At 65.8% G+C, this 54737-nt stretch carries 55 protein-coding genes and 1 tRNA gene (2 of these 56 running past the window's edge); 35 read left to right on the top strand and 21 right to left on the bottom strand.

All coding sequences use genetic code 11. From position 1 onward, the window contains the following. A protein-coding gene (locus H5407_RS09730) for an NTP/NDP exchange transporter (RefSeq protein WP_183104251.1) crosses the window boundary here: on the bottom strand, window positions 1–487 show its beginning. 836 nt of this gene lie to the left of the window's left edge; 487 of the gene's 1323 nt are visible here — the first part of the coding sequence; it begins with the start codon at window positions 485–487; its stop codon lies off the left edge, out of view. Window positions 488–685: 198 nt separating this feature from the next. On the opposite strand from H5407_RS09730, the gene ispD reads away from it, so the two are divergent. Genes ispD through ispF form a run of 3 tightly spaced genes read left to right on the top strand, consistent with a single transcriptional unit; the run spans window position 686 to window position 2275 of the window. Next, a complete protein-coding gene (gene ispD / locus H5407_RS09725; RefSeq protein ID WP_183104250.1) occupies window positions 686–1402 on the top strand; it encodes a 2-C-methyl-D-erythritol 4-phosphate cytidylyltransferase in 717 nt (238 codons plus the stop codon). Next, window positions 1399–1773, top strand: coding sequence for a hypothetical protein (locus H5407_RS09720; protein ID WP_183104249.1), 375 nt, complete (start codon window positions 1399–1401; stop codon window positions 1771–1773). The genes ispD and H5407_RS09720 overlap by 4 nt, the downstream gene beginning before the upstream one ends. 10 nt (window positions 1774–1783) lie before the next feature. Beyond that, window positions 1784–2275 (top strand): 2-C-methyl-D-erythritol 2,4-cyclodiphosphate synthase, encoded by a 492-nt coding sequence (ispF, locus tag H5407_RS09715; protein ID WP_183104248.1) that lies wholly within the window; start codon window positions 1784–1786, stop codon window positions 2273–2275. Window positions 2276–2287: 12 nt separating this feature from the next. On the opposite strand, the gene H5407_RS09710 is transcribed toward ispF, so the two are convergent. Both H5407_RS09710 and ompR read right to left on the bottom strand, forming a co-directional pair. Further along, window positions 2288–3616 (bottom strand): ATP-binding protein, encoded by a 1329-nt coding sequence (locus tag H5407_RS09710; protein ID WP_183104247.1) that lies wholly within the window; start codon window positions 3614–3616, stop codon window positions 2288–2290. A 74-nt stretch (window positions 3617–3690) separates the two neighbouring features. Continuing rightward, window positions 3691–4419 carry a two-component system response regulator OmpR gene (ompR, locus tag H5407_RS09705; protein WP_183104246.1) on the bottom strand — a complete coding sequence of 243 codons (729 nt, stop codon included), beginning with the start codon at window positions 4417–4419 and terminating at the stop codon, window positions 3691–3693. Window positions 4420–4625: 206 nt separating this feature from the next. Here ompR and H5407_RS09700 point away from each other — a divergent pair, with 206 nt between their 5' ends. Then, window positions 4626–5357: an SIMPL domain-containing protein gene (locus H5407_RS09700; RefSeq protein WP_183104245.1), complete on the top strand. Its 732-nt coding sequence runs from the start codon at window positions 4626–4628 to the stop codon at window positions 5355–5357. Between the two features lie 5 nt (window positions 5358–5362). On the opposite strand, the gene H5407_RS09695 is transcribed toward H5407_RS09700, so the two are convergent. Further along, entirely contained in the window at window positions 5363–6133 is a 771-nt protein-coding gene (locus H5407_RS09695) for a 3-hydroxybutyrate dehydrogenase (protein ID WP_183104244.1), read from the bottom strand. Window positions 6134–6265: 132 nt separating this feature from the next. On the opposite strand from H5407_RS09695, the gene H5407_RS09690 reads away from it, so the two are divergent. The 4 genes from H5407_RS09690 (at window position 6266) to H5407_RS09675 (ending at window position 11437) form a co-directional block, all read left to right on the top strand. Next, window positions 6266–7132: an alpha/beta fold hydrolase gene (locus tag H5407_RS09690; RefSeq protein WP_183104243.1), complete on the top strand. Its 867-nt coding sequence runs from the start codon at window positions 6266–6268 to the stop codon at window positions 7130–7132. Further along, window positions 7129–9399, top strand: a complete 2271-nt coding sequence (locus H5407_RS09685; protein WP_183104242.1) for a bifunctional (p)ppGpp synthetase/guanosine-3',5'-bis(diphosphate) 3'-pyrophosphohydrolase — start codon at window positions 7129–7131, stop codon at window positions 9397–9399. Before H5407_RS09690 ends, H5407_RS09685 begins: the two co-directional genes overlap by 4 nt. 120 nt (window positions 9400–9519) lie before the next feature. Beyond that, window positions 9520–9596 (top strand) — tRNA-Val (locus H5407_RS09680). Window positions 9597–9925: 329 nt separating this feature from the next. After that, window positions 9926–11437 carry a diguanylate cyclase gene (locus tag H5407_RS09675; RefSeq protein ID WP_183104241.1) on the top strand — a complete coding sequence of 504 codons (1512 nt, stop codon included), beginning with the start codon at window positions 9926–9928 and terminating at the stop codon, window positions 11435–11437. 450 nt (window positions 11438–11887) lie between these two features. On the opposite strand, the gene udk is transcribed toward H5407_RS09675, so the two are convergent. The 4 genes from udk to H5407_RS09655 form a co-directional block, all read right to left on the bottom strand. Continuing rightward, a complete protein-coding gene (udk, locus tag H5407_RS09670) occupies window positions 11888–12529 on the bottom strand; it encodes a uridine kinase (protein ID WP_183104240.1) in 642 nt (213 codons plus the stop codon). A gap of 374 nt (window positions 12530–12903) precedes the next feature. Then, entirely contained in the window at window positions 12904–13503 is a 600-nt protein-coding gene (locus H5407_RS09665) for a hypothetical protein (RefSeq protein WP_183104239.1), read from the bottom strand. Between the two features lies 1 nt (window position 13504). After that, window positions 13505–14677: a M48 family metallopeptidase gene (locus H5407_RS09660; protein WP_183104238.1), complete on the bottom strand. Its 1173-nt coding sequence runs from the start codon at window positions 14675–14677 to the stop codon at window positions 13505–13507. Beyond that, window positions 14674–15405, bottom strand: a complete 732-nt coding sequence (locus tag H5407_RS09655) for a hypothetical protein (RefSeq protein WP_183104237.1) — start codon at window positions 15403–15405, stop codon at window positions 14674–14676. Before H5407_RS09655 ends, H5407_RS09660 begins: the two co-directional genes overlap by 4 nt. Before the next feature lie 340 nt (window positions 15406–15745). On the opposite strand from H5407_RS09655, the gene H5407_RS09650 reads away from it, so the two are divergent. Together H5407_RS09650 and phaR are read left to right on the top strand one after the other, a co-directional pair. Then, on the top strand, window positions 15746–16468 hold the full coding sequence (locus H5407_RS09650; protein WP_183104236.1) for a serine protease: 723 nt from the start codon (window positions 15746–15748) through the stop codon (window positions 16466–16468). Between the two features lie 98 nt (window positions 16469–16566). Further along, window positions 16567–17145 (top strand): polyhydroxyalkanoate synthesis repressor PhaR, encoded by a 579-nt coding sequence (phaR, locus tag H5407_RS09645; RefSeq protein WP_183104235.1) that lies wholly within the window; start codon window positions 16567–16569, stop codon window positions 17143–17145. An 828-nt stretch (window positions 17146–17973) separates the two neighbouring features. Here phaR and H5407_RS09640 read toward each other — a convergent pair. After that, entirely contained in the window at window positions 17974–19053 is a 1080-nt protein-coding gene (locus tag H5407_RS09640; protein WP_183104234.1) for an AAA family ATPase, read from the bottom strand. Then, window positions 19028–19480, bottom strand: a complete 453-nt coding sequence (locus H5407_RS24855; RefSeq protein WP_404935613.1) for a helix-turn-helix domain-containing protein — start codon at window positions 19478–19480, stop codon at window positions 19028–19030. The genes H5407_RS09640 and H5407_RS24855 overlap by 26 nt, the downstream gene beginning before the upstream one ends. Before the next feature lie 126 nt (window positions 19481–19606). Here H5407_RS24855 and rimO point away from each other — a divergent pair, with 126 nt between their 5' ends. Together rimO and H5407_RS09625 are read left to right on the top strand one after the other, a co-directional pair. Beyond that, window positions 19607–20998 (top strand): 30S ribosomal protein S12 methylthiotransferase RimO, encoded by a 1392-nt coding sequence (gene rimO / locus H5407_RS09630; protein WP_183104232.1) that lies wholly within the window; start codon window positions 19607–19609, stop codon window positions 20996–20998. A gap of 100 nt (window positions 20999–21098) precedes the next feature. After that, window positions 21099–22301, top strand: coding sequence for a PLP-dependent transferase (locus H5407_RS09625; protein ID WP_183104231.1), 1203 nt, complete (start codon window positions 21099–21101; stop codon window positions 22299–22301). Here H5407_RS09625 and H5407_RS09620 read toward each other — a convergent pair. After that, on the bottom strand, window positions 22285–23376 hold the full coding sequence (locus tag H5407_RS09620) for an adenosine deaminase (RefSeq protein WP_183104230.1): 1092 nt from the start codon (window positions 23374–23376) through the stop codon (window positions 22285–22287). The two genes, H5407_RS09625 and H5407_RS09620, sit on opposite strands and share 17 nt — an antisense overlap. Window positions 23377–23463: 87 nt before the next feature. Further along, a complete protein-coding gene (smpB, locus tag H5407_RS09615) occupies window positions 23464–23928 on the bottom strand; it encodes an SsrA-binding protein SmpB (protein WP_183104229.1) in 465 nt (154 codons plus the stop codon). Between the two features lie 46 nt (window positions 23929–23974). Between smpB and H5407_RS09610 the strand changes: the two genes are divergently transcribed. Together H5407_RS09610 and H5407_RS09605 are read left to right on the top strand one after the other, a co-directional pair. Then, window positions 23975–24430 (top strand): type II toxin-antitoxin system RatA family toxin, encoded by a 456-nt coding sequence (locus H5407_RS09610; protein WP_183104228.1) that lies wholly within the window; start codon window positions 23975–23977, stop codon window positions 24428–24430. Beyond that, the gene (locus H5407_RS09605) at window positions 24417–24770 is read left to right on the top strand and encodes an RnfH family protein (RefSeq protein ID WP_255501170.1); all 354 of its coding nucleotides are present in this window, start codon (window positions 24417–24419) and stop codon (window positions 24768–24770) included. Before H5407_RS09610 ends, H5407_RS09605 begins: the two co-directional genes overlap by 14 nt. Window positions 24771–24783: 13 nt before the next feature. Here the strand turns inward: H5407_RS09605 and H5407_RS09600 are convergent, their stop codons facing one another. Beyond that, window positions 24784–25275: a DUF4124 domain-containing protein gene (locus H5407_RS09600; protein WP_183104227.1), complete on the bottom strand. Its 492-nt coding sequence runs from the start codon at window positions 25273–25275 to the stop codon at window positions 24784–24786. A 296-nt stretch (window positions 25276–25571) separates the two neighbouring features. Between H5407_RS09600 and guaB the strand changes: the two genes are divergently transcribed. The 12 genes from guaB (at window position 25572) to H5407_RS09540 (ending at window position 37982) form a co-directional block, all read left to right on the top strand. Next, window positions 25572–27044: an IMP dehydrogenase gene (gene guaB, locus H5407_RS09595; RefSeq protein WP_183104226.1), complete on the top strand. Its 1473-nt coding sequence runs from the start codon at window positions 25572–25574 to the stop codon at window positions 27042–27044. Window positions 27045–27121: 77 nt separating this feature from the next. Next, entirely contained in the window at window positions 27122–28396 is a 1275-nt protein-coding gene (locus H5407_RS09590) for an MFS transporter (protein ID WP_255501169.1), read from the top strand. Between the two features lie 12 nt (window positions 28397–28408). After that, window positions 28409–30013 (top strand): glutamine-hydrolyzing GMP synthase, encoded by a 1605-nt coding sequence (guaA, locus tag H5407_RS09585; protein WP_183104225.1) that lies wholly within the window; start codon window positions 28409–28411, stop codon window positions 30011–30013. A 451-nt stretch (window positions 30014–30464) separates the two neighbouring features. Further along, a complete protein-coding gene (locus H5407_RS09580) occupies window positions 30465–31322 on the top strand; it encodes a branched-chain amino acid ABC transporter permease (RefSeq protein WP_183104224.1) in 858 nt (285 codons plus the stop codon). Then, a complete protein-coding gene (locus tag H5407_RS09575) occupies window positions 31319–32293 on the top strand; it encodes a branched-chain amino acid ABC transporter permease (protein WP_183104223.1) in 975 nt (324 codons plus the stop codon). Before H5407_RS09580 ends, H5407_RS09575 begins: the two co-directional genes overlap by 4 nt. Beyond that, complete coding sequence (locus H5407_RS09570) at window positions 32290–33021, top strand: ABC transporter ATP-binding protein (protein ID WP_183104222.1); 732 nt, start codon at window positions 32290–32292, stop codon at window positions 33019–33021. Before H5407_RS09575 ends, H5407_RS09570 begins: the two co-directional genes overlap by 4 nt. Then, window positions 33018–33875, top strand: coding sequence for an ABC transporter ATP-binding protein (locus H5407_RS09565; protein WP_183104221.1), 858 nt, complete (start codon window positions 33018–33020; stop codon window positions 33873–33875). Before H5407_RS09570 ends, H5407_RS09565 begins: the two co-directional genes overlap by 4 nt. A 46-nt stretch (window positions 33876–33921) precedes the next feature. Next, window positions 33922–34317, top strand: coding sequence for a RidA family protein (locus H5407_RS09560; RefSeq protein ID WP_183104220.1), 396 nt, complete (start codon window positions 33922–33924; stop codon window positions 34315–34317). A 64-nt stretch (window positions 34318–34381) separates the two neighbouring features. Further along, window positions 34382–35635, top strand: a complete 1254-nt coding sequence (locus H5407_RS09555; RefSeq protein ID WP_183104219.1) for an ABC transporter substrate-binding protein — start codon at window positions 34382–34384, stop codon at window positions 35633–35635. Window positions 35636–35735: 100 nt separating this feature from the next. Further along, on the top strand, window positions 35736–36785 hold the full coding sequence (locus tag H5407_RS09550) for an NAD(P)-dependent alcohol dehydrogenase (protein WP_183104218.1): 1050 nt from the start codon (window positions 35736–35738) through the stop codon (window positions 36783–36785). A gap of 62 nt (window positions 36786–36847) precedes the next feature. Next, window positions 36848–37660, top strand: coding sequence for a FadR/GntR family transcriptional regulator (locus H5407_RS09545; protein WP_255501167.1), 813 nt, complete (start codon window positions 36848–36850; stop codon window positions 37658–37660). 91 nt (window positions 37661–37751) lie between these two features. After that, on the top strand, window positions 37752–37982 hold the full coding sequence (locus tag H5407_RS09540; RefSeq protein ID WP_183104217.1) for a hypothetical protein: 231 nt from the start codon (window positions 37752–37754) through the stop codon (window positions 37980–37982). Here H5407_RS09540 and H5407_RS09535 read toward each other — a convergent pair. Then, window positions 37952–39094 (bottom strand): DUF72 domain-containing protein, encoded by a 1143-nt coding sequence (locus tag H5407_RS09535; protein ID WP_183104216.1) that lies wholly within the window; start codon window positions 39092–39094, stop codon window positions 37952–37954. The two genes, H5407_RS09540 and H5407_RS09535, sit on opposite strands and share 31 nt — an antisense overlap. A 68-nt stretch (window positions 39095–39162) precedes the next feature. On the opposite strand from H5407_RS09535, the gene tadA reads away from it, so the two are divergent. The 8 genes from tadA (at window position 39163) to H5407_RS09495 (ending at window position 48512) form a co-directional block, all read left to right on the top strand. Beyond that, on the top strand, window positions 39163–39801 hold the full coding sequence (gene tadA / locus H5407_RS09530; RefSeq protein WP_183104215.1) for a tRNA adenosine(34) deaminase TadA: 639 nt from the start codon (window positions 39163–39165) through the stop codon (window positions 39799–39801). After that, the gene (locus H5407_RS09525) at window positions 39798–40706 is read left to right on the top strand and encodes an LD-carboxypeptidase (protein WP_183104214.1); all 909 of its coding nucleotides are present in this window, start codon (window positions 39798–39800) and stop codon (window positions 40704–40706) included. Before tadA ends, H5407_RS09525 begins: the two co-directional genes overlap by 4 nt. 334 nt (window positions 40707–41040) lie before the next feature. Next, the gene (locus H5407_RS09520; protein ID WP_183104213.1) at window positions 41041–44139 is read left to right on the top strand and encodes a TonB-dependent receptor; all 3099 of its coding nucleotides are present in this window, start codon (window positions 41041–41043) and stop codon (window positions 44137–44139) included. Between the two features lie 570 nt (window positions 44140–44709). After that, entirely contained in the window at window positions 44710–45351 is a 642-nt protein-coding gene (locus H5407_RS09515; RefSeq protein ID WP_183104212.1) for an ABC transporter substrate-binding protein, read from the top strand. Between the two features lie 101 nt (window positions 45352–45452). Next, on the top strand, window positions 45453–46286 hold the full coding sequence (locus tag H5407_RS09510; protein ID WP_183104211.1) for a MotA/TolQ/ExbB proton channel family protein: 834 nt from the start codon (window positions 45453–45455) through the stop codon (window positions 46284–46286). Window positions 46287–46310: 24 nt separating this feature from the next. After that, window positions 46311–46739: a biopolymer transporter ExbD gene (locus H5407_RS09505; RefSeq protein ID WP_183104210.1), complete on the top strand. Its 429-nt coding sequence runs from the start codon at window positions 46311–46313 to the stop codon at window positions 46737–46739. 14 nt (window positions 46740–46753) lie between these two features. Further along, on the top strand, window positions 46754–47188 hold the full coding sequence (locus H5407_RS09500) for a biopolymer transporter ExbD (protein WP_183104209.1): 435 nt from the start codon (window positions 46754–46756) through the stop codon (window positions 47186–47188). A 70-nt stretch (window positions 47189–47258) separates the two neighbouring features. Further along, a complete protein-coding gene (locus H5407_RS09495; protein ID WP_183104208.1) occupies window positions 47259–48512 on the top strand; it encodes a hypothetical protein in 1254 nt (417 codons plus the stop codon). A 137-nt stretch (window positions 48513–48649) separates the two neighbouring features. On the opposite strand, the gene H5407_RS09490 is transcribed toward H5407_RS09495, so the two are convergent. The 7 genes from H5407_RS09490 to H5407_RS09460 all read right to left on the bottom strand — a co-directional run bounded on the left by H5407_RS09490 (window position 48650) and on the right by H5407_RS09460 (window position 53431). Next, window positions 48650–49408 (bottom strand): 3-hydroxyacyl-CoA dehydrogenase, encoded by a 759-nt coding sequence (locus H5407_RS09490; protein ID WP_183104207.1) that lies wholly within the window; start codon window positions 49406–49408, stop codon window positions 48650–48652. Window positions 49409–49507: 99 nt separating this feature from the next. Then, window positions 49508–50164, bottom strand: coding sequence for an adenylate kinase (gene adk, locus H5407_RS09485; RefSeq protein WP_183104206.1), 657 nt, complete (start codon window positions 50162–50164; stop codon window positions 49508–49510). Between the two features lie 166 nt (window positions 50165–50330). After that, the gene (kdsB, locus tag H5407_RS09480; RefSeq protein WP_183104205.1) at window positions 50331–51095 is read right to left on the bottom strand and encodes a 3-deoxy-manno-octulosonate cytidylyltransferase; all 765 of its coding nucleotides are present in this window, start codon (window positions 51093–51095) and stop codon (window positions 50331–50333) included. Continuing rightward, complete coding sequence (locus tag H5407_RS09475) at window positions 51092–51301, bottom strand: Trm112 family protein (RefSeq protein WP_183104204.1); 210 nt, start codon at window positions 51299–51301, stop codon at window positions 51092–51094. Before H5407_RS09475 ends, kdsB begins: the two co-directional genes overlap by 4 nt. A 2-nt stretch (window positions 51302–51303) precedes the next feature. Beyond that, complete coding sequence (gene lpxK, locus H5407_RS09470; RefSeq protein ID WP_183104203.1) at window positions 51304–52335, bottom strand: tetraacyldisaccharide 4'-kinase; 1032 nt, start codon at window positions 52333–52335, stop codon at window positions 51304–51306. A 38-nt stretch (window positions 52336–52373) separates the two neighbouring features. Next, window positions 52374–52805, bottom strand: a complete 432-nt coding sequence (locus H5407_RS09465) for a biopolymer transporter ExbD (protein WP_183104202.1) — start codon at window positions 52803–52805, stop codon at window positions 52374–52376. After that, window positions 52802–53431 (bottom strand): MotA/TolQ/ExbB proton channel family protein, encoded by a 630-nt coding sequence (locus tag H5407_RS09460; RefSeq protein ID WP_183104201.1) that lies wholly within the window; start codon window positions 53429–53431, stop codon window positions 52802–52804. Before H5407_RS09460 ends, H5407_RS09465 begins: the two co-directional genes overlap by 4 nt. Window positions 53432–53818: 387 nt before the next feature. Between H5407_RS09460 and xseA the strand changes: the two genes are divergently transcribed. After that, a protein-coding gene (gene xseA, locus H5407_RS24260; RefSeq protein ID WP_255501166.1) for an exodeoxyribonuclease VII large subunit crosses the window boundary here: on the top strand, window positions 53819–54737 show its 5' portion. 431 nt of this gene lie beyond the right edge of the window; only the first 919 of its 1350 coding nucleotides appear in the window; it begins with the start codon at window positions 53819–53821; its stop codon lies off the right edge, out of view.

The raw sequence follows: 54737 nt of genomic DNA, 5'->3' as shown, positions 1-54737 counted from the left end.
CGCCCATGGCGCCCAGCGTGCCGCCCATGGAGATCAGGCCAAAGAGGCGCCGGCCCTGCTCCTCGCGGAACACATCGCTCATGAGGCTCCAGAACACCGAGACGACGAAGAGGTTGAAGACGCTCAACCACACATAGAAGGCGTAACCCAGCCACACGGTGCCGGGCCAGACTGCCATCAGGCCCACGAAGACCAGCAGATTGGCCGCGAAGAAATGCGAGACCGCCGGGATGAAGCGCCGGCGCGGCCAGCGCGAGACCAGCTTGGCGTACAGCGGGTTGGCCACCAGCATCACCAGCAGGGTCACGCTCATGAGCCAAGGCAGCTTGTCGGCGCCCTTGGCGATGCCCATGGCCTCGCGCACCGGGCGCAGCAGGTAGTAGCTCAGCAGCAGGAAGAAGAAGTAGGCGGCGGCCCACAGCAGGGCGCGTCCTTCGCCGGGGCGGACCAGCACCAGACGCTGCAGAAGGGATCGTGAGGGATTCATGCGGGAGACCTTGAAGGCAGGGCGGCTGAGCTGTGGTGCCAGGCCCTGTCCGGCATTGAAGGCTGCGGGCGGGGCCTTTTCCTGAAGTCATGTCGGCTTTGTGATGCCATTTGTTCTCAGTGTTTTCACGGTGGTCGGTGGCGAGCCCATGGCGGCGGTGGCGGCGGGAGGTGGGTGGAGCTTTCTACAATCCGCCCCATGACTTCCTATTCCGTGGGCGTGCAGCCCCGTTGCTTCGCCCTGGTGCCCGCGGCCGGCGTAGGCAGCCGCTCCGGTGCCTCGCAACCCAAGCAGTACGTGCCCCTGGCGGGCCGCGCCCTGATCGCCCACACCCTGGCCGCGCTGCAGTCCGTGCCGGGTCTGGACGCGGTCCTGGTGGTGCTGTCCCCCGAGGACGATCAGTTTGAGCAGGCCGTGCCCGCCTTCTCCGGCGAGCGTGCATGGGTGGCCCGTTGCGGCGGGGCCAGCCGTGCCGAGAGCGTTGCCAACGGCCTGCTGGAACTGCAGGCCCGCGGCGCGCAGTCCCACGATTGGGTGCTGGTGCACGATGCCGCGCGCTGCCTGCTGCAGCCTCAATGGGTGCAGGCGCTGATGGCTACCTGTGCGGACGACGAGGTTGGCGGCCTGCTCGCCCTGCCGGTGGCCGACACACTCAAGGACGAGGTTGAAGGCCGCGTTCAGGCCACCGTGGACCGCCGCGGCAAATGGGCCGCGCAGACCCCGCAGATGTTCCGCCTGGGCCTGCTGCAGCCGGCGCTGCGCCTGGTGGGCGACGCGGCCACCGACGAGGCCAGCGCCGTCGAGGCCCTGGGCCATCGACCGCGCCTGGTGGCCTGCGGCATGGAGAACTTCAAGGTGACCTACCCGGCGGACTTCGAGCTGGCCGAGCGCCTGCTGAGGAGCCGGGCAGGATGAGTATTCGCACGGGCTGTCGCGCTGTGCTGCGCCTGGCGACAGGTCTCAGCACCCCCGCCTTTGCGCACGGCAGCGGTCTCTTGCTGGTTCTGGTGGGCGGGCCGCTCTTGCTGGCTTGCTGTGCGCTGATGTTGATCCGCGCCGTCTTCTTCACGCCTCCACGCTGGCGAGGGAGGGGCATCGGGATGACCTTGCTGGCGGCGCCGCTGGGGCTGCTGGGGGCTCCCGGCCCCTTGGGTGTTCCTGTCCTTGAGCGGCTGCTCAGGGACTTCGAGGTCGCCTGGTCGCTGCTCGTGCCCTTGGTACTGGCAGTGCTGGGCTGGATCATGCAAAACCGAATCCGCCGGGGACTCCTTCCGGCCCGAAAGTGAGTCTCTGATCATGAACGCACTGGACCTCCGCATCGGCGAAGGCTGGGACACCCACCAGCTCGTCACCGGCCGCCCGCTGATCCTCGGCGGCGTCACCCTCCCGCACACCCACGGCCTGCTGGGCCATTCCGATGCCGACGCGCTGGCGCACGCCATCACCGACGCCCTGCTGGGCGCCGCGGCCCTGGGTGACATCGGCAAGCTCTTCCCGGACACGGCGGCCGAGTTCAAGAACGCCGATTCCATGGTGCTGCTGGCCGAAGCCCACCGCAGGGTGCGCGAGGCGGGCTGGGCCCTCGTCAACATCGACAGCACCATCGTCGCCCAGGCGCCCAAGATGGCGCCGCACATCCTGCCCATGCGCGAGCGCCTGGCTCAGGTGCTGGGCCTGCCGGTCGATCGCATCAATGTGAAGGCCAAGACGGCCGAGAAGATGGGCCCCGTGGGCGAGGGCCGGGCCATCGAGACGCGGGCGGTGTGCCTGCTGATGCGCGCGGGCTGAAGCCTTGGCGGCTCACTGCGCCCGGCGCAGGCGGATCTGGGTGACCAGGCCGCCGTCGTCCGCATTGCGCATGGAGAGCTTGCCGCCCTGGCGCTGCACGGACTTCTCCACGATGGCCAGGCCCAGGCCGGCACCGGTGGCCGCCGTGCGGGCAGCGTCGCCGCGGAAGAAGGGTGTGGTGAGCTTGTCCAGCTTGTCCTGGGGCACGCCGGGACCGTGGTCGCGCAGGGTGAGCAGCACCTCGGCGCCCTGCACCTTGGCCGTCACCAGCATCAGGGTGGGCAGGTCCGGCAGGTGGCCGTAGCGGCGCGCATTCTCCATGATGTTCAGGAAGATGCGGCCCAGTTCGACCTCGTCGGCCCAGACCTTGATGTCCGCCGGCACATTGTTCTGGATGCGGATCTGGGACGGGTCGCGGAAGCCCTGGGCCTCGCGCTCGGCCACGTCGCGCAGCTTGATGGGGTGCAGGGCCAGCTCGCTGGGGCGGGCATAGTCCATGAATTTGTTGATGATGGCGTCGAGCTGGTCGATGTCCTGGGCCATGTAGAGCCGGGCCTGCTCGTCGGTCACGCTCATCTCTGCCTCCAGGCGCAGGCGGGCCAGCGGGGTGCGCAGGTCATGGGAGATGCCGGCCAGCATCACGCTGCGGTCTTCCTCCATCTTGGCCAGATCGCGGGCCATGCGATTGAAGCCCATGTTGACCTCGCGGATCTCGCTGGTGAGCGTGCTTTCGTCCAGGCGCGAGTCGTACTCGCCCTCCCGGATGCGGCCGGCGGCGGTGGCCAGCTCGCGCAGGGGGTGGTTGATCAGGCGGGCGATCAGGGCCGAACCCAGGATGGTCACCAGCAGCGCGATCAGCAGCCACCACCAGTTGGCGGTGAGCCGCGCGGACATGGGTTCGGGATTGGTGCGCAGCCAGTAGTGCTCGGTGTCGATGCTGAAGCGAACCCATAGGCCCGCCTCGCCATTGAGGCTGCCAGCCACGACGGTGTCGCCACCCAGACGCTGCTGCAGGGCCTGGACCAACTGGCGGGTGAAGCTGCTGCTGCCGTAGTCCACCCATTGGTCGGTGGGCTCGGCGATCTCGACCTGGATGTCGCGGCTGTGGGTCAGCGACTTGATCATGGCCACGCGGTTGACGCCGTCGGTGGTGGCCATGGCGGCGCGGCACAGATTGACCAGCCCCGCCAGTTGGTGGGCGGACTCCAGCGCGCGGGGCTCGGCGTCAAGGGCCCGGAAAGTCAGCTGCCAGGCGAACACCGCGCCGGCCAGCAAGGCGGCCAGCAGGGCGAAGGTGCGCCAGAACAGGTTGAAGGCGAGGATCTTGGGCGGTTGCGGCATGGGCGCTCAGCCTGCCCGGCGGGCAGCGTCGTGCGAGCACAGACCTCTGGGGGCCTGCATCGACAGGGGAGGGATCAGCTGTTCTCGTCAGGCACGAAGACGTAGCCCACGCCCCAGACGGTCTGGATGTAGCGGGGCTGGGCCGGGTCGGACTCCAGCAGCTTGCGCAGGCGCGAGATCTGCACGTCCAGGCTGCGGTCGAAGGGCTCGAATTCGCGGCCGCGGGCCAGTTGGGCGAGCTTGTCTCGCGAGAGCGGCTGGCGCGGGTGGCGCACCAGGGCCTTGAGCATGGAGAACTCGCCGGTGGTGAGCGGCAGGGGCTCGCCGTTCTTGGACAGGCGGCGCAGGGCCAGGTCGAACTCGAAGGGGCCGAAGCTCACGGTCATCGGCTCCTTGGAGGGAGCTCCGGGCGCCTCCATGGCCGGGCGGCGGCGCAGCACGGCATTGATGCGAGCCAGCAGCTCGCGGGGGTTGAAGGGCTTGGCCAGGTAGTCGTCGGCGCCCACTTCCAGGCCCACGATGCGATCGACTTCCTCGACCTTGGCCGTCAGCATGATGATAGGCGTGCTGTCATTGGCGGCACGCAGGCGGCGGCAGATCGACAGGCCGTCCTCGCCCGGCATCATCAGGTCCAGCACGATGAGGTCCACGGTCTCGCGGGTCAGCTGCTTGTTGAGGGCCTTGCTGTCTTCGGCCAGCAGCACCTCGAAGCCCTCCTGCGTCAGGTAGCGGCGCAGCAGGTCGCGGATGCGGGCATCGTCATCGACGACGAGGATGCGGTTGGCGCGGGTACTGCTGCTCATGGACGGCTCCGAGGAAATATGTAACAGCGCCATTGTGGGCCTGTTCGCCGCATGAATCGCAACCGAATCAACAGTCGTTACGGTTTGGTAACAACTCAGGCCGGGCCTTGCCAACGCGGGGCTGGCGCCTTTCGTTGTGGGCGGGGTGCGCGGTGTCCTGCTATGGTCAGGCCTGCCCCTTTTCCAAGGAATCCAAGGAGGAATGCATGAATAGACGACTGCACCGTGCCGCCTGGGCCGGTCTCATTCTGGGTTCGTCGGCGCTGCCCGCGCTGGCCCAGCAGGCTGCCAGCCCGCTGCCCCGGGACCGGCTGAATCTCTCGGCCACGGCCAGCGTGGAGGTGGCGCGCGACACGCTGGGCGTGGTCTTCTCCACCACCAAGGACGGCAACAATGCCGCCGCGGTCCAACTGGCCCTGAAGCAGGCGCTGGATGCCGCGCTGGCCGAGGCGAAGAAGATCGCCAAGCCCGGGCAGGTCGAGGTGCAGACGGGCAATTTCTCCATGTACCCTCGCTACGGCAGCAAGAACGGCCAGACCTATATCAACGGCTGGCAGGGCTCGGCCGAGCTGATGGTGGAGGGGAAGAACATCGGCGCCATCTCCGAGCTCACCGGCCGCATCGGCACCATGAGCATTGCGCGCGTGGGCTACAGCCTGTCCAAAGAGGCGCGCGAGCAGCAGGAAAGCACGGTCGTGGCCCAGGCCATTGCCCAGTTCAAGGCGCGGGCCGCGGAGTACGCGAAGCAGTTCGGCTTCAGCGCCTATGACATCGGCGAGGTCAGCGTGAACACGCAGGACGCCGCCCCCATGCCCATGGCCGCGCCCTCGTTGCGCATGAAGGCCGCCGGCGCCGTGATGGACGAGGCCCTGCCCGTGGAGGCAGGCAAGGCGACGGTGAGCGTCAGCGTGAACGGCTCCGTCGTGATGAAGCGCTGAGCGCCTTACTGGGCGGTCCAGCCGCCGTCCAGGCTCCAGGCTTGGCCGCGCACGTTCGCGGCGGCCTCGGAGCACAGGAAGACCGTCAATGCGCCCAACTGCTCGGGCGTGGTGAACTGCAGCGAGGGCTGCTTTTCGGCCAGCAGGCGGCGCTTGGCTTCCTCGTTATCGACGCCGTCGGCCGCGGCGCGCGCATCGACCTGCTTCTGGACCAGGGGCGTCAGCACCCAGCCCGGGCAGATGGCGTTGACCGTCACGGGGCTGGTCGCGGTCTCCAGGGCCACCGACTTGGTGAAGCCCACCAGGCCATGCTTGGCCGCCACATAGGCTGACTTCTGCGCCGAGGCCACCAGACCGTGTACCGAGGCCACATTGATGATGCGGCCCCAGCCCTTCTTCTGCATGGTCGGCAGGGCCAGGCGCGTGGTGTGGAAGGCTGAGCTGAGGTTGATGGCGATGATGGCGTCCCAGCGCTCGGGCGGGAAGTCCTGCACCGGCGCTACGTGCTGGATGCCGGCGTTGTTGACAAGAATGTCCACGCCGCCGAACTCGCGCTCGGCATAGGCCATCAGCTCGGCGATGTCGGCGGCCCGGCTCATGTCGGCGCCGTGGTAGCCCACCTTCACGCCCAGCGCGGCGACTTCCGCCCTGGGGCCCTCGGCATCACCGAAACCGTTGAGCACGATGTTCACGCCCTCGCGCGCCAGGCTCAGGGCGATGCCCAGCCCGATGCCGCTGGTGGAACCGGTGACCAGGGCGGTCTTGCCTTTCAACATGTGAATTCCTTTCGTGGGTCTGCGGTGACTTCAGGGTGCGGGCTTGCATGCCAGGGCAGAATGCCGTCAAGGCCCTTGCGGGCTTTCGGAATCCCGGGAACGGCCCGGCGCCTTCGCGTGAGGATACAAACAATGTCTGAACCGCTGCTGAATACCCTGCGCTGCATCAGCGCCACCGGCCTGCATCGCATGGCCTACTGGGAGTGGGGTGCCCGGGACAACCCCCGAGTGCTGGTCTGCGTGCACGGCCTGGCCCGCCAGGGCCGGGACTTCGACCGCCTGGCGCGCCACCTCAGCCGGGACTACCGCGTGATCTGCCCCGATGTCGTCGGCCGCGGGCGCAGCGACTGGCTCAAGAACCCCGCTGCTTACCAGGTCCCGACCTACGTGGCCGACATGGTCACCCTCATCGCCCGGCTCGACGTGGAGCAGGTGGACTGGGTGGGCACGTCCATGGGCGGCCTGGTCGGCCTGGCCCTGGCCTCGCTGCCGGATACGCCCATCCGCCGCCTGGTGCTCAATGACGTGGGCCCCAGCATCGAGCCCGCGGCCCTGCAGCGCATCGGCAGCTATCTGGGGCAGCCCCTGCGTTTCCAGACGGTGGAGGAGGGCGCGGCCTATCTGCGCACCATCTCAGCCGGCTTCGGCCCCATCAATGACGAGGACTGGCTGGCCCTGTCCCGGCCCATGTTCCGCCCGGAGGGAGACCAGCTCAAGCTGCACTATGACCCCGCCATTGCACAGGCTGTGGCCGCCGTCACGCCTGAGATCGCCAAGATGGCCGAACAGATGCTCTGGGCCGGCTACGACAGCCTGCGCATGCCCACGCTGCTGCTGCGCGGGGCTGACTCGGACCTGCTCTCGCGCGCCACCGCCGAGGCCATGACCCGGCGCGGCCCCCGCGCCGAGCTGGTGGAGATTGCGGGGGCAGGTCATGCCCCCATGTTCAGCGACGAGGCGCAGATCGCCGTCGTCGAGGAGTTCCTGAAGCGCGCATGAAGACCGGAGTTGCTGTTCACCCCGCCGAGCACGCGGCGCCCATCGTGGCGTTGGCCGATGCCGACCTGCCTGCTGCCCTGCCCGGCGCCGACCCGCAGGCTGAAGGCGCGCCGCTGCTGCCCGTGGCCCGGGCGCGCGCCTTTGCTGAGCCCTTGCTGCGCGGCCAACCCCTGGACACCGGCGAAGACGCCTTGGCCCATGCCGATGGCGTGGCGGCCCTGCTCGCCGGCGTCGGTGCGGCGCCCGCCATGCAGGCCGCGGCCTACCTTGTGTACGCGGGCGACTTCCTCAACAAGCCCGAGGAGATCGTCACCAAGGCGTTCGGCGAGAGCTACGCCAGCCTGGTGACGCACACCCGCAAGCTGGTGCAGATCCAGCGGGCGGCGCGCGAGGCTCTGGTCGAGGAGGAGCAGCGCCAGCAGCAGACCGAGCGCGTGCGCAAGATGCTGCTGGCTTTCTCGCGCGATCTTCGCGTGGTGCTGCTGCGCCTGGCCTCGCGCCTGCAGACCCTGCGCTACTACGCCGCCAGCAAGCGGCCTTGCCCGCAGGCGCTGGCGACGGAGTCGCTGCAGGTCTTCGCGCCCCTGGCCAACCGCCTGGGCATCTGGCAGGTCAAGTGGGAGCTGGAGGACCTGTCCTTCCGCTTCCTCGAGCCCGAGACCTACAAGGCCATCGCCAAGAGCCTGGACGAGAAGCGTCTGGAGCGCGAGGTCAACGTTGAGTTCGCCCGCGTGGCGCTGGTGCAGGAGCTGCGGCAGCTTGGCATCGAGGCCGAGGTGCAGGGCCGGCCCAAGCACCTCTACAGCATCTGGAAAAAGATGCAGGGCAAGAGCCTGAGCCTGGAGCGTGTCTTCGACCTGCGCGCCCTGCGCGTGATCGTCAAGGACGTGTCCGACTGCTACGCCGTGCTGAGCCATCTGCACGAGAAGTACCAGCCCGTGGCCGGCGAGTTCGACGACTACATCGCCAAGCCCAAGCCCAATGGCTACCAGTCCCTGCACACGGTGGTGCGCGGTGCGGACGACAAGGCCATGGAGGTGCAGATCCGCACTCGCGCCATGCACGAGCATGCCGAGCATGGCGTGGCGGCGCACTGGGCCTACAAGGAGGCGGGGACCAAGGGCTATGCCGGTGTGGCAGCGGCAGGCGACTTCGAGGAGCAGGTCGCGCAGGCCCGCAAGGCCGTGTTGCGCCAGCTGCTGGCCTGGGAGCGCGACTACGTCAGCAACGAGGCCCAGGGTGTCTTCGACGACCGAATCTACGTCTTCACGCCGCAGTCCGCCGTGGTGGAGCTGACGGCCGGCTCGACGCCCGTGGACTTCGCCTACGCCGTGCACACGGACCTCGGTCATCGCTGCCGCGGTGCCAAGGTCGATGGTCAGATGGTGCCGCTGAACACGCCCCTGCAAAGCGGGCAGACCATCGACATCAGCGCCCTCAAGGAAGGCGGCGGGCCCTCGCTGGACTGGCTCAATCCCGAACTGGGTTATCTGCAGAGCCAGCGCAGCCGCGCCAAGGTTCGGGCCTGGTTCAATGCCCAGGCCCAGGCGCAGACCGTGGCCAAGGGCCGCGAGCTCGTCGAGAAGCTGCTGCAGCGCGAGGGCCGCACCGCCGTCAAGCTGGAGGACCTGGCTTCGCGCCTGGGCTTCAAGAATGCCGATGCCCTGTTCGAGGTCGTCGGCAAGGACGAATACTCGCTGCGCAACATCGAGCTGCTGCTGCGCCCGCAGGAACCGCAGCCCGAGACTGACGAGCAGCTCGTCCTGCGTCGCACCAAGGCCGGCAGCAAGGGTGCGGGGCAGGGGGGCGTGCTGGTGGTGGGCGTGGACTCCCTGCTGACCAACCTGGCGCGTTGTTGCCGCCCGGCCCCGCCGGACGAGATTGGCGGCTACGTGACCCGCGGCAAGGGCGTGGCCATCCACCGCTGCGACTGCAGCAACTTCCGCGAGATGGCCCAGCGCGCCCCCGAGCGCGTGATCGCCGTGACCTGGGGCGAGCAGTCCGGCAAGGGCGGGCAGGGCCTGGCCTATCCGGTGGACGTCATCATCGACGCCATGGAGCGCCAGCATCTGCTGCGCGACGTGCTGGAAGTCTTCGCCAAGGAGAAGCTCAACGTCACCGCGATGAACCTGCAGCCCAGCAAGCAGAGCAAGGGTTCCAACAGCTGGATCAGCCTAACGGTGGAAGTGGGCGACTCCAGCCGCTTGTCCAAGGTGCTGCAGGCGGTGACTCAGGTCAACGGCGTGCGCAGCGCGCGGCGGCGCTGAGTGCGAGGATGCGCCGGCCTCTTGGCGGGCTATCAGGCGGTCGTCCCTGGGGCATGCATGAAGAAAACTTCGAGAATCTAGACAACTCCCGAAAATCCATGCTATAGTGCGAAGCTCTTCAGGCGCGTAGCTCAGTTGGTTAGAGCACCACCTTGACATGGTGGGGGTCGTTGGTTCGAATCCAATCGCGCCTACCAAATTCGGTAGGTTGATCACATCAATCTCATTGGTAGGACCCGCTTCGGCGGGGAACCCAAAAAGCCCGGTAGATTTCGGATCTGTCGGGCTTTTTGCTTTGCGCCGAGCCGCGGTTGGGTTCGCTCGTTAGCGAGTCTCGAACCTGCGTCGGTGCCATTGTTGTGTCATTTCCCGTAAATCGGGCATGCTTGCCGGAGAGGTCGTCGTCAAAACCTCCATGCGCCGGAGCCGCTGGCATGATCAGGAACCGAGCGGATGTTTCCAGCGTGCCGGCCTGCGCTGAACCCCGACAATTAACGCAACACTCTTGAGTCCTCCTCTAACGAGCATGGAGCATGCGCCCGACACGCCCGCCATGGAATTGGCTGAGCAGCGGCTCAGGAATACTGTCGATCGTTTCATGCATAGGTTCCTTGCTGCTTGGCTGCTGGCGACAGGCGGGGTCTGTATTCTCGAAATGTTTTTCACAGGGTCTGTTCAGCCTCCGGCGCTCAGCGGGTTTGGCGTTGGACTGGTCGCCCGCGTTATTTTGTTGATAGGGCGACCGCAATTCGCCCGCATATTCTTCATTTCGGCGTCGTGCATTGCTGTCGCAGTGTTGCCGGCATTCATCAGTGGCGTGCGCAGTCCCTTCCTGGCTGTGATCCCGGTAATGGTGCTGGCAGCAGGTTGGCTTCTGGGGCAGCGCCTGATGCTGTTTGTGACCGGCGGGCTCGTGCTCGTTGTTCTTGGCTACTTCACTGCTGAGGCGATGGGATGGAGCACGGTGGCCCTGCCTCAGCGACCGCCACAGTACTTCGCCCTGGCTTGGCTGGGCGTTGCTGTGCTCGCGGCCATTTGCACATCGGCCATACTCGCCAACACGAACCTGGCCATCGAAAGTGAGCTGAACTTTTCGCTGAACCTGCGCCGATCAGAACGGCAATTAAGAGCTGTATTGGCGACGCTCCAGGACGGCGTCATCTTGGTCAGCGATGCGGCAGTCGTGGAGTTCGTGAATCAGCGCTTGTGCGAGCAGTTCTCACTCACAGAGGCACCCGAAGCGTTGGTGGGGCTGAGTGCGAAGGAAATGATCACCAAGATTCAAAGTATGTACTTTGATCCGGAAGCAGCGATTGCACGGATTGTTGAGTTGGCGTCGATTGGTAAGCCTTGCCTCGGGGAAGAGATCAAACTCCGCAATGGGCGCACCCTGCTGCGCGACTACATGCCGTTTGACTATGGCGACGGACGGTTGGGCCGGGTTTGGCAGCACCGCGACGTGACGGCCCTGCGCGACGCACAGACGCAGTTGGAGCAAGCTAACCGCAACTTGGCCATTCAGTCCACCACAGACGCACTAACGGGACTTGCAAACAGGCGCCAATTCGACGACGTATTGGGCTTGGAGTGGGCTCGATGTCAGCGTCATGGGCGTCCTCTCACATTGATCCTTCTCGATGTCGATTGGTTCAAGAGGTATAACGACTGCTACGGTCACCAGCCGGGCGACGATTGTCTGCGTGCAGTTGCAACGGCAATCAAATCAAGTGTGTGCCGCGCTTCGGACCTGGCTGCGCGCTATGGCGGAGAAGAGTTTGCCATCATTGCGCCCGAGGCCGTTTTGTCAGAAGGTGTTGCGCTGGCTGAAAAGGTCCGCGCATCGGTGCGAGACCTTGCCATGCCGCACAATGGGTCAAGCATGGGTGTGGTTACGATCAGCCTGGGGGTGGCAACATTCGTTCCTCATGATCGCTTGGAGATCTCTAGCCTTATTAGGGCCGCAGATCTAGCCCTCTATTCTGCCAAAGAAGCGGGGCGAGACAGAGTCCATGGTGGCGAAACTGGCGCCCCGGAATAGTTGCAGTGCAGGACAGGTAATCACAGCTCAATCGGTGGCCTGGTAATTTGTTGTATGAATCAACGGGTGCCAATCACCACAATCGGCGGCAGATTCATCGGGTGAACGAAACGGGCTGGATTGGTGACCTGCCCCCTCCCGCCGTACCACCAGGGCGGAAGTCCGGGTTGAAGGTTACTTGATCTCTTCGTCCATCAACGTACTCATGGTGTCTTCCTCTCGACGGTAACACCTGAGCAGGTTTTTACTGGGTCAATACAGGAATGGGGAATGGTGCACCGCACCGTTCACCTTGCGTTCCCCCGACGCTGGGCGGCGCAAGGCTGGACGCACTGGAGACGGTATCTCGAGTGGGCAATTCATGTGGGCACTGCAAATGGCAGGGCCCGCCGCCGGCAAGGGAGCCATGTCGGCGTCCTCCCGGACGCCCAAGCAACGAGGGTCTGGGGCTCAGCCGCGCTCGTCGGGGTGCAGCAGGCTCCTCACCTTGGTGGTGATGATGTCCACCGCCGGACCGTTGGCGCCGTGCGGCAAGATCACGTCAGCGTTGCGCTTGGTCGGTTCAATGAACTGCTTGTGCATGGGGCGCACGGTTTCCAGGTACTGGTTCACCACGGACTCCGTGCTGCGGCCCCGCTCGGAAATATCGCGCTGCAGCCGGCGAATGAAGCGCACGTCCGAGGCGGTGTCCACGTAGATCTTCAGCGACATCATGTTGCGCAGCTTGGTGTCGTACAAGGCGAACAGGCCCTCGACCACGATCACCGGTGCGGGCTTCACGGTGATGGTTTCGCTGGAGCGGTTGTCGGCCGAGAAGTCATACACCGGCATCTCGATCGCCTCGCCCTTGCGCAGCGCGGCCAGGTGCTGCGCCATCAGCGGCCAGTCAAAGGCGTCGGGATGGTCGTAGTTCTGCTTGCGACGGTCCTCTGGGGGCATGTGGGACTGGTCGCGGTAGTAGTCGTCCTGCATCACCACCGCCACCTTGTCCGGCCCGATGGCGGCCAGCACCTGGCGCGTCACCGTCGATTTGCCGCTGCCGCTGCCCCCTGCGACACCGATGACGAAGGGCTTGTGAGGTGTTTTGGGCATGAGGTGGTGATGCGTGTGTGGGCGATGCCTGGAACTGTACTAGCTGGCATGCGGGTGTTGAGCGGCCTCGGGGTCCACGTGAGGTGGCGCAGTCCACCGGTCAGTCGATGCGCCTCCTGTCAATGGCTGCCGCAGGTGTGTTTGCAGCGGCTGGCTTCAGGGAGCGTGGCGCTTGAATGCGCTTGCCCTGTGCGGCCTTGCCGAGGGGCGTGGAAGGACGGGGCGGCTGGTGCCAGGACTCAGGCACGGACCCGGCCACCTGTGGCGTGGCCTGGCTGGGTCATGAAAAGCCCGACGTGTGCATGCGCCGTCGGGCATTCTGGCGCGGTGCGGCAGCAGAGCCAGCGGCGGCACAAGCCTGTGCCGGACCGCGTTCAGCCCTTCACGCGTGCGCTGCGGGCGATGGCCTCTGCCTGCGGCAGGTAGGCGCCAAAGAAGCGCAGGCGCGGTGCGGCGTAGTTGACCAGGAACAGGTCCCCGTTCTTGATGGCGCCCCAACCCACACCTTGCAGGCGCACGTCATCGATCTTGCGGGTCAGGGTGTACTCGAAGCGGAACCCCTTGGTCCCGACGAATTCAGCGGGTGCGATCTTCTCAAGGGTGAAGGCGGAGCCGTCGCGGGTCATGAGGCTCTGGAACAGGGCCGCGACCTGCTCAGGCTGCATGCTGGACTTGAAGACCAGCGGCGCAGCGTCCTTCTGGCCGCTCAGTTGCGGCGCCAGCAAGGCGCCATCGCGGATGCCGACATAGAACTGCAGGGCGTCGATGGTGATGCCCTCCTTGGTCCAGGTCGGGGTGTTGTCGCCCATGCCTGAGCCGAACTGGTTCCAGGGGCTGTCGATGGTGACGGCCAGGCGCTCCTTGATGGTGACGTCGCCCACCTCGACTTTCTGCACGGCAGCGCATCCGGCCAGAGCCAGCGCAGTGCACAGCAGCCATGCGCGTCGCGCGAGGCCTTGTTGTGGCTTGTTCATGTCAGTTCCCTCCTTCTTGGATGTAGGTCTTGATCAGCGCGGCGTCCGGGGCATCGGGGGCGCGCTGGAGATAGGTTGCAAAGGCCGTGCCCGCCCTGTTGCTGTCCTGCTGCTGCAGCAGATAGCCGAGGCTGCGATGCACCTGCGCCGGCTCGCTGCCCAGCTGGATGGCCATCTGCAGGTCCTGCAGGGCCAGCTCCCTGTCCTGCTCGGCGGCCCGCAGGCGCCGGGCCTCGGCGCGGAAAAAGTACAGGTCCGCGGACCGGGGATGGCGGTTCAGCAGCTTGTCCAGCAGGACCAGGGACATGCCGTACTGCCCGCGCTTCAGCTCATCTTCCATGAGGGAGAAGCGATGAGGCGCCAGGCGTTGTTCAAAGGCTTCCTGGCCCACGAGGCCGCCGCCGCAAGCCGCTGCGAGCTGCCTCAGCTTCTCGCTGCGCTCCGCGGAGGGTGGGTGGCTGGCGAACAGGCTGCGTTCCGAACTGGCGCCGCCCTGCCCAGCGGCCATTTCCAGGCCGACGTAGTCCCAGATCTTCCAGGCCTCGCGCAGGTCGTAGCCGGCTTCATGCATCAGCTGCAGGCCGATGATGTCTGCTTCGCGTTCGTGATCGCGGCTGAAGGACTGGACGCTGGCGGCCAGGGCCAGCTGCCCAAGCGCGCCTGCCAGGCCGAAGAGGCCGATGAAGGCACTCGCCGCCGCCTTGTCCTTGAGATCGCGCACCCGTTGCAGCGTGTGGCGCTGCAGGTAGTGGCCGATCTCATGGCCCAGCACGGCCGCGAGCTGGGCTTCGTTGTCCACGCGCAGCAGCAGGCCGCTCCAGATCTGCAGCATGCCGTTGGGGGCCATGCTGGCATTGAAGAAGGGCGTGCGGACGGGGTACACGCGCAGGTCGGGCGCATGGCTGCCTGCCAGCCTGTTGGCCACGCTGCGCAGGTAGGCCAGCAGTTCAGGGTCCTTCATCAGGAAGGGGCTGCGTCGCACCTTGGTTTCTTCGCGGTCCATCAAGGCCCAAAGCCCCCCTTCGTCCGAGCTCAGGTCGGGTCTGGGGAAACGTTCGGGCCTGGACCACTCCGCCAACGGCGCGGGGCCGAGCTCGCTCGAGGCGTGCGCCCAGGCCGGCATTGACGCGCACAGCCCGCAGGCGGCACGCAGCCAGGCTCGTCGCTGCATCATGGTGCGGTGCTGGGGAATCCGGTCAGCAGTTGGGAGATGGTCTCGGAGGCCGACTGCGGCTCGCGCAGGTCACCCGAGCCTCGTGCCAGCGTGTTGAACCACAGCACCGTGCCGGTCTGCAGATCAACCAGGGAGGCATGGCCGATTTGAATGCCACCGCTGATGCCGACGCCCAGCAGCGCCAGGCCCACCATGGCTGCCTTGCGCGCAGCGCTGGCATAGCTGTCGCGGACCCAGATGAACAGGCCGTAGCGGGCGCCCGTCTTGGCCTGCAGCGCCTGCATGGAGTCGCCGAAGGTCCAGTCCAGCTTGCCTTCCTTGCTCGGGAGCGCCCAGGCGCCGCCCGTGGCATGGTGCAGGTTGATCGAGCGAGCAACTGCTGCCTGCAGGCCGATGAGCTCTGCGAATTCGTCGGCATCAGCCTCTGCCATGGACTGGGTCTTCAAGCCCAGCCGGCTGGTGGTGCCCGACAGTGCGGCTTTCATGTGCTCGTGTGCCGAGGCCGTCCAGTCGGCCTTGGGCTCGGCCACGCCGCCGGCTGACAGCTCGAACAGCTCGACGTCGATGGGCATGAGCACCACCGAGCTGTCCTTCTTCAGATTCACGAAGCCGGGGGCCAGAAACTTGGAGTCCGCCGCCTGGGCGGACGGCGCCAAGGCCGCGAGTGCAGCAAAGGCGATAACGGCGCTGGACGTGGCCGCACGCAGGCGGCGCCAATGGAATTGCATGGATACTCCCTCTTCAAAATCGGCCCCGGCGCTTCTTCTGGGGGGGGCTCAGAGCCGTTGTTGTTGATCTGTCGGCTGAAATTGGCGGCGAGTCTTAGCAAACGGTGGGGCCGGGGCAGCGTCGAGACAGACCCTGAGACGGTGCGCTTGCGTCGGCAGAGCAGGGCGCCGTCCTGCGGGGGTCTGCGGCGCTGGCGGGCATTGATGCGAAGATGGGCCGCCCGTGAGCCCCTGTGTCCTGTTCGGCTTTCTTGACCCGATGAATCAAACCTCTGGCAATTCGTGCGCATGGCTGCGTCGGCGGCCGCTGCTGGCTTTGCTGCCGGCCCTCCTGGCTGGCATGGCTGCACCGGTCCGGGCAGCGCTGCCGGACACCGTCGTGCAGCTCAAGCCTTCCGTGCTGATGGTCGGCACCTACGCCGAGACCGACACCCCGCGCTTCAACTTCCGCGGCACTGGCTTCGCGGTGCTCGAGGGGCGCCATGTGCTGACCAATGCGCATGTGATCCCTGAAGCCGCAGCCCTGGTCGACGGACGGCGCCTGGTCGTGCAGGTGCCCGAGGGCAAGGGCAAGTGGAGCCAGCGCACGGCCCTGGTAGTGGCTCAGGACGTGAGCCGGGACCTGGCCTTGGTCAGCATCGAGGGCGCACCCGTGAAGCCGCTGCGCCTGGCCTCGGCAGAGCAGTTGCGCGAGGGCATGGACATCGCCCTGATGGGCTTTCCCTTGGCCGGTGCCGTGGGCTACACGGCCGTGACGCACCGCGGTGTGCTGGCGGCCATGACGGATGTCGTGCTGCCGCCGCCAGTGGCGCAGGCCCTGTCACCGCGGGCCATCCGGCAGCTGCGGGACGGCGGCTTCCAGGTGATGCAGCTGGACGTCACAGCCTACCCCGGCAACAGCGGTGGCCCGGTCTTCGAGCCGGACAGCGGGCTGGTGCTGGGCGTGGTGAGCATGGTGCTGATCAAGGGGACGCGGGAGTCGGCGCTCAGCTCGCCCACGGGCATCACGTATGCCATCCCGGCCGACGTGGCGGCCGAGTTCGTGCGCAGCAGCAAGCCCTGAGACCGGGCGGCCCGCCGCCCTGCTGACGACGGGGAAAACCCGTCCGGGCGCCCGGCGGGGGCGCTCCTAGAATCTTCGCTCTCGCTCAAGGAGTTTTCATGGTCACTGCCCGTCGAGGCAAGGCGTCTTCCACGCAGGATCCGGCCGCCAAGGCAGGCCCGCGTGTGCTCAAGAAGTACCCCAACAGGCGTCTCTATGACACCCAGACCAGCAGCTACATCACGCTGGCCGACGTCAAGGCCATGGTGCTGCAGGGGCAGACCTTCGAGGTGCGCGACGCCAAGAGCGGCGACGACCTCACCCGCTCCATCCTGCTGCAGATCATCCTGGAGGAAGAGACCGGCGGCGTGCCCATGTTCTCCACCCAGATCCTCGAGCAGATCATCCGCTTCTACGGCCATGCCATGCAGGGCGTGATGGGCGCCTACCTCGAGAAGAACCTGCAGACCTTCACCGACCTGCAGCACAGCTTCGTCGAGCAGAGCAAGGGGCTGCCCTTCAGCCCCGAGCTCTGGACCCAGTTCCTCAGCGGCCAGACGCCTGCCATGCAGGGCCTGATGGGCAGCTACATGGAGCAGTCCAAGAACCTCCTGACCCAGATGCAGGAGCAGATGCAGCAGGCGGGATCGATGTTCCCCGTCATGCCGGGCATGCCCGGATTTGGCGGCAAGAAGTAGGCCGCTGAGGCGCCGCAGCGCAGAGGCTGGCGCCAAGAAGTCATCAGGGCGTGGGCATTTGAGGGCGCCGCGAGCGGTCGGCGTGAGTGCCGCCCGCGCCACCGCCTAAAATCGCGGGATGAGCGCATCCACCTCCACGGGCCAAGAGGCCGTCGCGGCCTCCGCCGCCCCCAAGATCGGCTTCGTCAGCCTCGGCTGAGCCAAGGAGCTTGGCTACATACCAATCACCAATGGGGTGCTGGCGTCTTTGCTTCTGCTGTGTCCTCGCCTTAGCGCATGTGCCACTTGTTTTGCTTACTCTAGTCAGCTGACCAGCTTATGTGACAGTCCAGCCAACTGAGCCCGGCATGTTTGCGCATTCGCACATTTCAGCTTTGGAATCCACGGAACGAAGTGCTTGGCGAAGCTTGTGACGATGATTCGTTCTATCCGTGACTCTCGGTCGGAGTTTTGACTGGACGTTTGATTGCTCAAGATGGACAGCCACTCGGACGGAGACTTGTCTTTTCGAGGCTCTAAGTGCAAGGACTTGTAGGTCAGCTGCCTCTGGGCGATGGGCTGCAACGAAAAGTCCTGCCAGGGTGTCTCGTACCTTCAGTTGAATCTCTGCATAGAAATCCAAGCCTTTGGACCTGCGTTCTCGACGATAGTCTTTGACTTCAATTAGCCAGAGCTCTTTGACAGGGTCAGACCTTAGAGCAACGATGTCCACGGCCTTGCTGTCCGATAGACTTTGAAAGTGGCTTCTATAGTGCGAAGTTTCGTCGTACTTCACAGCCGACCACCCAGCTGGAAAATTGAAGGTCAGCTCGCCTTCCTCGATTGACGTCATAGGTGGGTTCCCGACGCGTGGGCTCGCTCAAAAGCACGCTGTTCATAACGTTCGCTTTGAGTGATCTCAGCATCCAACGCAGCAATCGGATCAATCCCTTCTGCGGAGTCGCTCTCGGTTATGACGACTCCGTTCTGGTCGACTGGATTTGTGCCTAGAGCAATGAAGTGAGATGGAACTCCCGCGTCTTGTAGACACATGTCTAGCTCCCGCAGCAAAAAGAGACTGTGAGTCGCAAGAATCACCTGTGTGCCTTTTGCTGCGACGAGTACCAAGATCTGAGCAAGCTGCGACAGCAACTTGGGATTAAGGTTCGTCTCTGGCTCATCCCAGTACAGCGTTGCCTTGTCTTTCAGAACGCCATTTGCAACGAGGTAGGCAACGGTTGCGAGCTTCCTGATGCCCTCTGCGACCAAAGGGATCTCCATGTTCCCTTCGCCGGGAATGCTCAAAACGAAGCGACCGTTTGCATTGCTCACCGTTCCACCGATAGCAGCTTCTAACGGAGCAAGTAGTCGCCTAGCGTCCTCATAGCGCCTACCCTTTAGGAGTGGTCGCTCAAGTGCCAAGCAAAGGTCGTAGTAAGTTTCGTCAATCTCAATGTGGTAGTCGCGATAAAGCGAAGCAAACCGCGGGAACATTGAGATCACTTCTTTGGTTGGAAAGAAGAGCGATGGCGCAGCGAGACCCGCGGCAGGCGCCTTTTCGATGCTTACCTCGGTCTTGCTATTCGTTGCAAACGAGAACTTTAGTGATGCGTCGCCTTCACCAATGAAGTCGATCGCGACGTCCGCCCGTTGTCTGCCGGAGCCCCTTCTTGCAAGCCGTCCAAGGCTATCCGGTCGAAAGACGGCTCGTAGCTTGTCCGCGAGAGTTCGCTGTTGCTCCGTCTTCGGCACTTGCTGACCGCCTTCTGAAACCCATGTGTGGGCAACCGCGGAGCTTGAATAGGCAAGCTTCAACAGATGGCTCTTGCCCATGCCGTTCTCTCCAACAATCACGTTGATTCCCGGCACAAATGAAACGGTCGCCTCTCTGAAGACAGTGAAGTTACTCAGTTTGATGCTTTTCAGCACGGGCTTCTCCTTGTTCCGCCAAGTCTAGCTGCAGCGACGCATTGGGCTTCGCGGAACGATCAGTAAGTAGTCGAACGAACGAAAGCACAAGTGCCCGCTTACGAATGGCAAGCTTTCGGAACTGACTCAGCAAATGACGCTCGTCGTCTGTGCGAGCATGGGCCTCGACAAGCGGCTCGCCTTCGCCGAACAGTAGGAACTGCGGAGTCGTGTTTAGGGCGCGTGCTAGCCGAAGTAGTGTCGTTGCACTGGGTTGCCGAGCATCGTGGTTCACGAGATTGGCAATCGTGGGCTGGGAGACGCCCGAGAGGCGTGCTGCATCCGACTGCGACAGCTGTCGCACTACCAGTAGCCACTTCAGTCGTTGGCCGAACGACACCCAGCAATGTTCATGTGCTCGTCTCGTTGATGCTGTCGTGGAGGTCATAGCGTGTGGGACGCGAGTTGTGTGGCTCGCTGAGGAGCTGGTCCGGTTAAATATCCTTGGGCAGAAATTACAGCTGAAATAGAATGCTGGGCTTCGGTGCTAGGTGGCACGCAGGAAAATACTCAAATGGAATCAAAGACTTACGATCCAACCGCTGCCACGCTGGCCCCAAAAATTGGCTTCGTTTCACTAGGCTGCCCCAAGGCCCTGACCGACTCCGAACTCATCCTGACCCAGCTGCGGGCCGAGGGCTATGACACCTCCAAGACCTTTGCCGGCGCAGATCTGGTGATCGTCAACACCTGCGGCTTCATCGACGATGCCGTCAAGGAAAGCCTGGACACCATCGGCGAGGCCCTGGCCGAGAACGGCAAGGTCATCGTCACCGGCTGCCTGGGCGCCAAGAGCGGGGCCAACACCGACAACCTGGTGCGCGAGGTGCACCCCAGCGTGCTGGCCGTCACCGGCCCGCATGCCACGCAGGAAGTCATGGATGCCGTGCACCTGCATGTGCCCAAGCCCCATGATCCCTTCGTGGACCTGGTGCCGGCACAGGGCGTCAAGCTCACGCCCAAGCACTACGCCTACTTGAAGATCAGCGAAGGCTGCAACCACCGCTGCTCCTTCTGCATCATCCCCAGCATGCGCGGCGACCTGGTCTCTCGCCCCATCGGCGATGTGCTCAACGAGGCCCGGGCCCTGTTCGAGGCCGGCGTCAAGGAGCTGCTGGTCATCAGTCAGGACACGAGCGCCTATGGCGTGGACGTCAAGTACCGCACCGGCTTCTGGGACGGCAAGCCGGTCAAGACCCGCATGTTTGACCTCGTCGCGCAACTGGGCGAGCTGGCGAAGCAGCATGGCGCCTGGGTACGCCTGCATTACGTCTATCCCTATCCGCATGTGGACGAGGTGCTGCCGCTGATGGCCGAGGGCCTGATCCTGCCCTACCTCGACGTGCCCATGCAGCACGCCCACCCCGATGTGCTCAAGCGCATGAAGCGCCCGGCCAACGGCGAGAAGAACCTGGAGCGCATCCAGGCCTGGCGCGCTGTGTGCCCGGACATCGTCATCCGCTCCACCTTCATCGCCGGCTTCCCTGGCGAGACCGAGGCCGAGTTCCAGTACCTGCTGGACTTCATGAAGGAAGCCCGCATCGACCGCGCCGGCTGTTTCGCCTACTCGCCCGTGTCCGGCGCCTCAGCCAATGAACTGCCCGGCGCGCTGCCCGACGAGGTGCGCAACGAGCGTCAGGCTCGCTTCATGGAGGTGGCAGAGGCCGTCTCCATCGACAAGCTGCGAAGCCGCATCGGCGCCACCATGCAGGTGCTGGTCGATTCTGCCCCAGCCCTGGGCCGCAAGGGCGGCGTGGGGCGCAGCTACGCCGATGCACCGGAAATCGATGGCACCGTTCGCCTGCTGCCGCCCGAGAAGGCCAGCAAGACGCTCAAGGTGGGCGAGTTCACCCGCGCCCGCATCGTGGCCGCCGAAGGCCACGACCTGATCGGCATGCCTATCTGATCCCGGCTCCTCGCGCTGCGCCGGGCTGAGCCGGCCGGCGCTGTCTTCCAGGGCCCGTGTCCGGCCAGCCTGGTCGGGTCCGCAACACCGCCTCCCGCCCATGAAGCCCAAGCGCGCCATTGCCACCGAGCAGATCCACCACCCCTACCAGCCACCTGAAGGCTGGGCCGCCATGCCGGTGGGCGTCTTCAAGGCCTCCACCGTGCTGTTCAAGGACACGGCGGACCTGCACACCTACCGCCCCCGTGACGGCAAGAGCTACCGCTACGGCCTGCACGGCACGCCCACCTCCTACACCCTGGCGGCGCGCCTGGCCACGCTGGAGGGCGCCGAGCACTGCCTGCTGACGCCCAGCGGCCTCTCCGCCATCACCGTGGTGAGCCTGGGCCTGCTGCAGCCGGGGGACGAGGTGCTGATCCCCGACAACGTCTACGGCCAGAACCGTCACCTCTGCACCGGCTTCCTGCCGCGCCTGGGCATCACGCACAAGGTCTATGACCCGCTGGATGTGCCCGCCTTCGAGGCCCTGCTGGGCGAGAAGACGCGCCTGGTCTGGCTGGAGGCAGCAGGCTCCATCACGCTGGAATTCCCGGACCTCATCGGCCTGATCCGCGCCTGCAAGGCCCGCGGGATCACCACCGCGCTGGACAACACCTGGGGCGCTGGTGTCGCCTTCAAGCCCTTCGACCTGCTGCCGGAGCGCGAGCCGGGTTTCGGCGTGGACATCTCCATGCAGGCCCTGACCAAGTACCCCTCCGGCGGTGCCGACGTGCTGATGGGCGCGGTCTACACCCGCGACCAGGCCCTGCACGACCGCCTCAACGACTGCCACGAGCACCTGGGCTACGGCCTGGGCCAGAACGATGTGGAGCTGGTGCTGCGGGGCCTGCCCACCCTGGAATTGCGCTACCGTGCCCAGGATGCCAGCACCCGCCAGCTGGCCCGCTGGATGCAGGGCCAGCCGCAGGTGGCCCGGGTGCTGCACCCGGCGCTGCCTGGCTCACCCGGCCATGCTCACTGGTGCGAGCTGAGCACGGGCGGCGCGGCCTGTCTGTTCTCGGCCGTGTTGCAGCCGCAGTACAGCGCGGCGCAGGTCGATGCCTTCGTGGACGCGCTGGAGCTCTTCGGCATCGGCTACTCCTGGGCCGGCCCCATGAGCCTGGCCGTGCCCTACAACATGAGCCGCAGTCGTTCCCTGGGCCTGCCCTACGAGGCGGGGCACATCGTGCGCTTCGCCATCGGCCTGGAGGCAGCGGACGATCTGCAGGCGGACCTGGCGCAGGCGCTCAGGCGTCTGGGCTGAGGTCCGCGGGGGCGTCCGGGTCGAAGCCGGGGTCGAAGCCGACGGTGGCGAAGTCCCGCGCCAGCCGCGCGCGCCAGGCGATCTTGTCGGCGTCCGGCGCGAAGCTGGCCGCCAGGCTGTTGTCCAACAGTCGGTGCCATTCGGCCAGGCCCAATTGCGGCATGGCGCGGACGCAGGCTTCGATGTTGTCCATCAGGTAGCCGCCGAAATAGGCCGGGTCGTCGGCGTTGACCAGGGCACGCAGGCCCTCGGCCAGCAACTGCGGCAGGCAGTGCTCCTCCAGCCGCTGCACCACGCGCAGCTTGACGTTGGACAGCGGGCAGACCGTCAACGGCGTGCCTGCCTGGCGCAGGTGGGCGACGAGCGCAGCGTCCTCCAGGCAGCGCACGCCATGGTCGATGCGCTCGGCATGCAGGCTCAGCAGGGCATCCCAGATGTAGGCTGGCGGGCCCTCCTCGCCGGCATGCGCCACGCGGTGCAGGCCTAGCGCGCCCGCGGCGGCGAAGACCATCGCGAACTGCTCGGGGGGGTGGCCCAGCTCGCTGCTGTCCAGGCCCACACCGAGCAAGTCCTCGCGGAAAGGCTTGAGGGCCTCCAGCGTGTCCAGCGCGGCCTCCTCGCTGAGATGGCGCAGGAAGCAGGGGATCAGGCCCACGCTGAGTCCCAGCTCGCGCCGCGCACGCGCGATGGCCGTGTTGAGGCCCTGCATCACGAGAGGCAGGGGCACGCCGCGGTCGGTGTGGGTCTGGGGATCGAAGAAGATCTCGCAGCGCACGCAGCCGTCGGCCCGGGCGCGCTGGAAGTAGGCCCAGGCCAGGTCCTCGAAGTCGCGGGCCTGCAGCAGCACGCTGGCCCCGGCGTAGTAGAGGTCCAGGAAGCTCTGCAGGTTCTGGAAGTCGTAGGCCCGACGCAGAGCGGCGACGTCGGGGTAAGGCAGGGTGATGCCGTTGCGCATCGCCAGCGCGAACATCATCTCAGGCTCCAGCGTGCCTTCGATGTGCAGATGCAACTCGGCCTTGGGCGCGCGGCGCAGCAGGGCCAGCAAGACGTCCGTGGGGAGGCTGGGGTGGGGCATGGCTGTCCTCCTGGAGGGATGGGGACAGTATGGGCCGAATGCGGCGTTGCGGGTGTGTCTGATGGCGTCTGTCGAGCTCAGCGGGGATCAGTCCTTGGCGGGGCCGCCAACCTTGTGGCGCATCAGGCGGCCCTTCTCGCGTTCCCAGTCGCGCTTCTTCTCGGTCTCGCGCTTGTCATGCTGCGCCTTGCCCTTGGCCAGCGCGATCTCCACCTTCACCCGTCCGTCCTTGTAGTGCAGGTTCAGCGGCACGATGGTGTAGCCGCGCTGTTCCACCTTGCCGATGAGGCGGCGGATCTGCTCCCGCTTCATCAGCAGCTTGCGCGTGCGGTCGGCCAGCGGGTTGACGTGGGTGGAGGCGGTGCGCAGCGGGTTGATGCGGCAGCCGATGAGGAAGAGCTCGCCGTCCTTGATCAGCACATAGCCATCCGGCAACTGCACCTGGCCTTCGCGGATGGCCTTGACCTCCCAGCCCTCCAGCACGATGCCGGCCTCGTACTGCTCTTCGATGTGGTATTCAAATCGGGCGCGGCGGTTTTCTGCGATGGACATGGAGGTTCATTCGGGCCGCAAGCGGCCAATACAATCCCGGCATTGTATGAAGCATGTGAAGAAGTCCGTTCTGCTCTGGTACACGCCCCAGGAAATGCATGACCTGGTGACGGCCGTTCCCCGCTATCCCGAGTTCCTGCCCTGGTGCGACCGCGCCGAGGTGCTGGAGACGCATGAGGATGGCGTCACGGCGCGCGTGGGCCTGTCCATTGCCGGGGTGCGCCAGTCCTTCTCGACGCGCAACACCTACGAGGGCCATGAGCGGGTGGCCATGCGTCTGGTCGATGGGCCCTTCTCGGTGCTGGAGGGCGACTGGACCTTCCTGCCCCTGGGCGCGGCACCGGGCCAGGCTCCGCAGGCCTGCAAAGTCGAGTTCGAGCTGCACTACGCCTTTTCCAGCGCGGCGCTCGAAGCTGTGGTGAGCCCCGTCTTCGATCGCATTGCCGCGACCTTTGTGGACTCCTTTGTCAAGCGGGCCGAGGTGGTCTATGGATCCCGCTGAGCAGGCCATGCTTCGCATCGAGCTGGTCTGGAGCCCGCGGCCGGGATGCGTCCTTGCCGAGCCCCTGATGCTCGCGGCCGGCAGCACGGTGTCGCAGGCCTTGGCGGCCTCGCCGCGCTTCGCCCTGGACCGTGCCGGTCTGGAGGCAGGCGGGCCGCTCTGCGTGGGGGTGTGGGGCCGTCAGCAGGCCTTGGAGACCGTGCTGCGGGATCACGATCGCGTGGAGGTGTACAGGCCTCTGACGGTGGATCCCAAGGAGGCCCGGCGCCTGCGCTACCGGGCCACGGGGCGGCGCATCGTCTCGCGGCATCGGCCGCTTGGGGGCAGGTCGGGCGCCTGAGGAGCGAAGGGGCTCAGCGGCAGTCGCTCTTGACGATGCCCTGCACACGTTCGCGTTCGGCGGCGCGCTGCTTGTCGTCCATGAAGACCGTTTCGCCGGCCGCATTGAGGGTTGACACCCGCAGGCCGGTGTCCAGCAGCACCAGGTTCTGGCGCGCGCGTTGGCAGTTCTCGGCGCGTGCGGCGGCCATCTTCTTGGCCTCCTCGGCCTGGCGAGCCTGGGCCTGGTCGGCCTCCTTCTTGGCCTGGCCCTGCTGCTCGGCGTCCTTCTTGGCGGCATCCTTGGCCGCAGCATTGGCGGAGGCGGCAGCAGCGGCGCTGGCGGCGGCGGCCTGGGCCGAGCCATAGGGCACGACGGTGGCGCGAGTGCCGGGCGGGCGCTGCAGGATGTCCTTGTCCGCCACGCTGGCGGGCGGGGGGAGATCGCTGTACTGGATCTTGCCGTTGGCGTCCTTCCATTTCCACTGAGCCTCGGCCGCAGGGCCGAACAGCAGCAATGCGCTCAAAGACAGCAGTTGAAGGCAGGGAGAGAGGCGCAACGACATGTCAGTTCTTTTCCGAGTCAATCAAGCAAAGTGTAGGGCGGGCCCCGTCGCTTGATGCGGGTCCAGACCCCTGCAGTTGTCAGTGAATGTGAAACTGCCTTGACGCTAGTGGCCATCTGTGGTGAAGCCAAGGCCATAGTTCACGACTTGCCCGGTTTGGGCCCCGCTGAGCCGGCTTTGCGCCTGGTTTTCACGGCTGACAGGGCAGGGCTCGCGCGACTTCCCTATAATGCCGCTTTGCGTCTGGAGCCACCCTCATGCGCCTTCTTGGAAAAGCGCTCACCTTCGACGATGTGTTGTTGGTGCCTGCGTTCTCCCAGGTGTTGCCCCGCGACACCAGCCTCGCCACCCAGCTGACCCGCAACATCCGGATCAACCTGCCCCTGGTGTCTGCCGCCATGGACACGGTCACGGAATCCCGCCTTGCCATCGCCATGGCACAGGAAGGCGGCATGGGCATCGTCCACAAGAACCTCACGCCGCAGCAGCAGGCCGCCGAAGTGGCCCGCGTCAAGCGTTATGAGTCCGGTGTTCTGCGCGATCCCATCACCATCACGCCGGATGCCACCGTCCGTCAGGTCAAGGCGCTGTCGGAACAGCATGGCATCTCCGGCTTCCCGGTGCTGGAGGGCAACAAGGTGGTCGGCATCGTGACCGGCCGCGACCTGCGCTTCGAGACCCGCATGGACGCCGCCGTCCGCGAGATCATGACCCCGGCCGCGCGCCTGATCACGGTCAAGGAAGGCGCCTCGCTGGCCGAGGCCAAGGCGCTGATGCACACGCACAAGCTGGAGCGCGTGCTGGTCATCAACGACGCTTTCGAGCTGCGCGGCCTGATGACGGTGAAGGACATCACCAAGCAGACCAACTTTCCCAATGCCGCCCGTGATGCGCAAGGCAAGCTGCGCGTCGGCGCTGCGGTGGGCGTGGGCGATGGCACAGAAGAGCGCGTCGAGTTGCTGGTCAAGGCCGGCGTTGATGCCATTGTGGTCGATACCGCCCACGGCCACAGCGCCGGCGTGATCGAGCGCGTGCGCTGGGTCAAGAAGAACTTCCCGCAGGTCGATGTCATCGGCGGCAACATCGCCACCGGTGCGGCCGCCCTGGCCCTGGTCGAGGCGGGCGCTGATGGCGTCAAGGTCGGCATTGGCCCCGGCTCCATCTGCACCACCCGCATTGTGGCCGGCGTGGGCGTGCCCCAGATCACCGCCATCGACTACGTGGCCACCGCACTCAAGGGCACGGGCGTGCCCCTGATCGCCGACGGCGGCATCCGCTACTCGGGCGACATCGCCAAGGCCATCGCTGCCGGCGCCAGCGCCGTCATGATGGGCGGCATGTTCGCCGGTACCGAGGAAGCGCCGGGCGAGGTCATCCTCTTCCAGGGCCGCTCTTACAAGAGCTACCGCGGTATGGGCTCCATCGGTGCCATGAAGGCCGGCTCGGCGGACCGCTACTTCCAGGAAAACGACGAGACCACCAACCCCAATGCGGACAAGCTGGTGCCTGAGGGCATCGAAGGCCGCGTGCCCTACAAGGGCTCCATGGTGGCCATCGTCTTCCAGATGGCCGGCGGCGTGCGCGCCTCCATGGGCTACTGCGGCTGCGCCACCATCGCCGAGATGCACGAGCGCGCCGAGTTCGTCGAGATCACCGCCGCGGGCATTCGAGAAAGCCATGTCCACGATGTGCAGATCACCAAAGAGGCGCCGAACTACCGATCGGAGTAAGCCGGCAGGTGCAAAGCAGGGGCGACGCAGGTCGCCCCTGCTTTCATTCCGGCCCGCAGCAGCCATGAGCACAAGCAATGACCGTGTCTGAAAATCCGGCCCCCGTTCCCAAGACCGGGCGCCAGGCCGGGATGCTCTTCATCATGATTGCCGTGCTGATCGACATGATCAGCATCGGCCTCATCATCCCGGTGCTGCCGCCTCTGGTGGGCACCTTCGCCCGTACGCCGGCCGAGCACAATCTGGCCTATCTGGCGGTGGCCTTTGCCTTTGGCATCGCCAACTTCTTCGGCTCGCCCATTCTGGGCTCGCTGTCCGACCGCTACGGCCGCCGGCCGGTGATGCTGATCGGCTTCTGCGGCCTGGCGCTGAGCTTCTTCGTCACCGCCACCGCCACCGCCTTGTGGATGCTGGTGGCCGTGCGCCTGGTCAGCGGTGCGATGCAGGCCAATGCCGCCGTCGCCAATGCCTACGTGGCCGACATCAGCGCGCCGGAAGAGCGCGCCAAGCGTTTCGGCATGCTGGGCGCGGCCTTCGGCATGGGCTTCATCCTCGGGCCGGCCATGGGCGGCATCCTGGGGGACATCAACCTGCACCTGCCCTTTTTCGTGGCCGGTTCGCTGGCCCTGGTGAACTGGCTGTACGGCTTCTTCGTGCTGCCGGAGTCCCTCAAGCCCGAGAACCGCCGCCCCTTCGAGTGGCGCAAGGCCAACCCGGTCAGCGCGCTCGGCCGCCTGGGCAAGCTCAAGGGCGTGGGCGGCCTGGTCTTCGTGCTCGGGCTGAGCGGCCTGGCGCAGCTGATCCTGCACAGCAGCTGGGTGCTCTACACGGCGCACAAGTTCGGCTGGGGCCCCAAGGCCAACGGCCTGTCGCTGTTCGCGGTGGGCGTGATGTCGGTCATCGTGCAGGGCTTCCTGATGCCTCGCCTGCTGAAGGCCTTCGCGGCGCACAAGCTGGTGATATGGGGCCTGGCGTCCTCGGTGCTCACTAATGCCTTCTGGGGGTGGGCGACCGAGGGCTGGATGATGTTCGTGCCCATCGTCGTCAACGTGCTGGGCTTTGCCGCCGGCACGGCGCTGCAAAGCCTGATCTCCAACGCGGCTGACGCCCGCACCCAGGGCGAGACCATGGGCGCCGTCTCCTCGCTCAACAGCGTGATGGCGGTGCTGGCGCCGGTGATCGGCCCGGGCCTGATGTACCTCGTCTCGGACGTGCCGCCCACGAACTGGCTGGCCGGCGCGCCCTTCTACTTCTGTGCCCTGCTGCAGGCACTGTCGCTGTTCTTCGCCTGGCGCCATTTCGCGCGGGCCACACCTTCGGCCAGCGCTGCACCGGCGCCGGCCGGCCACTGAGTGAGCACCACCATGCATGACAAAGTCCTGATCCTCGACTTCGGCTCCCAGGTCACCCAGCTGATCGCCCGCCGCGTCCGCGAGACCCATGTCTACTGCGAGATCCATCCGAACGACGTGTCGGACGACTTCATCCGCAGCTTTGCACCCAAGGCCATCATCCTGTCCGGCAGCCATGCATCGACCTACGAGGACCACGAGCTGCGTGCGCCGCAGGCCGTGTGGGACCTGGGGGTGCCCGTGCTGGGCATCTGCTACGGCATGCAGACCATGGCGGTGCAGCTGGGCGGCAAGGTTGAGTGGAGCGACACCCGCGAGTTCGGCTACTCCGAAGTCCGTGCCCACGGCCACACCCGCCTGCTGGACGGCATCCAGGACTTCGCCACGGCCGAGGGCCATGGCATGTTGAAGGTGTGGATGAGCCATGGCGACAAGGTCACCGCACTGCCCCCGGGGTTCACGCTGATGGCCTCCACGCCCAGCTGCCCCATCGCCGCCATGGCCAACGAGGCCAAGGGCTACTACGCGGTGCAGTTCCACCCCGAGGTCACGCATACCCTGCAGGGTCAGGTCTTGCTGCACCGTTTCGTGCGCGAGATCGCCGGCTGCAAGGGCGACTGGATCATGGGCGACTACATCGAGGAAGCCGTCCAGAAGATCCGCGAGCAGGTGGGTGACGAGGAAGTGATCCTCGGCCTGTCCGGTGGCGTGGACTCCAGCGTGGCCGCGGCCCTGATCCACCGCGCTATCGGCGACCAGCTCACCTGCGTCTTCGTCGATCACGGCCTGCTGCGCCTCAACGAGGGCGACATGGTCATGGACATGTTCGAGGGCAAGCTGCATGCGCGCGTGATCCGCGTGGACGCCAGCGAGCTCTTCCTGGGCCAGTTGGCCGGCGTCACCGACCCCGAGAAGAAGCGCAAGATCATCGGTGGTCTCTTCGTCGATGTCTTCAAGGCAGAGGCCGGTAAGCTCAAGGCCAGCGGCCAAGGCCACAAGGGCGCAACGTTCCTGGCTCAAGGCACGATCTACCCCGACGTGGTCGAGAGCGGCGGCACCAAGACCAAGAAGGCCACCACCATCAAGAGCCACCACAACGTGGGTGGCCTGCCGGAGCAGTTGGGCCTGAAGCTGCTGGAGCCGCTGCGCGAGCTGTTCAAGGACGAGGTCCGCGAGTTGGGCGTGGCCCTGGGCCTGCCGCATGAGATGGTCTACCGCCATCCCTTCCCGGGCCCGGGCCTGGGCGTGCGCATCCTGGGCGAGGTGAAGAAGGACTACGCCGACCTGCTGCGCCGTGCCGACGCGATCTTCATCGAGGAGCTGCGCAACTGGAAGGACGAGGCCACCGGCAAGACCTGGTACGACCTCACCAGCCAGGCCTTCACCGTCTTCCTGCCGGTGAAGAGCGTGGGCGTGATGGGGGACGGCCGCACCTACGACTACGTGGTGGCCCTGCGCGCCGTGCAGACCAGCGATTTCATGACCGCCGACTGGGCCGAGCTGCCCTACGGCCTGCTGAAGAAGGTGTCGGGGCGCATCATCAATGAGGTGCGCGGCATCAACCGCGTGACCTACGACGTCTCGAGCAAGCCGCCTGCGACCATTGAATGGGAGTAATGGGGACACACAACAGTCCTGAGGACTGTTGTGTGCCTCATTACTCCGAAGCGCATGCAAGCGCTGAGGTGGGTGGTGGAAGTAGACCGGATGACACCGAAGCGCATGCAAGCGCCGAAGAGAGACGCAGCAAAGCGCTGCAACGCAAAGGAGAGCTTCGGCTCTCTTTTTTTTTCCAACCCCTGTCGTGCCAGCCATGTGCCCGGCACGAACGAGCCAGCTTGTCTGCTGGCAACAAGCTCAGCGCCGCTCGCCGCCATCGCCTGCCCCCCGGCATTCACAATGCCCAGACGGGTCGCCTGGGGTAACTACCTATTTTTTTGAAGTGGACATGGACTCATTGAATTTATTATATTTATCATCATAAATTGACGCGGGAGGCTCTCCATGTGCTCACACCCCGGCCGCAGGGCCAGACCCTGCCACCGCACCTCTCCCGCGAGGTGCCGCCATGCTTGAGATCGCCTTGTTCACGCTCAGCCGTGGTGCCATCTATGCCCTGGTGGCGGTGGGCTTCGTGCTGGTGTTCTCCGTGGGTGGCGTGTTGAACCTGGCCCATGGCACGCTGTTCATGCTGGGGGGCTACTTCACCTACCTGTTTTACGGCCCGCTGTTCGGCGGGCGCTGGCTGCTGCCGGCCGTGGCGCTGGCGGTGCTGTCCACCTGCGCCGTGGCAGCCCTGCTGCATGTGGTGCTGCTGCGCAGGCGTCTGCAGTCGGGGTCCTACGTCATGGTCATGACGCTGGCGGTGGCCCTGTTCGTCGAGCAGTGCTTGCGGGCAGGCTTCGGCACCACCAGCACCGGTGTTCCCGCCCTGCTGTCAGGCAGCCAGACCTTGCTGGGCGTGAGGCTGCTGAATGTGGAGATGCTGCTGTTCCCTGTGGCGTTGGCGCTGCTGGCGGCGTTGTGGGCCTACCTGCGGCATACGTCCCAGGGGCGCTCCATCATCGCGGTGGCGCAGAACCGGCAGGGAGCCTTGCTGGTGGGTATGGATGCCTCGCGGGTCGTGGGCGGCACCGTGGTGATAGCCGCCGGGCTGGCCGCCCTGGCCGGCGCGCTGGTAGCGCCCACCATCACCCTGGTGCCAACGATCTGGGCCTACTGGCTGGTGAAGGCGTTTGCGATCGCCATCCTGGGCGGCCTGGGCAGCCTGCCTGGCGCTGTTGTGGCGGCCTTCGTGCTGAGCTTCGCCGAGGTGCTGACGACCTTTGTGCTCTCGGATCAGTTCGCCGATTTGGTCGCCCTGCTGGTGATCGTGCTGGTCTTGATCCTCCGCCCCTCGGGCTTCTTCGCCACGAGAAGCCTATGAGACGGTGCAACCTCCTCCGCCACGTGCCGCCGCTGGGCGCGCTGCTGGTGCTGGCCGCGGCTGCGGCCGCCCTGCTCATCGACGCCCCATATGTGCATGAGCTCCTCATCCTGGCCGTCGTCTACGCTCAGTTCGCCGCCAGCTGGGACCTGCTCTGCGGGCCCTCAGGCCTCGACAACTTCGGGCACGCGGTGTTCATCGGCGGGGCGGGTTATGGGTCCGCCCTGCTGGGCCGGCACCTGGGCCTGGATCCCCTGCTCTCGGTTCCCCTGGCCGCCGCAGCCGCTGCGGTGCTGGGGGCGCTGGTGGGAATACTGACCCTCAGGCTGCGCGGCCCCTATTTTTCGCTGGCCACCATTACCGTCGCGGCCGTGGGCTACAAGCTGAGCTTTATCTTGTCGCGCTTCACTGGCGGGGAGGAGGGGCTGTCCGGTCTGCGGCCCTTTACCCGCAACGTGGGGACGGATTTGCTCGTGTGCTTGGCCCTGCTGTCCTTGTCATGCCTGGGGATGCAGGCCTTCATGCGCTCGCGCTGCGGCCTGGTGCTGCGCGCGACGCGCCACAACGAGGACGCTGTCATGGCCAGTGGCTACGACACCGCCGCCTACAAGATTCTGGCCTTCTCGGTCAGCGGCATGCTGGCTGGCCTGGGCGGTGCCATGTACGGCCACACGCAGATGCAGGTGAATCCGGACCTGCTCTCTGGCGGACTGTCCGTGATGGTCGTGCTGCTGGCCACGGTGGGTGGGCGAGGCCGGCCTTTGGGTCCGGCACTGGCTGCGGCCTTGCTGATCCTGCTGAGCGAGGGGTTGCGTGTCTTCGAGCAGTACCGTGCGGTGATCTTCACCGGTCTGCTGATCCTGCTGGTCTATCTGCACCCGGAAGGCCTGGCGAACAGCCCCTGGGTTCGGCGCCCGCGCTACTGGCGTCGTCGGGGTGTGGTGCAGCGGGCCGGGGAGGGCGCACCATGAGCCTGCTCGTCGTCACCGGCTTGAGCAAGCGCTTCGGCGGACTGTGGGCCGTCAAGGACCTCGGCTTCGAGCTTGCGGCCGGCCACATCCTGGGCATCATCGGACCGAACGGTGCGGGCAAGACCAGCCTGTTCAACCTGCTGACCGGCTTCCTGCCTGCAGACAGCGGCTCCGTGCGCCTGGCCGGTACTGAGCTGCTGGGCCGCCGGACGCATGCGATCGCCCGCCTGGGCCTGGCGCGGACCTTCCAGCTCGCCCGGCCCTTTGCCGGCCTGACGGTCCTGGAGTCGCTGCTGCTGCCGTTGGGCCTGCCCGGCCGCTGTACAGGCGCGACCGAGCAACGGGGGCAGGCCGGAGTGCTGCTGGAGACGCTGGGCCTGTCCCACAAGGCCGACACCCCCAGCGAAGCCCTCAACCAGGGCGAACTGCGCCTGCTGGACATCGGCCGGGCCCTGGCCTGCGGGCCTCGGCTGCTGCTGCTGGACGAGCCCTTCTCGGGGCTGGGAATGCAGGCCGTGGCCCGCGTGGCCCAGTGCCTGCGCGAGCGGCGCGAGGCGGGGGACACCACGCTCATCATCGAGCACCGCCTGCGGGAGCTCATGCCGCTGATCGATCGCGCCCTGGTGCTGAACTTCGGCGCGCGCCTGGCCGAGGGCACACCTCAGGCCATCGCAGGCAATGTGCAGGTCATCGAGGCCTATCTCGGGCGTCGGGGAGTCCTGGCATGAGCGAGCCCTTGAACTTCGATCGGGCCGGCGGGCAGGGCTCAGCAGGCCAGGGCGGGCCCGGCACCCAATGCGACAGTGGGGCGGGCGGCGCAGGCACTCCCGAGCGCAGGGACGCCACCGAAGGCAAGGGCGACGGGACGCCAGCGCGCGCCGCCCTGGTGGTCGAGCGCCTCTGCGCGGCCTATGGTGGGCTGGCCGTGCTCCATGAGGTGTCGCTGTACGTGAAGCCTGGCGAACTTGTAGCCCTGATCGGACCCAACGGTGCCGGCAAGACCACGCTGCTGCGCGCGCTCTCAGGACTGCTGCCGTCCACCGGCCGCATCCAGTTGGGGCAGCGCGCCCTGCAGGGCTGCTCGCCTCGTGAGTTTGTGCAGGCGGGCGTGATCCATTGCCCGGAAGGCCGGCAGCTCTTCCCGGATCTCAGCGTCGAGGACAACCTCCGCCTGGGCGCCCACTTGCGCTGCGATCGCGAGGCCGTGGAGGCCGATGTCGATCTGGTCTGCGAGCTGTTCCCGGGGCTGAAGCTCCGCCTGCGCCAGCGCGCAGCCTCGCTCAGCGGCGGCGAGCAGCAGATGCTGGCTATCGCGCGAGCCCTGATGGGTCGCCCGACCGTACTGATGCTGGACGAGCCGTCCTTCGGCATCGCGCCCCTTGTCGTTGGCCAGCTCTTTGACGTCCTTCGCGAGCTCAATGCCCAGGGCCTGACCGCCCTGGTGGTGGAGCAAAACGCGCAGCTTGCGCTCGCGGCCTCGCAACGCGCCTATGCGCTCGAGGAAGGGCGCATCGCCCTGCACGGCCCTAGCGCCGAGCTTGCGCAACACGAGGGCGTGCGCACTGCCTACCTGGGCCTCTGAGACCCGCGCCCGCTCACACCGATCACAGCCATCTAGGAGACGCTCCGTGAACACCGTGCTGGACCCGCAGACCATCGCCCCCCCTTACCGCCGTCGCTACTCGCATGCCTTCGTCGTGCCGCCCCAGTCGCGTCTGCTCTTCAGCTCCGGCACGGTGGGCGTGGACCCCGCCGGCGAGGTGCCGGCGGACTTCGGCCGCCAGGTCGAGCTCGTGATGAACAACCTCAGCGAGATCCTGTGCGCAGCCCAGATGGACTGGGATGACGTCGTCAAGTTCACCGGCTATCTCAAGCCCCAGTGCGACATGGCGACCTTTGCCGAGATCCGCCACCGCTACTTCGGTGCGCTCAAACCGGCCATGACACTGGTGTGGGTCGCCGGCTTGGTGGATGCGCGCTGGATGCTGGAGGTGGAGATCGTGGCGGCCCGAGCCGCCGATTGAGGGAGGGCCTGCAGCGCCCGGGCATGTCGCCCTGCAAACCTGCATGCATCGATGGAGGACAGACATGAACATCAGCAAGACCCGACGATCCGCCGCGGCATCGCGGCCCCCAAGCGCACGGCGGCGCTGGCTGAGTGCCTGTGCGGCGCTCGCGCTGAGCGCCGGCGCAGCACTGCCGGCGCATGCCGCGGACAGCCTCAAAATCGGCGTGATCGCGCCCTTCAACACGCCGCCCGGTGACGGGCTGATCAACGCCGCGCGCATGGCGGCCGAGGACATCAACGCGGCCGGAGGCATCGGCGGACGCAAGCTCGAACTCGTGACCGCCAATGACGAATACAAGCCTGAGGGAGCAGTGAACGCCTACAAGAAGCTGGCGCTCTCGGACAAGGTCGTGGCTGTCATCGGGACGGCCTCCAGCGGGGCGGCCATGGCGGTCCTGGACCCGATGACACGCTACAAGGTGCCCTTCGTCTCGACCGGGGCGGCCACGCTGCAGTTGTCCGATCGTGTGTCGCAGGACTATCCCCGGCACAAGTACTGGTTCCGCGTGATGCACACGACCCAGGAGATGGCTGACGCGCTGAGCGACTTCGCCGTGCGCTGCCTGCTCAAGGAAAAGGGCTACGACCGCGCCGCCATCCTGGCTGAGAACGCGGTGTGGGCCAAGGGCCTGCTGCCGACGCTGAAGAAGAACCTGGAGCAGGCGGGCGTCAGGATCGTTGCCGACGAGCCCTTCGATGTCGATACCAAGGACTTCAAGCCCCTGTTGAGCAAGATCATGCGGGCCGAACCGCAGTACATCATCGACCTGTCCTCGCATGTCGATGGCGCGATCTACGTCAAGCAATGGGGCGAGTTGCAGGGGCCGCCCATGTTTGGCGTCAACGCCTCGGGTGCCTCCACCCGCTTCTGGAAGGACACCGAGGGGCGCGCGGTCAGTCACATGAGCCTGATGACGGGCAGTCAGCGCGTGGCGATCACGCCCAGAACCATTCCCTGGTATGACCGCTACGTTGCGCGCTACAAGGTCTCTCCCGACTACACCAGCGGCTATACCTACGATGCGCTGTTCCTGCTCAAGCAGGCCATCGAGAAGGGTGGTACCGAGCCTGACAGGCTGGTGGCCGCGCTGGAGTCCGCAGATCTGGTCGGGGTGGTTGCGCGTTGGGCCTTTGAGAAGAACCACAACGCCCGTTTCGGTACCGGCTTCCGTGCCATTGGCGTCAACCAGTGGCGACCGGATGGCGAGCGCAGCGTGGTCTGGCCAGCAGAGATCCGCACCGATCCGGTGGCGCTGCCGCCGTGGCAGCACTGAGGCGGCGCGCGGGCGGCCTGATGCCGCTGCCCATGCCCGCGCCACGGCCTCGCGATGCCCGCGGCTTGCTGCATTCCCGCCACTCGAACAAGGAGTCCCCATGTATCTGGCCCAAGCCTTTGCGGCGCAGCGTCGTGGCGAAGCGCTGAGCCCCTGGCAGGTCGAGCGCCGGGCCTTGCGCCCCCACGATGTGCTGATCGAGATCGACTTCTGCGGCGTCTGCCACTCCGACCTGCACCAGGCGCGCGGCGAGTGGGGGCGCCAGCTCTTTCCCATGGTCCCGGGGCACGAGATCGTGGGGCGGGTGCTGCGAGCGGGCACGGCCGTGAGCCGCCGCCGGGTGGGTGAGCGGGTGGGCGTGGGCTGTTACGTGGACTCCTGCAGGCGTTGCGAGTCCTGCCTCCAAGGGCTGGAACCCTACTGCGCGCAAGGCATGACGGCGACCTACAACAGCCTGGAACGCGACGGCCTCACGCCCAGCTACGGCGGCTACGCGACGGCCATCGTCGTGGACGAGGCCTTCACTCTGGCCATCCCCGAGGCCCTACCTCCCGACGCGGCAGCGCCGCTGCTGTGCGCGGGCATCACCATGTACTCGCCACTGCGGCACTGGAAGGCGGGGCCGGGCATGCACGTGGCGGTGCTCGGCCTGGGCGGCCTGGGTCATATCGGGGTGAAGATCGCTCGGGCCCTGGGGGCCGAGGTCTCGGTGCTGAGCCATTCGGCGCACAAGGAGCAGGACGCGCTGCGCCTGGGGGCCCACGCCTTCCACTGTGCCTCCGACTTCGCCGCGCAGACGCATCTGCGGGGCGCCTTTGACCTGATCCTCCATACGGTGTCCAGTCGCGTGGACCTGGACGCCCTGGCCGGCCTGCTGCGCCGTGACGGCACGCTGGTCATGCTGGGCATCTCGCCCGAGCCGCAAGGCCTGCGCGCTTTCAGCCTAATCAGCCAGCGCCGCAGCCTCGCCGGGTCCACTCTGGGTGGTATCGCGCAGATACAGGAGATGCTGGATTTCTGTGCGCAGCATGGCATCAGCTGCGACATCGAACGCATCCGCATGCAGGACATCAACGAGGCCTTTGAACGCCTGCAGCGCGGAGATGTGCGCTATCGCTTTGTGATCGACATGGCTTCGCTGCGCGCCTGAGCCGGAGCCCTCGCCACAGGGCCAGGGGCAGGGGCAGGGGCAGGGATTGCCGGAGGAGTCACATGAAGATGCAAGCTGCCCATCCGTCCCAGCGAGTGCTCAAGCGCGGTGATCTGGTCGTGGAGCAAATCAAGCGCTGGATCACCGAGCGCAATCTGCGTCCCGGCGCCCGCCTGCCCAAGGAGCAGGAGCTTCAGGCGCATTTCGGGGTCAGCCGGGGCACCATGCGTGAAGCGCTCAAGGCCCTGGAGGTCCAGGGCCTGATCAGCCTGTCCACCGGCCCCGGCGGTGGGGCGACCATCGAGGCGGTCTCGCTGGATCGTACCTTTCAGTTCCTGCAGAACTACCTGTTCTTCCAGGACATCGACGTCCATGACATCTACGCTGTCCGGCGCATCCTGGAGCCCGCGCTGGCCGCGGCGGCCGTGCCGCATCTGGGCGAGGAACATTTCGTGGCCCTGGAACGATGCATCGCCTGTTGCGAACCCATGGCCGGCACAGCCGAGGCCCTGCGCCAGCGCACCGAGGACCTGCACTTCCACGACATCCTCGCGGAGGCCTGCCCCAATGCTTTCCTGCGCTTCCACTGTCGCCTGATCAATGCCCTGCTGCAGACCCTGGTCGTGGGCTCGGTTCATGTGTCGGAGGCTGCCTACCAGGCCTTGGGCAAGGCAGCCGTCGTGCATCACCGCAGAATCCTGGCCGCCGCCCGCAGGCAGGATGCCACCCGTGTGGCGCGCCTGATGCTCGCCCACATCGCGGATACCGAGCAGCACCTCGAGGCCGTACAGGCCGAGCTGCGCAGCAAGCTGCTGCTGGACTCCGAGATGAAGCTGCGTCCCGCCATGGCACCGCTGGTGCCGCCCCTGCCCTGATCTCGCGAATGCAACTGCCCGGCGCCGCTGCGGGGGCCGCGCGTGCGAAGATGCCCGTGCCGTCCCTCGTCACCGTTCCCGGGAGTCATCCATGCGTGCTGCCCTTGGCCTTGTTGGCCTGCTTCTTGTGCTGGGCATCGTCCTGTTCAATGCGCGGCAATCAGCCCGGCAGTTGCAGGCGGCATCGCCGGCGGCGGCTGGCGAAGCGGCGAGTGCGCCCGAGGCTGCCAGCCCCAGGGCGCGGACCGAGGCTGTGCGCGAGCAGGTCCAGGGCCTGATGGACCAAGCCGCTCAGCGCGCCTCGGAGGCTGCAGCGCCCTGAGCAGCGGGCCCTGGGCTGGACACGATGGCCTCAGCCAGGGCCTGCGCCGAGAGGGGGGCGCATCCCTCAGCGTGATTGCTGATGCCGATGTAAACGGGCAGCCCCGCCTTTGCGGTCGCGCGGGCCACCCTGGCCAGCACGGAGCGCGTGGTGGGATCCGGGTCCAGCAGCTGGGAGTAGTCGCCATAGCGCTTCTCGGCTTCCTCATAGCCGAAGGGGCCATGGTCGCGATGCAGGTTCCAGCGGCACACCAGGGGGGAGGGCCACAGGCGGCGCAGGATCCACAGCTGCTCCTCGATCGGCGGGAGCTTGGGATGCAAGCCCAGGCAATACCTGACCCCATGGCGCCTGAGGATCTCGACGAAGTCCGGGCTCAGCCACTGGGCGTCGCGAACCTCGATGGCGTATTGCCCGTCTGGGCTGTCGGGCTGCAGCGAGGGCAGGGCAGTCAGCAGGGCGTCCAGCCTTGCAAGGCAGTCGCCCATGCGGGACAGCCACTGCGGCGGCAGCGGGCTCAGCTGGAAGACCAGCGCCCCCAGGCGGCGCCCCAGGCCCTCCATGGCCGGTTGCACGAATTCCTGCAGCGCCAGCCGTGGGTCGAGGAAGGCGGGATTGAGCTGGCGGCCGCGCCCCTCCTCGTCTCGGACTTGGGCGTCGCAGACCAGGGCGGGGCCCTTCACGATGAAGCGGAAGTCCTCATCGACCTGCTGTGCCAACTGCGCGTACTGGCTGGCGCTGAGCGAGCGGTAGAAGCTGCGATCGACACAGACGCATCGCAGCAGCGGATGCCTGCTGTAGGCCTGCAGCCCGCGTCGGGCCAACTGCGATTCGGAATACGGGCGGTCCCAGACCAGGCCGGCCCAGCCGGGATAGCTCCAGGTCGAGCCCCCCAGTCGGACCTGGGGCGGCAGGGCCTGGGCCAACGCGGTCACCGAGGGGGCCTGCAGGGCCGGCATCACGCCGCGACGACCTGAGGTGGGCGCCGCCGGCATGGATTGCATCGACTGGACAGGCGCTGCGGATGCGCCCGCCACGGCCTGGGGCCTTGAGCCGGCCTTGCGTTCCCGGGCCGGCAGTTCGGGCGGGTCCTCCCGGAATAGACTTTCCTGCATGGCGCCAGCATAAGGGCTGGGCAGTCGCCCTGGGCTCCAGGGGGGCGCTTGCTACACTGGCGTGCTCCATGACCGATTCATTGCCCGTCCCGACGTCTCCTGCCTTCGCCGATGTCGGCCAGGTGGCGGTGCCCAGTTCGCCCGCTGACGAATACGCCATGCGCCTGGCCCTTGATCAGGCGCACAACGCCTGGTTGGTCGGCGAGGTGCCGGTGGGCGCGGTGTTGATGCGCCAGGGCCAGGTCATCGCCACGGGCTACAACCGGCCCATCACCACCCACGACCCCACCGCCCATGCCGAGATCGTGGCCCTGCGCCATGCGGCGCAGCTGCTGGGAAACTACCGGCTGCCGGAGTGCGAGCTCTTCGTCACGCTGGAGCCCTGCGCGATGTGCGCGATGGCCATGATGCATGCGCGGCTCAAGCGTGTGGTCTTCGCAGCCACCGACCCCAAGACCGGTGTGGCCGGCTCCGTGCTGAATCTGTTTGGTGAGCGTCAGCTGAACCACCACACCTGCATCCAGGGCGGTGTGCTGGCCGAACCCGCCGCCCAGCTTCTTCGGCAGTTCTTTGCCGAGCGGCGCGAGGCCGCCCGTCAGCGTCGCGAACTTCGCCGAGCCGCGACGGCGACCACGGACGAACCGAGCATCCCAGTAGGCGACGCCAGCCCACTGGATTTTTCACCCAAGGATTTCCCTAGCCTATGAGCCGCAGCCTGACCCTCTACACCCCCGCCGGCGTCCTGCCCCAGGCCCAACCCCTGCGGCGTGCCGCCAAGCGCCTGGGCGCTCTGGGCTTCGAGGTCAGCATCGACGAGGCCGCATTGGCGCGCCACCAGCGCTTTGCAGGTGACGACGACACCCGTCTGGCCGCCCTGCATCGCGTCGCGAAATCCGCACCCTCGGTGGCCATGGCCACGCGGGGCGGCTATGGGATGACACGGCTGCTGGACCGCATCGACTGGCAGCTGCTGGCGCGCAGCGTGGAGCAGGGCACACGCTGGGTGGGCTTGAGCGACCTCACCAGCCTTCAACTGGGCTTGCTGAAGCATGCCAAGGCCGTCACCTGGGCCGGGCCCATGGCCTGCGAGGACTTCGGCCGGACGGAAGAGGAGGGCGGTGTCGATGACGTCACCCAGGACTGCTTCCTGGAGGCCATGCATGGCGAGCTGGAGGCCATCGGCTTCCGTACGGAGGTCGGCTTTGACGGTCTGGAGGCCCGCGGCACGCTGTGGGGCGGCAATCTGAGCATTGTCAATTCGTTGCTGGGCACGCCGCATTTCCCCAAGGTCAAGGGCGGCATCCTCTTCCTGGAAGACATCAACGAACACCCCTACCGCGTCGAACGCAGCCTCCTGCAGTTGCTCCAGGCCGGGGTACTGGATGATCAGAAGGCCATCATCCTGGGTGATTTCGGGGGGTGGAAGAAATCACCGCTGGACCGGGGCTACACGCTCAAGTCTGCCGTGGAGGCCCTGCGGGCACGCACCCGCACGCCTATCCTGACAGGACTGCCCTTTGGCCATGTCCGGACCAAGGTCTGTCTGCCGGTGGGTCATCGGGTGGATCTGGTCGTGCAGGGGCGCGATGTGATCGCTGCCTGGGGGCACTGAGGCCAAGCCGGGAAAGACGCGCGCAACAGTTCGCAACGGGCCGCCTTTCGAGGCGGCTTTTTTGCATCTGGGGGGGCTGCAAGCCCGCCCTTCTTGTCATTCTCTAGTCAAAAGTAACAGGCTGTCGTTCTGGAATTTCTCTTCAAGTCAAGGGCGCTGACCCGAGTTTTAGCGGGAGTCGTTGCTGCGAAGCTTCGGGGGATGCCCCGCATACAGGTTGGAGCAACCCTTCTTGACAATCGCTCCGCTAGCGCCCTGAGCGTGAGTTTTGGCATCGGGCAAAAGCCATATGCCGTTACCCGTTTCAATTCATCGATTGAAGGAGAGATTTCCAATGACGAACAAACAGTACCGTTCCGTGGGGCGCCTGAGCCTCATGGCTCTGGCCGTCGGCATGGCCCTGGGCTCGGGGCAAGTTCACGCCCAATCGAACGCTAGCGGCCAAGTCTATGGCGAGCTGAGCCAGTTCCAGGGCGCCACCGTGCTGCTCGAAAACCTCGCCACGGGTGCTAAGCGTACTCTGGTGCCGGGTGCTGACGGCCGCGTCGTCGCCACCAACCTGCCCGTCGGTTCCTACCGCGCCACCCTGATCCAGGGCGGCAAGACGGTGTCCGTGCTGGACAACGTCGAGGTCCGTATCGGTCAAGGTACGGCTCTGGCCTTCGGTACCCGCATGGAGACCGTGACCGTGACCGGCAGCCGCAAGGTGGTTGACACCTCGACCGCCGACGTCGGTACCAGCTTCAATGCCCAGCAGCTGGCTGCCCTGCCCGTTGCTCGCAACCTGAACTCCATCATCCTGCTGGCTCCCGGCACCACGGAAGCCGACTCGCGTTACTCTGGTGGTATCAGCATCGGCGGCGGCGCTCCGTCCGAGAACGCCTTCTATATCAACGGCTTCCCCGCAACCAACCCGCTGACCCAGCTGGGCAGCGCGGAATTGCCCTTCGGTGCCATCGCTGACGCCCAGGTGCTGTCCGGTGGTTTCGGTGCCCAGTACGGCCGTTCCATCGGTGGCGTGATGAACATCATCACCAAGTCCGGCACGAACAACTGGGAAGGTGGCATGACCTATTCGGTGATGCCCAATTCCTTCCGCAACAGCACCATCGATCTGCATTACGCCACCACTGGCGCTGTTCCCAACTTTGACAACCAGCTGCGCCTGCGTCGCTCGGGCAACACCCGTACGGAATACAACTACGGCGCCTATGTCGGCGGTCCCATCATCAAGGACCGGCTGTTCATGTTTGCCGCCGTGGAAAAGCGCGAGATCCGCACGGAAACCGTCAATGTGACCGCCCAGGCCAGCCAGGCTACCGCCAACCTGATCGGTTTCACCAAGAACCAGAACAACACCCTGCGCGCCCTGGGCAAGCTGGACTTCAACATCACGGACGAGCACCGTGTTGACCTGACGCTGATCCGCGACAAGCCCGAGATCACCACCGATTTCTACGGCTACAACTACACCACCGGCGCAGTGGGCACGAACCGCAACTTCCAGGCTGTCTACAACAACGTGGACAACCAGACGGCTCAAGGCGCTGACATCGGCGTGCTGCGCTACACGGGTGAGCTGACCAGCGACTTGTCACTGGTGGCCCTGGTCGGCAAGAGCAAGACCAAGCACACCAATGTGTTCAATGGTCCCGGCACCGACATCAAGGGCGTTGTCTTCAACCCCAATGCCGCTGGAGCAACGCCGCCCGGCATGACCATCCCTACGCTGAACCCGATTGGCAATGCGCAGGTGCTGAGCCCGCATTCCGAGGACACGGTCAAGAGCTTCCGTCTGGATTTGGAGTACCGTTGGGGCAAGCACACCATCAAGGCCGGTGTGGACAACAACAAGCTGTCCTCTGCCAACGCTGGCGTGACCCTGGCCGGTGGTTCGACCATCCGCTACATCAAGACCTCGGCCGCCAACGCAGCCAACACGGCCTTCCAACCCCTGGGTGGTTCGTCTGACAAGGTCTGGCTGGCTGATCCTTCCCACGGTCCCCTGGCTGCTCAAGGCTTCTACGGCCGCGAGGAGATCTTCACCACTGTGACCGATGCCTACTCCAACCAGTCGGCCCAGTACATCGAAGACACCTACCAATTCAGCAAGGGCCTGTCGGCCACGCTGGGTCTGCGTCGCGAGTCCTATGAGAACCTGAACGGCGATAAGGAAAAGTTCCTGGAAATGAAGAACCAGACGAATCCTCGTCTGTCCATCGTCTGGGATCCGATCGGTGACGCTTCGACCAAGATCTACGGTAGCGCCGGCCGCTATTCGATCCAGATCCCGACGCACATCGCCGTCCGTGGCGCCAGCCGCTCGACCTTCACCCGTGAGCTGTTCACGTACACCGGTGTGGATGCCAATGGCATGCCCACCGGCCGTATCAACATCGCGCGCCCCTACTCGGCCAACAACGAGTACGGTCAGGCGAAGGACAGCAAGGTGGTGTCGGCCATCAACATGAAGCCCTCCTACCAGGATGAACTGACCCTGGGCTTCGAAAAGGCCCTGGCCACCGACTACCGCGGCAGCGTGAAGTTCACCCATCGCTCCCTGAAGAGCACCATCGACGACACCTGCGACGCGGTTCCGTTCGAACGGTGGGCGGAGCAGAACAAGGTGGATGTGTCTGACTGGGATGGTTTCGGCTGCGCCAGCTTCAACCCGGGCGCCACCAACACCTTCCTGGTTGACTTCAAGAGCGCCAATCCTGCCAAGGCGCGCAAGGAGTACACCACTGTCACCCTGACCGCCGCTGACTTCAATCTGGACAAGCCCAAGCGCACCTACACTGCCTTGGACTTCACCCTGGAGCACCCCTTCCGCAATGGCTGGTATGGTCGTGTGACCTACACGCTGTCCAAGAACAAGGGCAACACCGAAGGTCAGACCCTGTCTGATGTGGCGCAGACCGATGTGGCCGCAACCCAGACCTGGGACCACTGGGAGCTGATGAAGCTGGCTGATGGCTACCTGCCCGGCGATCGTCGCCACATGCTGCGTGCCAATGGTTTCATGCAGCTGGGCTCGCAGTGGGAGGTGGGCGGTACCGTGTCCATCCAGTCGGGCCGTCCGATCAACTGCCTGGGCTACTATGCTGAAGGCGGCATCACCCCGATCGATCCGGTCGGCTACGGTTCTTCGTACCACTATTGCGATGGCAAGCCCGCTCCGCGTGGCACGGCTGGCCGCACCCCCTGGACCCAGCGTCTGGACGTGCGAGTCACCCACAAGCCGAAGTGGGCTGAAGGCCTGGAGCTGTCCATGGACATCTTCAACGTGACCAACCAGCAAGTGGTGCAGAACGTCATCGAGACCTACAACGGTGCCGATGCGAAGACGAAGAGCCCCGACTACGGTCGTCCAATCAGCACGACCACTCCGCGTCGCTTCCAGTTCACTGCGACCTACAACAAGAAGTTCTGATCAACTTCTAAGCTCACAGGGCGGCCCGAAAGGGCCGTGCTTGAGTCGGCCCCCTGCTTGCCAGGGGGTTTTTTTTTGCCTGGGCGATCAGCGGCGCTGTCATGCCGCCATTCCCCTCTTGCGGCTGTAAGTTTTCCGTCGATGTTGCAACGAACTGCTACGTTTTTGCGCTCCACGACCCCTTGGTTTAGCCGTTCGGCGTGAAGACCAGTAAAATACCAATCGCACTTGACAGGTAAGGAAACGTTGGAATCCGCCTAGCAGTGCACAGGCGCTTGCAAGCTCCGGGTAAGCCCGAACCAGTCTAGAGAGGGCTCTCGCGTATCATTTCGCCTCTTTCGCATGTCCGCGGCGCACTTTGCGCGCGTGTGCCGGGAGTTGCGGTAACCAGCTTGAGGCCTGGCCTGGGCTGCTTGCTGATACATTGCCGGTCCTGCGTTGAGTGCGGCAGCAGGTGCTTTGGAGACTGGGTGTCTGCTGTTGGAGTGGGGGTCCGAAGGGACTTTCCCGTGTGGCGCCGCTGAGCGGCGCGTGTTGCAGAGTGTTACGAAGTCTTTTGAAGGAGCGCGCATGAACTTTGCGCAGGAGAACAACAGTTCGTCTCGGCTGACGGGCTTCGGTGTCGTGGTGTTGATCCACGTGCTGATGGCCTATGCCCTGGCGAGCGGGTTGGCGAAGAAGGTGGTCCAGGCCATCGCGCCGATCGAGACCAAGGTCATTGAAGAGGTGAAGAAGCCGCCGCCTCCGGTCGAGAAGGTGGTTCCGCCGCCTCCTGACATGAAGGCTCCGCCGCCCCCGTTCATCCCGCCTCCTGAAGTCCAGGTGACGGCTCCGGCTCCGGCCCCGACGATCTCGACCCAGTCGCAGACGCCGCCGCCCAAGGCCGACGTGCATCCGGCCCCGCCGCCCGCACCGGTCGCCGCCCCGGCTCCTGCGCCTCGCGTGGGTCCCAAGACCGCAGCCATGGTCTGCACCAAGATGGGCAAGCCGGAAGTGCCGTCCGTCAACTGGTCCGGCCGTGCCGAGTTCAAGGCCACGGCGACCGTGAAGGCCGGCCGCGTGGTCAGCGTCGAACTGGCTGTGATCCGTGGCGCCAGCGACCGCAAGGCTCAGCGCGCCATGCAGAACGCCATCTCCCAGGCACTGGCAGACACCTACGAGTGCCCCGGCGATCACGTGTTCGAACAGGACTTCGTGTTCAACATCGAATGATGAATTCGGGCCGCGCGCCCGATTCTCGACACAAGAGGGGCTGGCACCTGGCCCCGATTTCTCAACTGAACATCAGTTTTCTTTGCGTAGGAGTTGACTCCATGATCTCTCGTATCTCCGCCATGATCGCGGCAATCGCAGTTGCTGCGACCCTGGCCGTGTCGCCGATGGTTGCCCGCGCCCAGGACCAGAAGCCTGCCGAGCAAACCGCAGCTCCTGCTGAAGCCGCCGCTCCCGCTCCTGCCGCCGCTCCCGTGACTGAGAAGTCCACCGAGAACCCCTACAGCCTGGGCAACATCGTCGCCCACGGCAACGTGGTGGATCAGATGGTTCTGGCCATCCTGGCCGTGATGTCCATGGGCTCCTGGTACATCCTGTTCACCAAGCTGTGGGACACCACCAAGCTGGCCAAGGAAGCCAAGGAAGCTCGTGCCACCTTCTTCAAGAAGGCCAGCCTGCAAGACGGCATCAAGACCCTGAGCGAGACCGGCGCCATGCGCTACATCGCCCAGAGCGCCGTGGAAGCCTCTGATCACCACGAAGGTGCCCTGACCGAGAACATCGATCACAACACCTGGGTGACCATGAACGTCGATCGCGCTGTTGGCGAAGTCAACACCCGTCTGCAAGGCGGCCTGGGCTTCCTGGCCACCGTGGGCTCGACCTCTCCCTTCATCGGCCTGTTCGGTACCGTGTGGGGCATTCTGCAGGCCCTGACCCAGATCGGCGTGGCTGGCCAGGCTTCGATCGACAAGGTCGCCGGCCCCGTGGGCGCCGCACTGATCATGACCGCCATCGGTCTGGCCGTCGCTGTGCCTGCCGTGCTGGGCTACAACTGGCTGGTGAACCGCAACAAGGCCGTGATGTCCCAAGTGCGTGCCTTTGCCGCCGACCTGCATGGCGTCCTGATGGGCAGCCGTCAAGTCAAGCGCTAATCCAATTCATCCCGGAGTTCCATCATGGGAATGAACGTCGGATCCTCTTCCGGCGATGATGAAGTGGTCTCGACCATCAACACCACGCCCCTCGTGGACGTGATGTTGGTGCTCTTGATCATCTTTTTGATCACCGTTCCGGTGGTGACGCAGTCGGTCAATCTTTCCTTGCCCAAGGAAACGAACCTGGTCCGCGTCACCAAGCCGGAGAACATCGAAATTGCGGTCACCAAAGATGGCGACATCTACTGGGCGACCGCCAACGTGCCCGACACGGACGCGCTGTTCGAACGCCTGAAGAAGGTGGCCGTGCTGAATCCTCAGCCTGAGGTGCACATTCGTGGCGATGAAAAAGCGCGCTACGAGTCCGTCGGCAAGGTGATTTACACCTGCCAGCGTGCCGGCATCCTGAAGATCAGCTTCATCACCGAGCCGCCTGCGCGCGGTGGTTGAGGCAGGAGCACAGCATGGGAATGAATGTTGGTAGTTCGTCCAGTGGGGACGAAGCCGATGTGATGATGGATGTCAACACCACGCCTCTGATTGACGTGATGTTGGTGCTGCTGGTGATGCTGATCATCACCATCCCCATCCAGTTGCACTCGGTGAACATGAACATGCCGAACGGTGCGCCGCCGCCGGCCGTGGTCAAGGACCCGGTGGTGGTCGAGATCTTCATCGATTTCGACGGCACGGTGCTCTGGAACAACGAGCAGGTCGATAAAAACCAATTGGAGGCTCGCCTGATCGAAGCCGCCAAGCCCGGTCCCGATCAGCCCGAAGTTCACATCAAGCCGAACAAGCTGGTGGACTATGGCCGCGTGGCCATGGTGCTGGCAGCCGCTCAACGCCTCGGTGTGACCAAGATGGGCATCGTTGGCAACGAGCAGTTCGTCAAGTAAAACTTGCGTAGACTTCATGGACGCGCTGTCCGCAAGGGCCGCGCGTCTTTTCACGTCAGGAGATGAAACAATGAAAATCAAGGCACTGGCCACGGCCGCCGTCGGCGCCATGGCACTGGTTCTGGGTGCCGGCCCCCAGGGAGAGATCGGTTTCTCGCAAGCGAGCGCGCAGGCCGAGGGTGTTCGTCCTGAGATCGGCAAGCACCTGAAGGATGCCGGTGCGCTGATCAAGGCCGGCAAGTACAAGGAAGCGCTGGCCAAGGTGAAGGATGCCGAAGGCGTGTCCGGCCGCACGGCCAGCGAAAACTACCAGCTGGAGTACATGCGCGTGGCCGCCGCGTCGGGCGCGTCGGACACGGATTCCATGGTCAAGGGCTTTGAAGCCCTGAAGGCCAGCGGAAAGCTGGGCGCACAGGATCAGCTGCGCATGATCGAATCGATTGCCGGCACCTACCTGCGCAATCGGGACCACGCCAAAGCCTTGACCTGGGCCCAGCGCTACTTCAAGGAAGGCGGCAATAGCGCCACCATGAAGGAAGTGCTGTCGCAAGCGCAGTACCTGTCCGGTGATATGGCCTCCATCATCAAGGAGACCAGCGAGGAAGTCGCCGCCGACGAAAAGGCCGGTCGCACGCCCTCGCAGAACAAGCTGAACCTGCTGCTGAACGCCGCCATGAAGGCCAAGGACAGCAATACCGAAGCTTCGGCGCTGGAAAAGCTGCTGACTTACTACCCCCGCAAGGAGTTGTGGGCCGATGTTCTGAGCCGCGTGCAGCAGAAGCCCAGTTTCTCAGACCGCTTCTCGCTGGACATCTATCGCCTGAAGCTGGCCACGGGCAACTTCAAGGACGCCAATGACTACATGGAGTCCGCGCAGCTGGCGGTGCAGGCGGGCTTCCCTGACGAAGGCAAGCAGATCGTCGATAAGGGCTTCGCCTCCGGCGCGCTGGGGCAGGGCAATGACGGCGCTCGTCACAAGCGCCTGCAGGACCTGATCGTCAAGAAGGTGGCCGAGGCCAAGGCAGCCGCCGCGACGGCCGAAAAGGATGCGCAGGAGGCCAAGGACGGCAACGCCCTGGTCAACGTGGGCCTGGCCTATGCCTTCCGCGGCGAAGCCGCCAAGGGAGCCAAGCTGATTGAGCAGGGCATCGCCAAGGGTGGCCTGAAGCGCCCCGAGGACGCCAAGCTGTACCAAGGCCTGGCCTACTTCCAGGGCGGCGACACGACCAAGGCGCAAGCCGCTTGGCGTTCGGTGAAGGGCACGGACGGCGTGCAAGACATGGCTCGCCTGTGGAGCGTCTACGCCCGCAGCGCCAAGCGCTGATCCCCGGAAGTCTTCTTCCCAAGAAAAGCGGCCTCTCGAGGCCGCTTTTTTTAATGCCTGCGCTGACCAGAGCGTGGGGCAGGTCACTGCCTCAGGCTGCCAGCCAGCGCGACTGGCGCCGCCAGCAGCGTTAAGGCTCAGCGCGGAGCCAGTCGGATGGCGCCGTCCAGGCGGATCACCTCACCGTTGAGCATGTCGTTGGTGATGATCTGGTGCACGAGCTTGGCATAGTCATCAGGCCGGCCCAGGCGCGAAGGGAAGGGCACGCTGGCGGCCAGCGCATCCTGCACCTCCTGCGGCATGCCGAAGAGCATGGGCGTGCCGAAGATGCCGGGGGCGATGGTCATGTTGCGGATGCCGTTGCGGGCCAGGTCGCGGGCGATGGGCAGGGTCATGCCGACCACGCCGCCCTTGGAAGCCGCATAGGCGGCCTGGCCGATCTGACCGTCGTAGGCCGCCACGGACGCGGTGGAGATCATCACTCCGCGCTCGCCGGTGGCTTCGGGCTCGTTCTTGCACATGGCTTCCGAAGCCAGGCGGATCATGTTGAAGCTGCCAACCAGGTTCACGTTGATGACCTTCTGGAAGAGCGACAGGGCATGGGCGCCGTCCTTGCCGACCGTCTTGGCGGCGGGGGCGATGCCGGCGCAGTTCACCAGACCCATCAGCTTGCCCAGGCTCAGGGCCTTGGCAACGATGGCCTGCGCATCGGCTTCCTGGCTGACGTCCGCCTTCACAAAGGCGCCACCCAGTTCGGCTGCCAGGGCTTCGCCCTTTTCGACGTTCAGGTCAGCAATCACGACCTTGCCACCTTCACGTGCCAGCATGCGGGCCGTGCCTTCGCCCAGGCCGGAAGCGCCACCGGTGACGATGAAAACCTTGTTTGCGATGTCCATGCTTGTTGTCTCCTGAACAACTGACGTTAACGTAAACGTCAATTCTCCCGAAAAGAAAAGCCGCTGAACAGCGGCTTGAGGAGATTTTTGTGAGCGGGCTCAGGCCGACAGTGCGGCCATGGCACGGGCGGTGATCTCGTCCACCGTGCCCATGCCCTCGATGCGGCGATACTTCGGGGCCTGGGCGTCGCCCTGCGCGGCCCAACTGGAGTAATAGTCCACCAGGGGGCGGGTCTGGGCCGAGTAGACCTCAAGGCGCTTCTTGACGGTCTCTTCCTTGTCGTCGTCGCGCTGGATCAGCTCCTCACCGGTAGTGTCGTCCTTGCCGTCAACCTTGGGCGGGTTGAACTTGACGTGGTAAGTGCGTCCGGAGGCCACATGCACGCGGCGGCCGCTCATGCGCTCGATGATGGCCTCGAAAGGCACATCGATCTCCAGCACGTAGTCCAGCTTCACACCGGCGGCCTTCATGGCGTCGGCCTGGGGGATGGTGCGGGGGAAACCGTCGAAGAGGAAGCCCTTGGCGCAATCCGGCTGGGCGATGCGTTCCTTGACGAGGCCGATGATGATGTCGTCGCTGACCAGGCCGCCAGCGTCCATGACCTTCTTGGCGGCCAGGCCCATCTCGGTTCCGGCCTTGATGGCGGCGCGCAGCATGTCTCCGGTGGAGATCTGCGGAATGCCGAATTTCTGGCAAATGAAGGCGGCTTGGGTGCCTTTGCCAGCGCCGGGGGCGCCGAGAAGAATCAGTCGCATGGGGGTCCTCAATACTCAAGGGGGCGCACCTGCCCGGTGCTCCGACAAACTGCCGGGGAGAATATCACGCGCCAGCCTTCGCCCGGCTGACGTGATCCGGGCGGATCATGCGGTGTAACCCGAGGTTTCCGGCAAGCCTGGCTTGCGATTTGACGGCAGCGCCGGCTCAGACGGCGGCGCCGTCAGCGACCAGGCGACGGACCCGTTCGAGGTCCTCGGGGGTGTCCACGCCGGGGCCGGGCCGCGTGCTGCTGACATGCACGGCGATCCGCTCGCCATGCCACAGCACGCGCAGCTGCTCTAGGGCCTCGATCTGCTCCAGGGGGCTTTGCGCCAGTTGCGGAAAGCGGCGCAGGAAGCCGGCCCGGTAGCCATACAGGCCCACATGCCGCAGCACGGTACCGGGATGGGGCTGGGCACCGCCGCGTGGAGCGTCGCGCCACCAGGGAATGGGGGCGCGCGAGAAATACAGGGCATGGCCCGCCGCATCGCAGACCAGCTTCACCACATTGGGATTGGCGAACTCCTCGGCGTTGTCGATGCCATGGGCCACGGTGCTCATGGCGCAATGGGGGCGGCCCAGCAGCAGCTCGGCGCAAGCGCGAATCATGGCAGGGTCGATCAGGGGCTCATCGCCCTGGACGTTCAGCACGACGGCATCGTCGGCCAGGCCCAGTTGCTCCACGGCCTCGGCCAGGCGGTCGCTGCCGCTGGGATGGTCGGCCCGCGTGAGCAGGGCCCGGATGCCGTGCGACTCGCAGGCTGCGAGCACGGCTGGCGCATCGGTCGCGACCACCACTTGCGCCGCTCCCGCGCGGGCTGCTCGCTGCGCCACGCGCACGATCATGGGCAGGCCGCCGATGTCCGCCAGTGGCTTGTCGGGCAGGCGCGTGGAAGCAAGCCGGGCCGGGATGATGATGTGGAAGCTCATGCCGGCTCGGCTGGCTGGGCGCTGTCGGCCGGGGCGGCGTCCAGGGGGCGGGCCTCGTTCTCCAGCATCACAGGGATGCCGTCACGGATGGGAAAGGCCAAGCGGTCGGCATGGCAGACCAGCTCTCGCCGGCTGTCCTCGCGCAGGTGTTCCAGGGGGCCCTTGCAGATCGGGCAGACCAGCATCTCCAGCAGTCGCGTGTCCATGTTCAGCGGAGCAGGGCCTGCACGCGGTCGCACAGGGCCTGCTCGAAAGCAAATTCGGGCCTGAAGTCTAGCGCCACCACCCACACCTGGGTTTGACCCACGCGGGAGGGGGGGAGCTTGACGGCGTCCTTTTCCGTCAGCAGCAACTCGATGCAGTCCGCGGGCCAGGGCAGCGTGGTGAAGTCATGATGGTCCGGCAAGGGTAGGGGGCGAATGTCCAGGCCTTGCGCAGTCAGCATGTCGAAGAAAGCCTGGGGGCGGGCCAGGCCTGCCGCCGCCAGCACCGGGCGGCCCCGCAGGGCCGTCAGCGCCTCGGGGCGGGCCGGCTGGCCCTGCCACCACTCCTGCAGTCGAACGGCTCCAGCCAGGCGGCGGGTGCCCACATAGCCCGGCAGTGGCGTGCTGGGCTTGCCGCCGCTGTAGAGCAGCAGGGTGTCGTCCCGGCTGCCGGGCGGGGCGGGGAGCGGACCGGCCTGACGCAGCGGGCCGGCCGGCAGCAGGCGGCCATTGCCCAGCCCACGGTCGTCGATCACCACGATGCTCAGCTGGCGGGGCAGGCGCCAGTGCTGCAGGCCATCGTCGGCCACGATGAGGTCCAGCGCAGGGTATGCCGCCAGCAGGGCCTGTGCGGCGGCAATGCGGTCCCGGCCCACGGCCACGGGGCAGCGGCCGCGCAGGTGGATGAGCAGGGGTTCATCGCCCACCTCGGCGGCCGCGCTGTCGGGCTGGACGAGCAGCGTCCGGCTGTCATCGCGCCGACCATAGCCTCGCGACACCACGCCCGCGCGCCAGCCCTGTTTTCCGAGAACATCCAGCAGAGCCAGGGTGGCTGGTGTCTTGCCGGCGCCACCGACGATCCAGTTGCCCACGACGATGACGGGGCAGGGCAGGGGCAGGCTCTTCTTGAGCCCGGCGCGGTAGGTCCAGACCCGCAGGCGCAGCAAGGCCGCATGCAGGGCGCCAAAGGGGCGCAGGGCCTGGGCCAGCGCGTCGTTGCTCGTCCAGGCACGCTGCAGGCGGTCCTGCCAGCTCATGACGAGCCCGGCGCGATGAGGGCGAGCATCGGGGGCGCTCAGGGGCTGCCCGGGCCCTGGGCTGCAAAGGTCAGGCGGGCCAGGCCCACGCGACGGGCCGCGTCCATCACGTTCATCACTGACTGGTGCGCCGCGGCGGCATCAGCGGACACGGTGATGGTGGTCTCTGGATCGATGCCCTCGCTGCCTTGGGCGGCCTGCGCCAGGGCGGCCGCCAGCATCTCCACCGAGCGGCCTTCCACCACTTGGCGGTTGATGGCGTAGTGCCCGTCGGCGGAGACCGCCACGATGATTTCCTTGGGCCGGTCCTTCAGTTGGTCGGCGCTGGCTGTGGGCAGGGTGATCTGTAGCTCGGTGAACTTCGAGTAGCTGGTGGACAGCATCAGGAAGATCAGGATCACCAGCAGCACATCGATGAAGGGGATCAGGTTGATCTCGGGCTCTTCGCCCTGACGCTGGCGGAACTTCATCGCGAGCCGCCCTGTGAGATGCGCATCAGGTGGCTCAGCAGCGCGTCACAGGACTCCTCCATCTCCAGTACATAGGCCTCGATGCGGCCGCGGAAGTAGCGGTAGAACATCAGCGCGGGGATGGCGATGATCAGGCCGAAGGCCGTGTTGTACAGCGCGATGGAGATGCCGTGGGCCAGTTGGGCCGGGTTGTTGCCGCTGGGGCCCTGGCTGCCGAAGATCTCAATCATGCCCACCACGGTGCCCAGCAGGCCCAGCAGCGGCGCTGCCGTCGCGATGGTGCCCAGGGTGTTGAGGTAGCGCTCCAACTGGTGGATGGCGCCGCGGCCGGCCAGCTCGAAGGTCAGGCGTAGCTTGGTCTCGGGGATGCGGGGCTCCAGCACATTGGCGCGCAGGCCGGTGGCCAGCACTTGGCCCAGCAGGGAGCTCTCGGCCAGCTTGTTGACGACGTCAGCAGGCGGGATCTGTTGCTGGGTGACGGCGATCACTTCCTCGACCAACTTGGGCGGCGCGATGCGCTGCGGCCGCAGGCTGGCCAGGCGCTCGATGATCAGGGCCATGGCGATGATGGAACACAGAAGCAAGGGCCAGATTGGCCAGCCAGCGGCTTGTATGATCGAAAACAAAGGCTACCCCTCGACGGTTTCGCAGGTCTGCAGCAGCGAGGCTGCGCGCGGGATTATGGCGCGAAGCCACCCCGCCCGGACCCTGGTTTGCAAGTAGACGTGAGTCCCTCGCACAGGCGGGGCAGCGCGGCGGCGGTTCCGGGCCGGGGGGCAGGCAAGTCATCCACCGAGCCTGTGGATAACTTTGTGGGCAAACTGTCATCCGACGGCGGCAGAGCCCGTCAAATCGAGGTTTGGCTCAGATTGCCGCATTTTTGGGCAGGAAAAAGGTCTTGAAAAACAAGCGTTTATGTGTCTGTGACGCAGGCATGACAAGGCGAATGGTCCGCAAAGCCTTGATTGGCGCGGCTGTGGAGTTCTGGACCCGCATGGATATTGGGCTGGCGCATGGATGAGGGCTTCAAACCCGCATCGACACGGATGACGTGGACGGTGGGCGGCCTGGTACGGGCCATCGCGGACAGCCTCTCCAGCCGCTTCAGCAGTGTCACCGTGGAGGGGGAACTCTCGGGCTTCACCCGCGCAGCCAGCGGCCACTGCTACTTCAGTCTCAAGGATGCCGATGGCGGCAATGCGCTGCTGCGCTGCGCGCTGTTCCGGCGCACGGCTGCCATGCTGGACTTCCTGCCGGCGGACGGTCAGCGGGTGCAGATTCGCGGGCGCGTGGCCCTTTATGAGCCCCGCGGCGACCTGCAGTTCGTGGCCGAGGCCATGTGCCGTGCGGGCGCGGGCGCGCTCTACGAGCAGTTCCTGCGGCTCAAAGCCCGGCTCGAAGGGGAGGGGCTGTTTGACGCCGCACGCAAGCGCGAGCTGCCGGCCTATCCCAGTCGCATCGGCGTGATCACCTCGACCGCCGGGGCGGCCCTGCATGACGTACTGACGGCGCTGGCGCGACGGGCGCCGCAGGTTGAGGTCTTCGTCTACCCCAGTCTCGTCCAGGGTGCCGACGCGCCGGCCAGCGTGATGGCGGCCCTGGCTCAGGCCAATGTCCGGCGGGATGCCGAGCTGCTCATCCTGTGCCGCGGTGGAGGCTCGCTGGAGGACCTCTGGGCATTCAATGACGAGCGCCTGGTGCGCGCCATCGTGGCCAGCGAGCTGCCCATCATCGCGGGCATTGGCCACGAGACTGACATCACCCTGGCCGACCTGGCCGCCGACCTGCGCGCGCCTACGCCGACGGCCGCGGCCGAGCTTGCCGCGCCCTCGCGCCAGGAGTGCCTGGGGCAGTTGGCCCACCTGAAACAGGTGCTGCAGCGCCGGGTCCGGCGGGAGCTGGACACAGCGGCCCAGCGCCTGGACCGCGTCG

The organism is Mitsuaria sp. WAJ17 (assembly GCF_014174515.1).
In the GTDB taxonomy this organism is placed as follows: domain Bacteria; phylum Pseudomonadota; class Gammaproteobacteria; order Burkholderiales; family Burkholderiaceae_C; genus Roseateles_B.
This window is presented reverse-complemented; position numbering and strand designations above follow the sequence as displayed.

Excerpts from the sequence above, each read along its gene's own strand:
- ispD (WP_183104250.1), top strand. The coding sequence starts at position 686 with ATGACTTCCTATTCCGTGGGCGTGCAGCCCCGTTGCTTCGCCCTGGTG.
- H5407_RS09720 (WP_183104249.1), top strand. The coding sequence starts at position 1,399 with ATGAGTATTCGCACGGGCTGTCGCGCTGTGCTGCGCCTGGCGACAGGT.
- ispF (WP_183104248.1), top strand. The coding sequence starts at position 1,784 with ATGAACGCACTGGACCTCCGCATCGGCGAAGGCTGGGACACCCACCAG.
- H5407_RS09710 (WP_183104247.1), bottom strand. The coding sequence starts at position 3,616 with ATGCCGCAACCGCCCAAGATCCTCGCCTTCAACCTGTTCTGGCGCACC.
- ompR (WP_183104246.1), bottom strand. The coding sequence starts at position 4,419 with ATGAGCAGCAGTACCCGCGCCAACCGCATCCTCGTCGTCGATGACGAT.
- H5407_RS09700 (WP_183104245.1), top strand. The coding sequence starts at position 4,626 with ATGAATAGACGACTGCACCGTGCCGCCTGGGCCGGTCTCATTCTGGGT.
- H5407_RS09695 (WP_183104244.1), bottom strand. The coding sequence starts at position 6,133 with ATGTTGAAAGGCAAGACCGCCCTGGTCACCGGTTCCACCAGCGGCATC.
- H5407_RS09690 (WP_183104243.1), top strand. The coding sequence starts at position 6,266 with ATGTCTGAACCGCTGCTGAATACCCTGCGCTGCATCAGCGCCACCGGC.
- H5407_RS09685 (WP_183104242.1), top strand. The coding sequence starts at position 7,129 with ATGAAGACCGGAGTTGCTGTTCACCCCGCCGAGCACGCGGCGCCCATC.
- H5407_RS09675 (WP_183104241.1), top strand. The coding sequence starts at position 9,926 with ATGGAGCATGCGCCCGACACGCCCGCCATGGAATTGGCTGAGCAGCGG.
- udk (WP_183104240.1), bottom strand. The coding sequence starts at position 12,529 with ATGCCCAAAACACCTCACAAGCCCTTCGTCATCGGTGTCGCAGGGGGC.
- H5407_RS09665 (WP_183104239.1), bottom strand. The coding sequence starts at position 13,503 with ATGAACAAGCCACAACAAGGCCTCGCGCGACGCGCATGGCTGCTGTGC.
- H5407_RS09660 (WP_183104238.1), bottom strand. The coding sequence starts at position 14,677 with ATGATGCAGCGACGAGCCTGGCTGCGTGCCGCCTGCGGGCTGTGCGCG.
- H5407_RS09655 (WP_183104237.1), bottom strand. The coding sequence starts at position 15,405 with ATGCAATTCCATTGGCGCCGCCTGCGTGCGGCCACGTCCAGCGCCGTT.
- H5407_RS09650 (WP_183104236.1), top strand. The coding sequence starts at position 15,746 with ATGGCTGCACCGGTCCGGGCAGCGCTGCCGGACACCGTCGTGCAGCTC.
- phaR (WP_183104235.1), top strand. The coding sequence starts at position 16,567 with ATGGTCACTGCCCGTCGAGGCAAGGCGTCTTCCACGCAGGATCCGGCC.
- H5407_RS24855 (WP_404935613.1), bottom strand. The coding sequence starts at position 19,480 with ATGACCTCCACGACAGCATCAACGAGACGAGCACATGAACATTGCTGG.
- rimO (WP_183104232.1), top strand. The coding sequence starts at position 19,607 with ATGGAATCAAAGACTTACGATCCAACCGCTGCCACGCTGGCCCCAAAA.
- H5407_RS09625 (WP_183104231.1), top strand. The coding sequence starts at position 21,099 with ATGAAGCCCAAGCGCGCCATTGCCACCGAGCAGATCCACCACCCCTAC.
- H5407_RS09620 (WP_183104230.1), bottom strand. The coding sequence starts at position 23,376 with ATGCCCCACCCCAGCCTCCCCACGGACGTCTTGCTGGCCCTGCTGCGC.
- smpB (WP_183104229.1), bottom strand. The coding sequence starts at position 23,928 with ATGTCCATCGCAGAAAACCGCCGCGCCCGATTTGAATACCACATCGAA.
- H5407_RS09610 (WP_183104228.1), top strand. The coding sequence starts at position 23,975 with ATGAAGCATGTGAAGAAGTCCGTTCTGCTCTGGTACACGCCCCAGGAA.
- H5407_RS09605 (WP_255501170.1), top strand. The coding sequence starts at position 24,417 with ATGGATCCCGCTGAGCAGGCCATGCTTCGCATCGAGCTGGTCTGGAGC.
- guaB (WP_183104226.1), top strand. The coding sequence starts at position 25,572 with ATGCGCCTTCTTGGAAAAGCGCTCACCTTCGACGATGTGTTGTTGGTG.
- H5407_RS09590 (WP_255501169.1), top strand. The coding sequence starts at position 27,122 with ATGACCGTGTCTGAAAATCCGGCCCCCGTTCCCAAGACCGGGCGCCAG.
- guaA (WP_183104225.1), top strand. The coding sequence starts at position 28,409 with ATGCATGACAAAGTCCTGATCCTCGACTTCGGCTCCCAGGTCACCCAG.
- H5407_RS09580 (WP_183104224.1), top strand. The coding sequence starts at position 30,465 with ATGCTTGAGATCGCCTTGTTCACGCTCAGCCGTGGTGCCATCTATGCC.
- H5407_RS09575 (WP_183104223.1), top strand. The coding sequence starts at position 31,319 with ATGAGACGGTGCAACCTCCTCCGCCACGTGCCGCCGCTGGGCGCGCTG.
- H5407_RS09570 (WP_183104222.1), top strand. The coding sequence starts at position 32,290 with ATGAGCCTGCTCGTCGTCACCGGCTTGAGCAAGCGCTTCGGCGGACTG.
- H5407_RS09565 (WP_183104221.1), top strand. The coding sequence starts at position 33,018 with ATGAGCGAGCCCTTGAACTTCGATCGGGCCGGCGGGCAGGGCTCAGCA.
- H5407_RS09555 (WP_183104219.1), top strand. The coding sequence starts at position 34,382 with ATGAACATCAGCAAGACCCGACGATCCGCCGCGGCATCGCGGCCCCCA.
- H5407_RS09550 (WP_183104218.1), top strand. The coding sequence starts at position 35,736 with ATGTATCTGGCCCAAGCCTTTGCGGCGCAGCGTCGTGGCGAAGCGCTG.
- H5407_RS09545 (WP_255501167.1), top strand. The coding sequence starts at position 36,848 with ATGAAGATGCAAGCTGCCCATCCGTCCCAGCGAGTGCTCAAGCGCGGT.
- H5407_RS09540 (WP_183104217.1), top strand. The coding sequence starts at position 37,752 with ATGCGTGCTGCCCTTGGCCTTGTTGGCCTGCTTCTTGTGCTGGGCATC.
- H5407_RS09535 (WP_183104216.1), bottom strand. The coding sequence starts at position 39,094 with ATGCAGGAAAGTCTATTCCGGGAGGACCCGCCCGAACTGCCGGCCCGG.
- tadA (WP_183104215.1), top strand. The coding sequence starts at position 39,163 with ATGACCGATTCATTGCCCGTCCCGACGTCTCCTGCCTTCGCCGATGTC.
- H5407_RS09525 (WP_183104214.1), top strand. The coding sequence starts at position 39,798 with ATGAGCCGCAGCCTGACCCTCTACACCCCCGCCGGCGTCCTGCCCCAG.
- H5407_RS09520 (WP_183104213.1), top strand. The coding sequence starts at position 41,041 with ATGACGAACAAACAGTACCGTTCCGTGGGGCGCCTGAGCCTCATGGCT.
- H5407_RS09515 (WP_183104212.1), top strand. The coding sequence starts at position 44,710 with ATGAACTTTGCGCAGGAGAACAACAGTTCGTCTCGGCTGACGGGCTTC.
- H5407_RS09510 (WP_183104211.1), top strand. The coding sequence starts at position 45,453 with ATGATCTCTCGTATCTCCGCCATGATCGCGGCAATCGCAGTTGCTGCG.
- H5407_RS09505 (WP_183104210.1), top strand. The coding sequence starts at position 46,311 with ATGGGAATGAACGTCGGATCCTCTTCCGGCGATGATGAAGTGGTCTCG.
- H5407_RS09500 (WP_183104209.1), top strand. The coding sequence starts at position 46,754 with ATGGGAATGAATGTTGGTAGTTCGTCCAGTGGGGACGAAGCCGATGTG.
- H5407_RS09495 (WP_183104208.1), top strand. The coding sequence starts at position 47,259 with ATGAAAATCAAGGCACTGGCCACGGCCGCCGTCGGCGCCATGGCACTG.
- H5407_RS09490 (WP_183104207.1), bottom strand. The coding sequence starts at position 49,408 with ATGGACATCGCAAACAAGGTTTTCATCGTCACCGGTGGCGCTTCCGGC.
- adk (WP_183104206.1), bottom strand. The coding sequence starts at position 50,164 with ATGCGACTGATTCTTCTCGGCGCCCCCGGCGCTGGCAAAGGCACCCAA.
- kdsB (WP_183104205.1), bottom strand. The coding sequence starts at position 51,095 with ATGAGCTTCCACATCATCATCCCGGCCCGGCTTGCTTCCACGCGCCTG.
- H5407_RS09475 (WP_183104204.1), bottom strand. The coding sequence starts at position 51,301 with ATGGACACGCGACTGCTGGAGATGCTGGTCTGCCCGATCTGCAAGGGC.
- lpxK (WP_183104203.1), bottom strand. The coding sequence starts at position 52,335 with ATGAGCTGGCAGGACCGCCTGCAGCGTGCCTGGACGAGCAACGACGCG.
- H5407_RS09465 (WP_183104202.1), bottom strand. The coding sequence starts at position 52,805 with ATGAAGTTCCGCCAGCGTCAGGGCGAAGAGCCCGAGATCAACCTGATC.